Source organism: Streptococcus hepaticus, from assembly GCF_043656315.1.
Taxonomy (GTDB): Bacteria; Bacillota; Bacilli; order Lactobacillales; family Streptococcaceae; genus Streptococcus; species Streptococcus hepaticus.
The window spans coordinates 222,348-280,018 of sequence record NZ_JBINIY010000002.1 but is presented as its reverse complement, the minus strand read 5'-3'; the positions used below and the strand labels follow the sequence as shown (position 1 = coordinate 280,018).

The window sequence follows — 57,671 nt, the reverse complement described above, 5'->3', positions numbered from 1 at the left end:
TTGCTGGAACGATACTGTCCAAATTGATTTCCACTACCTTGGTGTAGGTCGGAACCTTTTCCTCATCGTAAAAAATATGATTGACCTTAGCATAGGTTTCTGTCAGCGCAATATGTTCCTCCGAACGGTTTGTTAAGCGCATATAGTTAAGAGTTTCTTTATCAATCGGGAAATAACCGCAGGTTGCTCCGTATTCAGGCGCCATATTAGAAACTGTCGCACGATCAGCCAGTGATAAACTCGCTAAACCTGGACCGAAAAATTCGACAAATTTACCAACAACATGTTCCTGACGAAGAACTTGTGTCACTTTCAAAGCAAGGTCTGTTGCGGTAGCGATTTTTGGCAAAGAACCTGTCAAACGTACCCCAATCACCTCTGGCACTGGGAAATAAGAAGCTTCTCCTAGCATAGCTGCTTCCGCTTCGATACCACCGACACCCCAACCTAGAACGCCAATCCCGTTAATCATGGTTGTATGACTGTCCGTCCCAAACATAGAGTCTGGGTAAAGGAGACCGTCTTTTTCGATAATCACATCACTTAAAAATTCAATATTAACTTGGTGAATAATCCCCGTTGCAGGTGGTACTGCTCGATAATTATCAAAAGCAGTTTCTGCCCATTTAAGAAATTCGTAGCGCTCATTATTTCGTGTAAATTCCAGTTTCATATTTTCTTCCAGCGCAGTTTCCGTTCCAAAAACATCTACTTGAACACTGTGATCAATGACCAAATCAACTGGAATTTCTGGATTAATCAGATTAGGATTACCACCACGTTTAACCACTGCATCGCGCATAGAAGCCAAATCGACTACCACTGGCACACCAGTAAAATCCTGCAGGATAACACGGCTCGGTTTGAAAGGAACTTCTCCTTGTGGTGCAGTTGCCTGATAATGAACAAGATTCAAAATGTTATCTTTTGTAACATCTACACCATCTTCTTTCCGCAATAAGCTTTCCAAAAGGATTCGTATTGTATAAGGAAGAGATGAAATATTCACATTTTCATTTTGGCATGCTTGTGCAATATCAAAATAGGAAAATGAATGAGAATCACTAGTTACGATTTTTTTTACTTGTTCAACCATATCAGAACCTCTGCTTTCTATTGGGGATATTATACAATATTCCGAAAATTATTTCAATAACATTTTTATATTCATGTAATAAGATATAACATATAATTGTATCGTTGAAAATTCATCCTATTTTCAAAAATAAGATCTATGTCTCCAAAAGCTTGATACCAAGCCTTTTACACCATATATAGTGTTTTATTCGTTTTCACACCCCTATATTTAGTCTATCTATTTGACTTTTCTCCTTTTTCAGTGTATTGTATTCTAAGAAAGAATTATTTTTAAGGAGAATCTCATGGTTACAGTTTACTCAAAAAACAACTGCGTGCAATGTAAGATGACAAAACGCTTTTTAGATGAAAAAAATATTGAATACAAGGAAATCAACCTCGATGAAAAACCCGAATTCATCCAACATGTGAAAGACCTCGGCTTCTCAGCTGCTCCTGTTGTTGAGATAGAAACTGAAAGCTTCTCTGGTTTCCAACCAAGCAAATTGAAAAACCTTATCGGCTAAGCCACATATACGATTAGAAAGAAAAGAATATGAGTTTGAAAGACTTAGGAGACGTTTCTTATTTCCGTCTCAATAATGAAATCAACCGTCCAGTTAATGGGCAAATTCCTCTTCACAAGGACCAAGAAGCCTTAGCAGCATTTTTCAAGGAAAACGTCGAACCAAATACCATGAAATTTGACACGATGGCAGATAAAATCGAATATTTATTAGAAGAGAACTACCTCGAAGGGGAGTTTTTGGCTCAGTATAGCCCTGCTTTCATCGAAGAATTGGCGGCATTCTTGAAAACCCAAAACTTCCAGTTTAAGTCCTTCATGGCTGCTTACAAATTCTACAACCAATATGCCTTGAAGACCAACGATGGCAGTTTCTACCTCGAAAGCATGGAAGATCGCGTTCTTTTTAACGCTCTTTACTTTGCTGAAGGTAATGAAGAATTGGCAAAAGACTTGGCAAACGAGATGATTCACCTCCGTTACCAGCCCGCTACTCCTTCATTCCTCAACGCTGGTCGTGCCCGCCGTGGTGAACTGGTATCTTGTTTCCTCATTCAAGTAACAGATGATATGAATGCGATTGGTCGTTCTATCAACTCTGCCCTCCAATTGTCTCGTATCGGTGGTGGGGTAGGGATTTCCCTCAGCAACTTGCGTGAAGCTGGTGCGCCAATTAAGGGTTACGAAGGAGCAGCCTCAGGTGTCGTTCCTGTCATGAAACTCTTTGAGGACAGCTTCTCTTATTCAAATCAACTTGGGCAACGTCAAGGGGCTGGGGTTGTCTACTTAGACGTCTTCCATCCAGACATCATTTCTTTCCTTTCTACTAAAAAGGAAAATGCCGATGAGAAAGTTCGTGTCAAAACACTTTCACTCGGTATCACTGTTCCTGATAAATTCTACGAGCTGGCGCGTAACAATGAAGACATGTACCTCTTCAGTCCCTACTCTGTCGAATTGGAATATGGTGTACCATATAGCTACATCAACATTACCGAAAAATATGACGAATTGGTTGCCAACCCTCGCATCCGTAAGTCTAAAATCAAAGCCCGAGACTTAGAAACTGAAATTTCAAAACTCCAACAAGAGTCTGGCTACCCTTACATCATCAACATTGATACGGTAAATAAGGCCAATCCTGTTGACGGAAAAATCATCATGTCTAATCTCTGTTCTGAAATTCTCCAAGTTCAAAAACCAAGTCTCATCAACGATGCACAAGAATACTTGGAAATGGGAACAGACGTCTCATGTAACTTGGGTTCTACTAACATCGTGAACCTCATGCAATCGCCTGATTTCGGAAAATCTATCCGCGTCATGACACGCGCTTTGACCTATATCACTGACCATTCAAACATCGTCGCTGTTCCTACCGTGGCTCATGGTAACAAGCAGGCGCATTCTATCGGACTTGGAGCAATGGGCTTGCATTCCTACCTAGCTCAAAATCTTATGGAATACGGCTCAGAAGAATCGCTTGAATTTACAAACATCTACTTCATGCTCCTCAACTACTGGACCTTGGTCGAATCAAACAATATTGCCCGTGAGCGCAAAGAAACCTTTGCTAACTTTGAAAAATCAGACTACGCAAACGGTACTTACTTCGATAAATACGTCACAGGCACTTACCAACCAAGTTCTGACAAAGTCAAGAATCTATTTGATGGCATTTTCATTCCAAGTGGACAAGATTGGGCTGATCTTCGCGATAAAGTCATGGCTGACGGTCTCTACCATCAAAACCGTCTTGCAGTAGCGCCAAACGGTTCTATCTCTTACATCAATGATGTATCTGCTTCTATTCACCCAATCACACAACGAATCGAAGAACGCCAAGAGAAGAAAATCGGTAAAATCTACTACCCAGCCGCAGGTTTGGCAACTGAAACCATTCCCTTCTACAAATCAGCCTACGATATGGACATGCGTAAAGTCATCGACATCTACGCAGCCGCAACAGAACACGTTGACCAAGGTTTATCCCTTACCCTCTTCTTGCGCAGTGAATTGCCAAAAGAAATCTACGAATGGAAAACTGAAAGCAAGCAAACAACCCGCGACCTTTCCATCTTGCGTAACTACGCCTACAACAAAGGCATCAAGTCTATCTACTACGTCCGCACCTTTACTGATGACGGCGAAGAAGTCGGTGCAAACCAATGTGAAAGCTGTGTGATTTGACGTTGTAAGTTCTTGTAACGACTAAGGTCGTAACATAGCAGTTTTATTGCGACCATCCGTCGCTAATAAAACTACGGAAAGTCCTACTGGACCTTTCCTTGCTACCTTACTAATTCCGTAAAAGGTGTATTATCGACACCTTTTACTCCATGTCGTAACGAAATGAAACTATTGTAGTAAAAATCTACGCTAATCGCTACCGTGGATCAGCTAACAGCCTTACTATTTACATAAATGTCGCAATATCGGCAACTTTTAATGATAGCCCAAGTCAGCTTGGGCTTTTAGTTTATGATATAATATACCTATCACTCTATTAGGAGAACTTTCATGACAACTTACTATGAAGCGATTAACTGGAATGCGATTGAGGACATAATTGATAAGTCCACTTGGGAAAAATTAACCGAGCAGTTCTGGTTGGATACCCGTATTCCACTTTCAAATGACTTGGATGATTGGCGTAAGCTTTCCGCCCAAGAAAAAGACCTTGTGGGTAAGGTTTTCGGTGGCTTGACCCTTTTGGACACTATGCAGTCTGAATCTGGTGTCGAAGCAATCCGTGCGGATGTTCGCACCCCTCACGAAGAAGCTGTTCTTAACAATATCCAATTCATGGAGTCTGTCCACGCAAAATCTTACTCTTCTATCTTTTCAACCTTGAACACTAAGTCTGAAATCGAAGAAATCTTTGAATGGACCAACAACAACGAATACCTGCAAGAAAAAGCACGCATTATCAACGATATTTACGAAAATGGTAATGCTTTACAGAAGAAGGTGGCTTCTACTTATCTCGAAACCTTCCTCTTCTACTCAGGTTTCTTCACACCACTCTACTACCTTGGAAACAATAAATTGGCCAACGTAGCTGAAATTATCAAGCTGATTATCCGCGACGAGTCTGTCCACGGCACTTACATCGGCTATAAATTCCAACTTGGTTTCAATGAGTTACCAGAAAATGAGCAGGAAGAATTCCGCAGCTGGATGTATGACCTTCTTTACCAACTCTATGAAAATGAAGAAAAATACACCCAATCCCTCTATGATCAAGTCGGATGGACCGAGGAAGTCTTGACCTTCCTCCGTTACAATGCCAATAAAGCGCTCATGAACTTGGGACAAGATCCGCTCTTCCCAGACTCAGCAGATGATGTCAACCCGATTATCATGAACGGGATTTCAACAGGAACATCCAACCATGACTTCTTCAGTCAGGTCGGAAATGGTTACCTCCTAGGAACTGTTGAAGCCATGCAAGACAACGACTACAACTTTGGTTTATAAGAAAAAATCCTTAGAAATTCTAAGGATTTTTTCTTATAGCATTAAAATACTGATAAAGCTAAGTAAGTTATTCAACATATGAAGGGCAATCGGGTAACGAAGATCATTTTTGGCGAGATAAAGCCATGAAAAGGCAAAGCCCATGGTGCCATAGATGAAGAAATGAAGAACTGTATTTGGCATATGAATCAGAGAGAACAAGATACTTGAAACAAGACAGTACATCATCGCCTGCTTCATCCCCCGAATTTCTGGGAAGAAATAACCTCGAAGCAACCCACGAAAAATGTATTCTTCCAGGATTGGACCTAGAACAACCACATTGAAGAAGGCCGGGATAGGAATTGCCGTGACAAATTCCATCACTGCTTGCTGATTATTGCTGGCTTTGACTGGAAAGAGAATTTGTAAGACCATAAAGAAAACATAGAGTGCCAAAGGACCCCAGATTATCTGAAATTTTTCATTTAGACCAGACAGTTCTAGCTTCATTTCTTTATACAGATACTGGTAAAACCAAACCAACAAGCCTAAAAGCGCAATTCCAATGAGACTTATGACCCAAACTATGATTGGGATGTTGGTCATCAGCGGTGCTATCTGTATTACGCCTGCACTCAGTTGATAGAGAAAGACCCACAAAATTAACAATAAACTTCCCGATACAATTTTTTTCATCCTAGACTCCTTATTTGAAATATTCTCTGACCATACGGTACTGACTAAGATTGATGTAAATATGGATAAATGCTACCACCAGATAAGCCATCAACTGCTGGCTCTGGCTAATAACAGAAACAGCAAAAACAACTACATAAAGAATAGGTAGCACTTTCTGATTGAGGTTAAAAAGCGTCATAAAACTCTGTTCAAAATTAGTCTGGCGTTCACCCTCGTCATAAGAATTGACATAGGCTTTGATTTCGCTCACCGTTGAAAAAACAGATAACTTAAACTGACGAATACGTTCAATCATCTTGAAAAGACGAGTTTGGAAAATACTTAGTAAAATCAATTCTAAAAATCCATACATCGACAAGCTCAACTCAGCACCATTCGTCTGGAATAATAGCTGAGATCCTAGCATAACGTTAAAAATGGCTAAAACTCCTTCGATATTCCCAATCACCACAGCATACTCCATATTGCGATAGAGCCGTGTATAAAGCTGATTGACAGACTGGTCATCGTCCATATCTGCTTCATTGTAATCTTTTTCAACCTTTCTTGCAAGTTGGAAAAAGATAATCCCCATCAGGAAGGCCAGGACAAAAGCCAAATTTGTTAAAAGCAAAAGCGTATTTCTAGCGGTTGAAAGACTGAGCTCCAGACCGTTCACAACTCCTACCAAAGCAGGAGCAAAATATCCCAATAGCAAGCCGGTTAATCCATACATAACAAAGTAAATCATACGCTTTTTAAATACTGTATTTTTCTTATTCATTGTCCCCAACCTCCTCTAGACGAAAGACATGTTCTACTGACTCATTAAAAATCCGTGCAATCCGCAGGGCTACCACCACCGACGGCTGGTAATCCCCCCGCTCTATCAGGCTAATCGTCTGACGCGAAACTTCTGCCAATTTAGCCAATTCGGTCTGATTATAGCCCTCTCTGGCTCGCAGTTCCTTGAGCCGATTTTTTAAAATATAGTCCATTCTCAACACCTCCTAGTCTAGAGGACAAATCTCCTTGGCATCATCAATACGAGTGATGCGAACGCTGGTTTTGCATTTCTTATACGTCTTAGCAACCTAGTCATCTACCTCAAGATTCTTACAAGTTTCGTTATCTCCTAGCCCCTTCATTATGAGCTGGTATTTTTTATTTTTAAACTTTCTAACCATTTTGACATAGTAGCTTCTCCTTTTTATTTTTCAAGCGACATCCGATCCTCTGAACCTTTTCGTTCATCTGATAATAGGGATATGAGGGCTCCAAACTTCAACAGCTGTTTTCTGTACACTTGTATTGTAACACATCATTTTATTTTTGACAACTATAGATGTCAAAAATAAAATGATTTTTATCAAAAAAGAGTCTTTCGACCCTTCATTTATTATTTTATTCTTCCAGAAAATCAACTGATTGTTTCTTTCCACTTCTTTTCTAGCTTGCTTTTGCATATATTTATAAAGATCTGAATATCGCCCTGAGTATCTTTTCTTCCACGGCTTATCTCCTCCAGTAAAATGTAAATATACTATATTTTCAATCCCCATTCCAGATTCCATGTTCCCATAGCCTGAAGGGCCAGCGCTTAAATGAAGGACAGTGTACCAATGTTGTACAGAAAAGTATTGCCTTCTCAGTTATTGATAGTGTACTTCGTATTCCTCTATACCTCTAATCGCTTACTAATAAACTGAAGATAGATCTGCTGACGTTGCATTTCAATAGCTTCACAAACACTTTGTAAACGATACTCTCTAGTATACACTGCTAAATCAAAGATAATATTATCACTGGTATCACACACTTTTTTTAATAGAGGAATGTATTTTTTATCAGCAATAATGACTGCATTCCCCATATTTTTTAACAATTCAATATTTTCAGTGTTCAGGTTAAAAGAAATAATCCTTGTAGATTTCTCAGACAAATGTTGATGTAACCAAGTTTTAAACATGAGTAAATTAGCTTCATTATTGGAACATAGTACCACAGATACAGGGTCAATTGTGGTTTTCAATAATTTTCTAATTTGAATCGTTAACAAATTAAGATGTTTAGGACTAATTTCACCGACATAGCCCATTTCAGCCATCCATTTACTGAGAAGTTCTCTGTTTTTTATATAAAGTGGTGAACACTCATCTTTGAGATACCTATCAATCAAATAATCCTCAGGGAGCAACTGCTGAAGATTGTAAAGAAATTTTCGAAATAACTCAATCATGCTAATAATAAAAAATTCTGAAAATACTATGACCGGATCTAAAAACTGTTCAAATAACGGCAATAATGTGGCAATATCTGTTTCATTAATAACAATTTTGGCTAATGCACTATTATGCTCTGGTGTCCATTTATCCCCAGCAAAGGGATTATTACGAGTACAATACACTAAAAATAGATAATCATAATCAACTTGGTCAAATTGCAGTTGAAGGCGAGGTTCAATAATCTGTTCTGAATAATTCTGAATCAGCTGGTAAATAAACAATTTTTTCAATGCATCAAACTGACGAGAAGCTGGTAAAAATGGTCTAAAGGTATGCCTCCTCCATGTTAGAATCACTAAAAACTCAAAGAATAGAATCTCCTCTTCCATCAATCGCAATAATTCTTGGGTCATGTGAGAGTTTGATGCTATCATAAAATCCCTGACTAACAGATGATCTTCTTCTGTAATTGAGTAACAAATAATTCCAAAATGACATTGCAATAGGGCAAGTAAATAACGAACTCTAAATTCCTCACCAACAATATAATTATTTTTAATAGTAAGTTGGACTGTCTCAAGGTAACGATGACAACGCTTTTTCAAACGGTATGCTGTTGGAACTGACATATAGTGAGTTTTGATAAACTCATTATAGGGAAGATGCTGCTGATTCATCACTAAAAAGCGCAAACATTGTAAAAAAGGAGACTCCCTATAGATACGGTGTAAACATTCTGTCTTGGTTGCATGCGACAATAAACAACAGTAAACCTGTTTAGGATGAATATGAATGTAAAGTACATCTTCTAGTAATGGCTGAACTTCAGTAATGAGTTCTCGAATTGTTTTTTTACTGAATCCAGTAATCTGAACAAGTTCAGAAAAGTCACTATATGTAAATTCCAATAGAGTATTAATTAAAAAAATTTTATTCAGAATAGCAGGCTCAATATATTTAGCTAGCATAGAGATTCTCCATCAAATATTATTATACAATGAAATAACCTGATCCTTATAGAATCAAGGTATCAGGCTATTTATTTGTTTTCGTTAACTGTTTATTAAACAGTAAGCAGTTCCGTTAAAGGAAAAATATAACTGTAGAACTACGATTTATAGGCAAATTGTAGTATCGTTTTATAGCATACTCTGCTTGGTAGAGGGCCCTCATCCTTTTCTCATATAACTGATTGTTTGAATAGTCATAATAACTTATTGAGACCGTGCATCGATGCGATCAAATTGTGTTGCACTTTCTTATAAATTCACTCTGACACTACAATACAAATTCAGTTTACATCTTAAAGATTTTTCGAAAAATGAGAGTTGCAATAAAACTTTTAAAAAATGTATGGATAAAAATAATCTACTACTTTAGTATTAATCTTCCATTTTTATTTTAACTTCTTCAGTAGTCATTTCAATAGTTGGTTTAATGACCGCATTTTCTTGAGTGACAACTGTATGTCCTTGACTACTCTCTTCTGTACTTTCTTGGGTATCAGAAGTTTTTGGAATCGTAGTATCTTGTGAACCATCTGCTTGTTGAGTGTGTTTTGTTGTATGCATACTTTTTTCTCTTTCATTTGTAGAAGGATCTTCTCTACGACTAGTTGATTTTTCTATCTGTGATCGTTGTTGCTCTCCTTTTTTTAGTGCAACAACAGACCACCCTACAGCTAATAAAAGGCAAATTAGGGTTGGTATACTAAGCCATTTTTTCATTATTTTACACCATTCCCTTCTAAAATTCTATTTTTTAACGACGAGCATAGTCCTGTGCAGGAATGTCGTTATACAAATCTGCATAGTCTCGATCAGTTAAATGATCTCGTGACAGTGTATTGCGTCCTACCAAGAAGTACGAATTACGATAGTTACCTGTCACATCATTCCATGTAGTATCTACATAGTATTTCACGCCATTGATTTCAACAATATTCCAAGCATGATTTGCATCGCGACTTTGGTTTGTTGATCCTGTCACATACCAAGCTTTGAGACCAGCTTCAACTGCTAAATCTCTAAACATAACTGCATAGGCTTGACAAACTCCACGTTTATCTTTATACAATGACTCTGGAGCATGAACACTGATACCTGAACGAGTTAAGCTATTGGTATTCAATTCACGATCAGCATACTCATAGTTGTCAATGATATATTGGTTAAGAATTTTTGCTTTTTCATAATCATCAGTAATATTTTTATCTGTGATTTGCTCTTTTACAACTTGTTTTACAAAATCTTTGTATTCTGCAACAAGTGCTTTTTGGTGTGCCATTAAAGTATAATCAATTTTAAGCGTTGTTTCAACTTCAATGTGTGAAACTGAGTTACCACGATAATAAGTCCCCAATTGATTTGAAGTTCTAATTCTTAAAATAGTACCTGCACTGTTGGCGTATTGATCTAGTAATTTACTCAATTGAGTAGCATATGCATCTACCTGGTCACGTGAATTAAAGGTAACTTTATAGCGAATGGTACCAACTTTATTATCAATCGCATGTGTCAAACCATTTGTCAATGATGTGTAATCAGCAATAGTTCCTAAATTCAAGGCATCATTTACAATATTGTAATTTGTTGCTGGTTTAGTTGGATTTGGAGTTGGCGTTTCTTCCTCTTTAGCTGGTTGAGGAGTAACTGGCGTTTCTTCCTCTTTGGCTGGTTGAGGAGTAACTGGCGTTTCTTCCTCTTTGGCTGGTTCAGGAGTAACTGGCGTTTCTTCCTCTTTGGCTGGTTCAGGAGTAACTGGCGTTTCTTCCTCTTTGGCTGGTTCAGGAGTAACTGGCGTTTCTTCCTCTTCAACTGCTTGAGGAATTACCGGTGTCTCTTCCTCTTCAACTGTTTGAGGAATTGCTGGGATATCTTCCTCTTCAACTGCTTGAGGAATTACTGGTGTCTCTTCCTCCTTTGCTGGTTCAGGGGTAACTGGTGTTTCTTCTTGTTCAACAGTAGCTGATTCATCTGTCAATTCAAAAAGAATACCACTTAATTTCCCAATTTCAGCTGACAAATTATCTGTTGTAATAGAATTTGTCTTATCAACCAAAGCATTCAATTTAGACTGTACAACTAAAAGTTGATCCATGTACTGTTGCAAAGAACGAATCAAATTTTCACGTTCACGTTCTGCATCTCTGTAAGAATAAATTCTACGAGAACTTGGACGACTTAAAATTGAAAAAATTTGATTAATTAACGTTGAACGTTCTTGTGATAAACTGTGGTAACTTTCACGGATATACTCCAATTCCGCTTTATCAGATTCGACCAACTCAAAAATATTTTGAATCAACTCATTACGTTTTTGAACGGCACTATAATATTGATCATCAGTATTATTACCATAATTTAATTGATGAACTAACTTATGATCTTCACGTTCATAGGAGAGAATTAATTGATTAACTTCCATGATTTTTTCACGGAGTGGGGTCACTACATCTCCAAGAGAGCTAATGTGTTTTTTTACATCTTCAATTATTGCTTGTTTTTGATTAAGAAAACGACTCGTTGCTTGATATCCTTCTACATTTGTATGTGTATAATAGCTTCTTTGAGAGAGATAATCGTCTGCATGTACTTGCGTTGCAGCAACTGAGGCCATAACCATCGTACTAAACAATAAACCTTTTAAAATATGCTTTTTTTTCATACATCCTCCAGTATTAAAAATAATTAAAAGTAGTTTATGTGATCGCATCTTTTAATTTCATACAAACATAGGCACCACCTCCTTTATAAAAGTGTTTTGTATATTAGTAATAGAATAAAAAGCAGATTGACCTCATAGCCTACAGAATGAAACGTAATTTTTTACTTTCTTAAGTAATGTGAACGCTTCAAAAAGAATGTCATGAAAAAAATAGATGTATAAGAATTCCTAACCGCTTAGAAAAACTTCTTTTACTCCTCTTGGTCTTGCAATTTAGACTAAGAGAAAATATTTTTGAATAGTCCTACTTCTTCTAGTACGAAGAAAAAACGAAACTATGATATTATTCTTTTGTCAAAAAAAGAGCTAAACAGTAGTCTAGCTCTTTAGCGATAAAACAATCTTCAGCTATCATTTACCTAACGACTATTTATTTAAATTTAAGAAAGCACGAATACGAATAGCAATTTTTTCAGACCACCCTTTATCGGATGCATAGCGAGTATTAATTGCCGCAATACTCTTTCCATTGTAGTACATGCCATCCGGTCTCAAATAATGTTGGCTCAAATAGCGTGCAACATAGTCTATACAAGCATCGAATGATTCAAAGTACCCGGCACTTGAAAATGGGCTAGAATCATATGCCATAAAACCAAATAGATTGTTTTTTACTTGTGCTATTTGACTTCTTCCATAATCTGATTCATGAATAGCCAAGCCAGTTAAAAAGATAGCATTCACGCCATAATTCTTTTCAGCTTTTTTAAAAGCTTGACCCAGTCCCGCCATATTTGTCCCTTCTAAGCGACTGTTGATAAAATCAGCCGATACCGTTGAAGGGACTGTAACATCTTCTGAGAACAAAATAACGCCACCACCATTTGAACTAAAATTCTCTGAAATATAAATATCTGCAGGATCAATTTTCTCCCGATGACTTGCCATGATCTGTTGACCAAATAAAAGTCCTATAACAAGAGTGCTACTAATCAGGCCTGTTGCCGTCATGTGTAAGCCTCTTATTTTTTTATTTAAAATACCCATTGAATATATAACTCCTTTATATAATCTCCCCAAAAATAGAATAAAACAGCCATAATACTCATAGCAGGCCCAAAGGGGATTTCTTTCTTCGCATCAAATTTCATTCCTTCAATTAAGGTTATGACTAACAATAAAAGTCCAGCAATAAAAAATGAACCTATTGCGACCAGTGCAATATCAAGCGGTCTAAACCAACTACCAAGCGTAATCAAATAAGTAATGTCACCAGGACCAAATGCTTCTTGCTTATAATAGAATTTTGCCAACCAATAAATGGCGCCATAAACCAATAAAGCTACCAGCATAGAACAAAAGGTTTCCAAATATGATTCACCTGTCAGCCATATCAAACTCAACCGGCCAACTAAAAAAATAAGTAAAACAATATCAGATATGAAATGGGTATCGAAATCAATATAGCCCACAATAATCCCCAGAGATATCAATAGACAAGCTGAAATAACCATCCATATCCCTTGATTGACAAACAGCAAATAGGCTCCCCACCACAAAGTACCTGTTAACAATTCCACGATAAAATACCGCGGCGAAATATGTACCTGACAGTGTTTGCATTTAAACCCTTGAATAACACTGGATAGAAGCGGGATCAACTCTAAACCACCTAGAACATGTGAACAGTTTGGGCAAGCTGAACGACCATTGATGATACTTTTTTCAATCGGAACTCTATAAATGACAACATTATAAAAGCTACCAAATGCAAGTCCTAGGATAAATACTAATACTGCCATTTCATACTCCTCTTCTGTTTTAAAATCACATCTTCTCCTCAATTTTATTTTGTAGTTTTTGCCGTCACTTTTAGTACTAGACAAGTCAAGTTAACGACCAAACAAAAGATAAACTGAATGATTCGGTCACAAATTTTTATTATTTACTTGCTAATACAATTGTTAATTGTGAGTCTTCCTTTGATAGAGAAAGAACGACATCATTCTGACTTGTATTTGTCACAGAAAGTTGAGTGAATTCCTTACCTGGATCTCCAATGTTGAAAGCCTTACCTTTGTAAGAATTTACTTTCATATGTTTAAATGTCAATGATTGAAGGGCATCCACAACTAACTCGACACCACTTCCATAAATTTCTTTCCCATCTATAACACTCCTTAGGTAACCTGATTTCTTATTCAATTTACCAATAACATCCAAAAAATTGACACTCTGACCAGCTGCAATATAAACATTTTGCAATTTATGAAATGCCAATTCTTGATTGTATTTTTGAACAGCACTATCTGAAAGTGGTAACTCTATCTTATCAATAAATTGTGTATATTGAGATAAATTCCATGATTGATCCTCAGCACTAATAAGGTTTGCTTCTAAAGGAATATGCTCAAATTGAGCTGTCTTACTGATATTCTGAGCAACAGCAATAAAATTTTGTGATTGAATTTCATAACCATCTACAGGAGCTGATATCGTCATTTGATTATCTGGATTAACAATTAAGTGATTCGTTTCAGGTTCCTGTTTCAATAAATCTGGAAAATTTTGAATAGATTTTTCTAAAGATTGCAGCCAAAATAATCGTTTTGAATAAATAGATAAGAGTTGATTTTGTTTTGTTTCAAAAAACGGTGAAAACTTATTCCATAAATTCGTATTCGAAATTTTATCCAAACTTTTTAGTTCCGTTTTTGAAAAATAACTCAATCCCAACAGTCGCATATCCATTGAGAAGGAATGCCCTGTTGACAATGCAAAGTTCGCTTTGTATGGTAAACTTTTATATACTGCAACTTCCGCCTCACTTCTTGAATGGACATTCACAATCTTTTGATCATTGATACTCATGGGTAAACTTGGTTTATAGATAGTCGTAACATATGTCAGCAAACTGAGTATAAAGATAAAAAACAAAGCTAAGGGAATGAATGGCTGATACTTTGAAAATCTCCCCTTCATTCTAGCCTACACTCCCTGCCAAACGAACCAATAAACGTCTGTCAATTCTACGCAACAGGTCAATCATTTCTTCCGTCACTACTTCACCTGCATAAAGAAGCACACTACCATCTGAGTTCAGCAGATTTTTTTGCAATTTTTTTCCAAGCAAGAGTCGTTTTTGATTATCAACATAGCTCTTTGTCTCATCATTTGTAACTGGCATTGGTACTACTTGATGATGAATAACAGGCTCAGTAATAGTTTCATATTCTACTGGAATTTGAAACTCCTCTCGTTTTCCTTGAACTTCTTTAGGAGTAGCATTGTTTGAAAATGATGCAAAGATATCTTCTAATGATTGTTTAGGACTTTCAGCAGTTTCTTCACCTTCTTTCAATTGTTTCAAAGATGTACTTTCAATTGCCATTGACTCAATTTCAGGTATTTCCTTTTGCATACTTTCTTCAGTTTTCATAGAAGAATTCAAATCTGAAAAATCTTCACTAATTTTTAGATTAGCTAACATAGTATCTAAATCAAATTTTTGATCATTTACTATTTTAGTATCCATTTCAGGTATCCATGAATTTGTTTCTTTTTTAGGAGCTGGAGTATCATTGGAAGTAGGCTCTGTTACAGGTTCTACTTTTTGAGAGACATCAGCCTCATGTTGATGATCAACTTTTTCTAAAGCTGGACGTGGCTTAACTGAAAAATCAATCATTGTTGATTCTGCACTTGCTTCCAAAGTGTTGCATTCTTCATTTAAAATGATGTATTCTTTTCCAATCATTAAAATTTGTGATTTAGGAATTTGGAATACTTCTCCATCATTCTCAGGATCAACTAGCAAGAAGCCAATCTCATTTTCATTATCAATAAAATAGTCGGTTACACGACCAATTTTATTTCCATCTACTGTAATGACAATTTCATCAATGATGACACCTTGCTTATCTACAAGAAGCTGTAATTCCTCTTGTGTAATTGCCTGCAATGCATCTGAATTTTTCACAGTTGCTGCAAAATTACCAATACCATAAATATTATTTCCAATCATTAAAGCATGCGACGGATCTTCATGTCGTGATTTGACAACAAAAGTTAACATAACTCCCTTGTCCACTACAACTTGATGAATTTCTCCAAGTCCCACACCTTTTTCAATTTCAATTACTGCAGTTCCAATGACCGACTTGCAACTAATCATAATACCTTACGCTCCTCTAAAAACTTATATTCATTTCTTACGGTTTCACTGATATGTGGATTGTAGAGTTCCACTCGAATTAACTCCAATAAGCAAAGGGCATTCCGACGAATTTCCTTGTCATAGGAATCAATCAAAATCTCCTTCAAGTAATCCACAGCTTCCTGATAAAAGCCTAAAACTAACAACTCGCGAATTTCAAATAATAAGAATCGGAAATAGATTTCTTTATCAATTTGTTCTTCAGTATTGAAATATGGTTCTTCTGTTTTTTTCGTTTTTACCCATTCAACAGCCTCGCCGGATAGTGGATTAACAGTTAAAATCACGTCGTCTTGTGCTTTTTTATTATGTACTGCAACTGGTGACTCTAAATCCTTATGTTGAGAAAAAATTACTTCAATTTCTCGTAAAATCTCTTCTTCTTCATCTGTCATCACAACATCTACAGCCTTATCTTCTGAAACATTCATATGCACCGGAGTTTCTTTTTCTATAAATAAATTAGCAGATTCTTCCTTATCCATATTGCCCGAAAAGAGATTATCCAGTTTAGATAAGGTTTGAGATACCATATTATCCACCTCTTTTATAGAGGTTTGTTGTGGTTCAAATACTGAAGAATGATTCGAAATAGGCGTAACTATATTTGTATTTTCTTTCTTATTAACAGCTAAAAACTCTTCCTCTAAACTCATACGATTTGATTGATCGTATAAAATCGCTTGTTCCTCCTGTGAAGGAATATTTTTTTTCGCAGATTGTGATACATTTTTTGACGGCATCTGTATCACTTTATCGGTAGAGGATTTAGTGTTTTTCTTTTTATCCTTTTGTCGTGATTGCAAGCGTGACAGTTCTTTGGTATCATCTTTCACTGCTTCCGTTTTCTCCGTCAATAAACTACCATATACTGGATTCTCTATGAAAGATTCCTCTACTTGTGTCTCACTGACAAAGAATAGTTCTCGAGTTTCTCTGTTTTTTTTGATTTGCTTACGATGCTCTATAGCGTCTCGCATGTATTGTGAAAAAAGCGAGACTACATAGATAGAAAAAATACCCACACATAGACCACCAAAATAGAGTGGAGTTACTTGTAAATATTGATACATTCTAGGAAGGAAAAAGACAAACATCCCCATCCACATAGCTAGAAAGATTCGCTTCGCTATCCCCAACTTAGCTACAAACATAATACTAATCGTATGAATTATGATGAATGTTAAGCCAAACATTTGTAAATACGCCATTATTTCCTCCTTCTTTTTTATTCCTTGTTCGTTCTTTCATCGTTTCATTACATACAGAGAGAGGCGTTACGAACTCAAACCATGACTCAATATGGACCTAAAAGTTTAAAAATGACAAAGTAAGCTGTACTCATAGAGCTTGTTGGGATTTGCTCTATGAGTCACACTGTCACTTTTTAATTGGATATCAAACTCTGAATTGCAAAATTGTCCAATTTTAATGTTGTTCCATCACTATTGGTGTTTGGTGTTTCAAAGTAAAAACCTTTTACCTTCAATGGATAACTCAAGCTCGCCACGCTGGTAGGATCAAATCTAGCTTCACGCCAACCTTCCCACTGCAAGCCTTCTAATAAACCTACTTGGATTTCTTGACCATTTGCATTTTCAACAATCATTCCCAGACTACCATCCCACTTTTTAGAACTATGGAAGTCAAAAAGGATATAATCTGGTTTTTCATTCAATGTGATAAATGGATCTTGCAATCTCATTTCATAAATGACTTTTTCTTTGCTTGCAGGAATCTGCACAACGTTTGAACCAGCCCCCTCAAGGAAGTCGCCTGTATCTACCGTAACGTCAGTCTCTGCATCATTGGCTTTGTTTTTCAATTTTAAGTTTGTTTCAAAGCGATACAGTGTTGATGTGTTGTAATAAGCTGAAATCCCACCTGTATTATTTGTTGAATTGGCCAATTGTTGGAGATACGCTGGTCCAGGAGCCGAGCCTAAACCAGAACCCACATCAGACGAAGAGTTCGATGTTGTTGAAGATGATTTTGAAGCTGATTTTTTACCACCATCTTCAGAGATAGACAACCACGATGCACGCTTAAATGGTGAAACCACATGAGCAAATGGAATTGGTGTTTTATCAACATTACTTGCTGGTTTACTTACATATCGCTCTACATCTTCTACTTGATAAAATCTTAATTTGATATGCCCTTTCTCAATCAGCGGATCAACCCTATCCACTTCTTGTTTTGCCTTAGGAGAACCCAAGTCCAATTCACTTGATACGATTGTACGCTCATTTGCATCAATCATTTTCAATAATTCCAATACCTGAGAATAGGTTCCTGAGAAACTAATATCAGCTGTCATTTGTGTAATATTGGTATTGGCATATTTATTTTCTGCTTCGTTACCTGCCTGGGTAGCTGGCTCCGAACTTTTTTGTGTTTCAGAAGAAGAACTGGAGCTTGTACTTGTTGAAGTCGAGGTAGACGTTCCTGTACTTGAAGCACTCGTTGTTGATGAAGTTGTCTCAGTTTTTGTAACCTTCTGATCTTTCCCTTGTGCTGCCGCATCCTTATCTGTCTTTTCAGGAAACTCTAGTTCTTTTGTTTCTGCAAATTCAACCCGTTGAAGAGTGATGCCACTTTTACTAATCAAGTGATCAATCAAATAGATAAACTCCCCTTGATTAGTATTACCATAATAGTTAGAAGCAACTTTATTGGTATCACTGTTCAGCTTTTTCAATTCTTGAACCAAGGCTCCTTTCCGAGCAATCTTTGCGCTTTTTTCGTTGAACTCCAACTGCAACCTGTCATACTCTTCCACTAGCTCACCATTTTTAGTTATTAAACCATTTAAGACATTGTAACAGCCGAATGCAACGAGACCAACAGCAACCGTACCAAGCAATGTTTTTTCTTTTTTATTTAGCTTTAGCCCGAGTTTCTTATCAGTTTTGTTTTCATTATTTTTTTTCACTGAAGTCCACATCCTTTGTCTCAATTTCGATGGTAAATTTATATACATCCTTAAATGGATCGTTTTCCGCTACACCAATTGCAGCACCACCACCATCTACATTTTCAATCGTGCTGACCAAAATATGATTAAATTTGTCTGTTTTTCGTAATTCTTCCTCAAATTTTGCGATAGAAAGTCTCTCTGTTGATAGTCCCACGATAGACACCTTATCATCTGAAATGCTCAATTCATCAAAGACTAGATTGCGTGTCACACGGTTTTGAACAAAGTCCATGAAAGCTCTATTCACCTTGTGAGTACGTTTGAAGTCTCCTTCTAAATTTTTAAAGATCGTCTGATCGTTTGTCACAGTTGCCTTATCAACTTGCAACTTTTCGATTTCTTCTAACTGTTGTGTCATTTCAGGTGCTTCTAGCAACATGTGCAATTTATTGATTTCTGTCTCATAGTTACTGTTACTTGAGTAGTAATAGAACACACCTAGCAATACACCCGCTAATGCTAGTATGCTCCCCGTAATAGCAGCCAATCGAACTGTGCTGGTCTTTGCAGGAGGAACATGGTAGGTCGCAAAAAAGTTTAAATCTCTCATCATCATTAGTTGGCCCTCCGAATTAACATTGCTACAGCTGGTATCATTTCAGGATCATTATCTGCATTCGGTCCCCAAACAATATCCTCTGAATCAACGCTACCGACAGCCTCAATCTCACCGTCAAATTTTGTTTTTAATACCGAAATCAAATGCCAGCAAAGTGCACCTTCTCCGATAGAATAAAACTTATCAATCGTTTTACCTGTTGTTGAGCTGAAAAATCGCTCTGTATTGATAATGTGCATTTTTGTTTCATTTAGCCACTCATCTAAGACACGCTTGAGGGACAAATCCGTCATTTCACCAGAGACAATCTCATGAAAATGACGCATGGTTAATTCAGAATTTACTAAGTCTTCAATCTCATGATAGCCACGATCCATATGGTTACTTGTTACAAATCGTCCGTTTGCATAGAGATAGACATCAATACTGTGCTTACCTAGTTGGACAATCCCAATATTGCCTTCTGTCAAATACATACCGCGATTGTTAATCGCTTCTACACGTTCCAGCCACTTTTCATAAGTATTCGAACGCAGGTCAAAAACATACGGTACCAAATGCAAGGCCTCCGCCAAGTCATAATGTTGCTCTACTGTCGCTTTTGGTACAGCATAGGCAATCAAGGACTTGCTTCCTTCTTCAATCATACCGCCATCTGATTGTGGACTAAATTGATAATCCAGAATATAAGAACTCGTATCAATATCCAAGTATTGCTGCAACTCAAAGGAGATAAAGTTTTCAATATCCTCTTCTGCAACGGCATCTGGTACCATAACTGGACGCGCAATAACACCCGTATTATTGATAGCAAAAAAAGCATATTTCGCTACGACATCGTTTTCTTTCATCAAATGGTCAATGAACTCTATCAATGCTTCCATGTTGATGATCAAACCATCATGTACCAATCCTACTGGTAAAGAAGCCTTGACTGTCTTTACGATTTCTAATTCTTTGCGTTTTTGCTTCGCAACTACCAAGGTCAGATCATAATCATCAAAATCAATAGCTAACAGATTTCCTTTGATAGGCTTTGAAAACATGGTGTAAGGCTGACCAGCATTTTTCCCGCCCTTCCCTTTTTTAGTTGAAAACAAACTAGTGATTGACTTGTTCTTAGTTGAAGCTACTTGTGAGGCTTGAAGGTCGCTATCTAGCATATACTCCTCATCTGCCAATCCCTCTTTTTTCTTAAAAAGGGGTTGGTTCAACCGTGTCAGCAAGGAACTTTTCCCGCTTCCGCTATCAGACATATGTCCTGTTTCTTCTTTTTTCTTAAAAGAGAACATTGATCTCCCCATTCTACTTTCTTTTTATTTTTCTTTTTTTACTTCGTATTTAGTGTTGAAATATTCTGTCATGGACTTAATTTCATCTGAATTTAATACACGCTCAAATACGGCAATTTCATTAATGTGGGTCTGTCCACCGAAGGTAACTGTTATAGGTTGTTGCCCATTACGATTTCTATTCTTAACAGTTAGTGTATCTGTATGGATTTTTTCTCCTTTCAAATATACTTCCATTGAGAGTTGTCCGTTTCCGTTTAGCCTGCTCACAATTTGAATAGAGTTATCTTGATCTTTAACAAGTTTTTGGGTAACTGTAGAATTCGATGATAAATTACCATTTGAAGAATCACTCGTTGATATTTTTAATTCTCCATTCTCACCTATATCTAATTTCCAAGTCAATTGATTTCCAAACTGATAGGATACTAAGGCACCTGACTGAGTTTCTTTTGTGAGCAAGAAGGAGTTTGTCAGACCCTTCTGTATATTTAAGTTTTTAATGTTCAAGCTATCATTGTTCAAAGCTATCATTTGTCGAGCTTGATTTTTATCTTGTTCAAAAATACTCTTTACCTTTACATTATCTGTAATTTTTTGACCATCACGATAGTTCAGAAGCTCAAAACCGTCATGCGACTTATCATCAGTCGGAACTGCCGAAGTTGATCCGTCTCCATTTTTTTTCACAGCAAGATCGACATCTGTATGGAATACCAAATCTTTCGTAACGGGGATCCCCATTACCCAAATGCGACGTTCAGCCTCTTGGTATTGACCTACCCGACCAAAAGAGTTGATAGCGCGAGCAGCAAAAATCAGAAAACTTTTTGCCATCTCTTTTTTGATTTCAATCCCATGAGCTTTTTTGCTTAATTGCGTAAAGTCGTCTAACATCTTAGGATGTACTACTTTAGAGTCTGGCGAATTAGGTTTTGCAAGACTTCCTACAGGAACAACTGTTTTACTGGAATCTGTTGGATTCTTGATAGAAGAGTAACTTTGAAACCAACCTTCCTCAATGTGGATTTTAGAACTAGTAGACTTATCAGATACACGAGCGAGTCCATCTGGTGTCTTTTCCCCAACATAATAGTATCCTTTATCTTTATTTTTTTTGTCCTCTTTTAGGGTAACCACTAAGTCGTTCGGAATTTCCAAGACACTTTCTTTATTATTGGCAATAAAAAGATGAATTGTTTTTGGATTTTTTCCCTTATATGCTAGATTTTCCCCTTTTACTTTTATGGTTTTAGTACTTCCACCAGCGATTGAATAGGTAAAATCTCTCTCATCTTTCCCATTTCCACCGTTTTTCTTGACCTCAGACAATTTTTTTTCAAATTGATTTTGAATATCAAAATTGGTTTCGTTTTGTGTCCGTAGTCCAAACACATTACTAAAGGAAGAGGAGAAAAAGCCCATAAGCCCTACAACCATAACGGAAATTAAAATCATTGAAACAATGACTTCCGTTAATGAAAAACCGTTTCGATTATTTAGTTTTCTCATATCTATACCTCATTAGGGACCTACAACAAACCAGAGATCTTGTTCAATTTGTTTCTTAATATCACTAAAGACCTTTGCCAACTCTTCTTGATTGGATGCATCATAGTAGTTTGCATCTACATTACCATTTTTAATACTATCTGTGAGTTTTTGACCGTACGCTTTTTCAGATTCAACACCAGAAAAGCCAATCATACTAACACGACGAATCCCCTTACTAAAGGTACGAGATACTTCTCCTGTATATCTAATTGCTTCTGGAAGAACATCGCTATTTCTAAAATAAAAATCTTTTTTAGCATTTTGTCCCACATTTTCTGACAGATCAAATTCTGGATTAGCATACTCAAAAGCATCTGTATAGCGACGCGAAGGCCATTTAGATGTATACTTCCCTACCGTATACATATTTGGTAATCCATCTGATAAAATAACAACATACTTGAATTGAGCCGAATTTTTCTTTAAACTGACCATCCCATGTCGTAATCCATCTCCCGGATTGGTACCACCTGTAGCAGTCATACTCTCAATTTTTTGCTTCACTGCTTCCGAACCTGTACGTAGATCCACAAATTCTTCTTGCAGGTAGCCTCCTACGTTAGCAAAATGTGCTAAGTTGACACTGACATTTCCAAGAGCAGCTAATTCATCAATCATTACTTTCGCCTTATCTTTTAAAATCCTTAGACGTACTTGTGAAGGATTCGTATATTGCTGCTTACCATTGATTTCAAAATTCATAGAACCAGATGTATCAAAGACAAAACTGATAGCTGTATTCATCTGTCCTTCAATAGGGTCGTTACGATAGGCGATAGCTGTGCCTGCTTTTCCTTTTGCAACCTGATTGAAAACCTGTTTACTATTTAAAGCTGTCGCAGCAGTCTCCAGTTTAAACTTGTTATTGGAATTTTTGAACTGTCCGCTAAGATCATAGGTAACCAAGCGGTTATCTTCATAATTAGGAACACTATCGAAGTGTAGATCCATAGTCATATCATATAGACTTTGAACCCCCATTTGACGCTTATCCCATTTTTTAGTTGACTTATTCCAGACATAGTTGATTAACTGCTGCTTATCACCAGATAAACCAATATAACTCCAACCATCTGTTAATTTTTTATCCGTTCCATCATACTTAGACTCATCCAAGATGAAAACAGCAGTCGCATTTTGGATTGTTTTATCGACCAGCTGCATACTCGTTCTCAACTCTGCTTGGATAGCTGCTTCTCTTTCTACCATATCCTTACTAGTAAAAGTTGTCTGAAAGATTATTCCGACAGTAACCGTTACCATGGACATGACGATAATCGAAACCATTAATTCTACTAGCGTAAAGCCTTTTCTCCCTTTTTTCATCTTTAATGTTCCTCCTTACTTTGAAACAGGCTCAATACCACCAGTCTCTGAGCGTAAACCTGGATTCGACCAATTGAATGTCACCCGGTGTACATAGTAGTTTTCACTCCCTACCATTTTTGCCTTGGATTCTACTGTCACATAATAGTTTTCGCTAGAGTGATCCGATCCTTTAAACTCACCCGTCAGGCGAATATCAGCTTTTCCATGCTCAAACTGATGATGTGCTATCACTGGTTCTGTCATAGCGGTCTTTCCAGTCGCCCTTTTTGAGAACTCAGTATAAAGATCAGAGGTTGTCCCATTTCCTTCAAAATAGGCGCCCATGGCTAACTGACTACCAGAGGTCGCTATATACTTGGCATCCATATAGTAATACATCTGTGTCGTCTGGGTACTAGATACGCTTAATATCTGTGCCATTAGCATGGTCATAGCTGAGACGACTACGAGGGTGATGATGACCATGGATAAGGTCCCACCTCTTCTAGATTTCATCATTTTCTTTTCCTCCTTTGTCTTATCAAAGGGTTCATGTATAACTATGAACCCTTTGATAAGACCCGACTAAACAGTCGGGGTAGAGTTTTGAATATCTTCTATGCGTTTACTTATTCACATTAAAGTCATAAGTGAATGTGTCCTCAGTCTTAGCTTTAGATGAACCTTTTGAATTTGATGGAATAAATTCCGATGTCAATACACCTTTGTCAACTTTGTGAGCAACAGTGGTACCATTCTTGGCTAATAGGTCTCCAGCTGCTGTTTTCCCGTTCTTTTTGTTAACATATGGCAAAAGATCATCAAGCGTGATTGCAGCAACAGCAGTTGGATCAGTTGGATCAGTCAACGTTCCAATTTTTGATTGAACTGCCGAAACCAACTGGCGATGTTCTGTCTGGATACGTGAACGACGTGCATTATCTTGGAAAGAAGTAATGGATGGAATAGCGACTGCAGCAATGATAGCAATGATAATGATAACCACAATCAACTCGACAAGGGTGAACCCTTTTTTCTTAGCATTGCGACGGATGTTTTGTAATTTACTTAGCATATTTTTTCCTTTTCTTTTTCAAAATTTATAGGTCCGCCTGCTCGATAGTTAGAGAGACTCTACAAACTCTCAGAGTAAGCGGGGGAGCCTTAGGTAGTTGAGAAGAGCCTTAGGTAATTGAGGGAAGGTTAGGATAGTTTGTCCCAGTCTCAACCTTCAATCAATGGCCTATGGTCATCTCCAGTGCCAGTTTTGTTTGTTTATTGGAAGATCTTGCAACTCCCAAGTTTTTCAGATTATTGAGCACCTGATTCGATGGCACCTGCCAATCCGAACAGCGGTAACATGATAGAAGCTACAATACCACCGATAACAATCCCCATGATGATAATCATAGCTGGCTCCATAAGGGAGAGCAACTGCTTAATGGCAGCTTCGAGCTCTTCCTCATAGTAGGCAGAAGTCTTATGGAGCATGGACTCTAGAGATCCCGACTCCTCTCCAATCTTAACCATGGAAAGCATCATCGGAGGAAAGAGTTCTGTTTTGGAGATCATCTCAGTTAAGTTTTCTCCTTTTTGAATACCTTCACTTGCTTGATCAATTCTGGCTTCTACCACATTATTATTTGTAGTGGAAGCAGCAGCTTCCAAAGCGTCTACCAGAGGGATTCCCGCACTGGTTAGTGTAGCTAGAGTGCTTGAGAAGCGAGCAGTGATAATTTTTTGAACAGAGGTCTTGACAATCGGAAGATTTAGCTTGAGTAGGTCAAGCTGAAAACGACCTGCCTCTGTCTTACGGTAGGATAGAAAACTAACCGTACCTATTACTGCAAATAGAAGTAGTAAGTACCAATAAGACTGAACCCAGTTACTCATGGATAAAACAATTTTTGTTGGAAGCGGAAGTTCTTTTCCTCCTGACTCAAAGATTTCTTTAAAGGAGGGTACCACCACATAAAGGAGAACTAAGACTGCCCCTACGACCAAGAGACCTAGAATTGAAGGGTAGATCATAGCACCTGTAATCTGACGATTAATCTTAACTTCCTTGGTATAATGCTCTGACATTTTTTCTAGCACTTCATCTAGTTTCCCTGTCTTCTCCCCAGCTTCAATCATCCGAACTAAAAGGTTTGGAAATTGTTTTCCTTGCGCTTTCATTGTCTGAGAAAGCTGGTTACCTTCTTTAAGTTGAACACTCATTTTTTTCAGAGCAGCTTTTAAAGGCTTAGAGGTTGTTTGATGCTCCATGATATCCACAGCATTATTGAGCGGAATACCGGCTTCCAACATAACAGACATCTGCTTACAGAAAAGAGAGATATCTGTAACCTTTATTTTTTTAGGTCCACCTAGTGTAATTTCAGTAGAGCCAGTTGCTTTTTCTTCGACACTGATAGGGCGTCCCTTTAGTCGGAGCTGGGCTAGAGCTTCACCCTTAGAGTCTACATCCAGTTCTAAAACTTGAACTCGATTTTTTTCGTCAATATATTTACATATGAACACTGCCATCGTTTTCTACCCCATCATGACTGCTTTTTCGACTTGCTCACGGTCTACTGCGTAAGAAAGCAAGGTCTTACGATCGATTAGATTGCGACGATAGAGTCCAAGTAGAGAAGTATCCATTGTAATCATTCCCTGACTAGCTCCCGTTTGGATTGGCGTCAACAATTGGTGAGTTTTTCCTTCACGGATAAGGTTGCGAACCGCAGGTGTTGCTAGCATAATTTCAAATGCTGCCACACGCCCTTTCCCATTTGAAGTACGCATCAATTGCTGAGATACAACTCCCTCTACAACGGCAGAGAGCTGAACACGAATTTGTTCTTGCTGTTCGGCAGGAAAGACATCAATAATACGGTCCATTGTATTGACCGCTCCAACCGTATGGAGTGTGGAGAGGACTAAGTGACCTGTTTCCGCCGCACGGAGGGCAATCTCGATGGTTTCCTTATCCCGCATTTCCCCTACAAGGATGACATCCGGGTCCTGACGGAGAGCACCACGAAGGGCATTTCCAAAACTCTGTGTATCCGCACCAAGCTCGCGCTGGTTGACCAAGCACTGTTTATGGGCGTGCATATACTCGATGGGATCTTCGATGGTAATAATGTGTTCATCACGTAGTTCGTTCATATAGTCAATCATAGTGGCTAGGGTCGTCGACTTCCCTGAACCAGTCGGTCCTGTAACCAAGATCAACCCCCGACGCTTTTCAGCCAATTTTTTTATAACAGCTGGCAATCCGAGGGATTCCATGCTAGGAATCTGATTTGGAATGACCCGCAAGGCAATCCCTGAGTTATTTCGTTGTTTAAAGATATTGACCCGCAAACGGAAACCATTATCAACTTCGTAGGCACAATCCACTTCTCCCACTTCAAGCAGGTGTTGAATTTGCTTTTCTGTTAGTATTTCTTTGGCAAATCGAACCGTGTCCGTATTTGTCATCTTTTCATCGGTGATGGGCGTTAGCTTTCCGTGCAAACGCATCGTTGGCTCAGCCCCCACCGTAAAATGAATATCCGACGCACCATGTTCAATGGCTTGTTTGATTAATCCATCTAAATTCATCTTAGGCTTCTCCCTCTAGACTAAATGCAATCTTCATTGCTTGTTCCATTGTCGTTATCCCATTTTTAGCTGTTTCTATTGCTTCTTCTGCCAAGTCTCTCATTCCCTGTGATCGAGCTTGATTGCGTAATTCAGCGGTTGTCGCACCTTTATTGATCATGGCTTTTATTTCTTTGGTAACGGCCATGATTTCATGAATCGCAATACGACCGTAGTAGCCAGTTCCACCGCAATAGTTACAACCTTCACCCTTGTAAAGCTTATCTCCAGGGTGGATACCTAAGTGCTGATAGTGATTCCCTTCAACAGTATAGGCTGTCTTACACTTCGGACAGATGCGTTTAATCAAGCGCTGTGCGATAATCCCGACAGTAGCTGTTGAAACCAAGTAGGGTTTAATTCCCATATCCACCAGACGGTTGACGGTAGAAGCTGTGTCATTGGTATGGATTGTAGATAGAACGACGTGACCTGTAATGGCGGCACGGACAGCGATACTTGCTGTCTCCTCATCCCGAATTTCCCCCAGTAGGACAATATCTGGGTCCTGACGCAAGATACTTCTCAAACCACTGGCAAATGTCAAACCTGCTTTGACATTTACCTGTACTTGGTTAACTCCGTCCAGTCTGTATTCTACAGGGTCTTCAACAGTTATGATATTTTTTCCGACGTCGTTTAACTCGCGCAAGGCTGTATAAAGAGTGGTCGTCTTACCAGACCCCGTTGGACCTGTCAACAAAATAATTCCTTCGGGTGCTTTCAATATATCATCAAATATTTTTTCATTGGCTGGTGAAAATCCAAGCTCTTCCTTACTCAGAAGAGTGGCATTCCGATTCAAAATCCGGATAACAATCTTCTCACCAAAAACAGTCGGAAGGACAGATACACGCATATCCACTTCACGTCCATCAATCGTAGTCTCAATCCGACCATCCTGTGGAATGCGACGTTCGGCAATATCCAAACCACTCATAATCTTAATCCGTGTAGCAATAGCAGAATGCGTAGAAGCCTTTAACTGCATATTTTCAACGAGCGTTCCATCAACACGGAAACGAACGCGAACGACTTTTTCAAATGGCTCGATGTGAATATCTGATACCCGTGTTTTGATAGCTTGACTAACAATCGAGTCAATCAAGCGTACTACAGGTGAATTTTTAATTGTGATATCTTCTTCTACGACATCATCTTCAACACCAAAGCCCTCAATTTCTGTAGCTGCTTGATGGGCTGCATCCCCCTGTGAGTAATACTGGTCAATATATTTTTGAATATCGTCGCTCAAACCAATGTGTGGTTCAATCGGCATCTTCGATACAATTCGAACATCATCCAAGGCGATGTAATTTTTAGGGTCTGCCATCGCAACGATGAGTCTTGGCTCCACATCCTCTGTAAAGGCGATAGGAATCAAGCAGTGGCGACGTGCAATTTTTTCTGATACCTTAGCTACCGCTTCCTTATCAATTGAAAACTGAGAAAGGTTGACTTGAGGTGTTTTGTAATAGTAACTTAACACTTTCAACAAATCTTCTTCATTGACATATCTTTTTTTCAAAAGGTATCTTTCAAGAGAAGTATCTGTTTCTTTCATTTCATGTATGATATTTTGTCTATCAGCCTCGCTGATTAAGCGCGAACGGACCATAATTTCTAATACTTCCATACTACCTCACCGCCTTTCGTTAATTTTAATTTATGTTTTTCATACTCAGTATTTTTGCATTCGAACAATGATACAATTCTGTTAGCAAAATTTTTTCTCACACTTTATCGCTGAAATTGAGAGATGGGGGCCATGATAAACTTATCGCACGGACTGTCTATGATAATCCGTAATAAAGTCCGGTATCTCACTATATAAACGCTGCACCGACTGACTATCTGTCAGACTGCGTAACTCCGCATCTGTCACTCCAACAAATTGAATAAATCGGACTTCTTCATTTGATGTCTGAATTTTTTCTACTGTATCATCCGGAACACAGATAAAGCCTGTCAACAGAGACTGTTGGTGTACGTCAATCCCTTCTGTCTGACCGGTATAGACATACTCGTATGGACCAAAGAGTTCACCCTTTTCACGTGTCAAACTCGCTAAACTTTTCAATAAGTTTGCAGTACCTATAATCACTTCCTCTTCTTTATCATCAGGGTGTTTTTTCAGCTTATAGGTAAATTCCATCCCAAAACTAGTTGCATCTGTTCCTTGATCATACACATCTGATAAGCCATAGGTTACAAAATGCCAGTAATCTCCAGCATCATATACATTAATCCCTTCCAAGCTACTGTTTCCACCTTCCAAACGAGAAGGACTGGCACTTAACTGTCGTGGTTTATCTTGTCCTGGATAATACAATAAAAAAGCATCTGTAATAGCCTGCCAACCAGCTGGAATTTTTTGCTGTAGTGTTTCTTCTTCTGATGAAATTTCTTTTGTGGAGTCACTTACTGCATTTTGATAAGTATTTATATTTTCTTCCGTTTTTGGCTTTCTCATTAAAAAGTTTAATAATCCCATCTAGCCCCCTTTTCCATTATTTATACATTATTCATTTTAACTAGCTATTTGGTGTAAACGAATAGAAAACGCCTACAACAAACAACACTGATAGATTATAACATATTAAACCCACCATTCAACTTATATTTTTTAGGCGCTTTTTCTCAAAATACGGCACATCACCTATACCAAAAATGATAAAATGATATAAAATATTGATTGATTACCAAGTATTAACTGCAACATTGTCCCATTTTTTTAAATTTTGTTCCCAAAACCTCTCCCTATATATAAAAAATAAATTTCACCGTATTGTAAAATAAAGTGCACAAAAAAAGACATGTTTATCAGCTATACTAAAAGTCATAACATCAAGTATAGAAAAATTAGAAACATATCTACTACTAATTATACAACAAAATATTATATAGATACCACACATCTGGTCCGCGGTAGCGCCTTATTTCCTTCATAAAACAGGACGCTTCCAAGGTTGGAATCCACCATCAACTAGATGTTCATCCTTTTACCACTACTCGTGAAATCTAGTTGTATTTATGATTTTTTGCAAAAAAAAAAAAAAAAATCCACGTTCAAAACATGGATTATGAATAATTAAAATTGTGATGGAACAGCGGCTAGAAGCTCTGCAATCTTGTTTGCCTCACTACCTCCGGCCATAGCCATGTCTGGTTTACCACCACCACGACCTGATACGATTGGTGCCAAGACTTTGATCACATTACCAGCGTGAACCTCTTTGGATTTGCTTGCTACAAGGACATTCACTTTGTCACCGATAGCAGCTACCAAAACAAGCACATCTGAGTAATCTTTTTGTTTCCAGTTGTCAGCGAAGGTACGAAGGGCACCTGCATCTGAAACCGAAACTTGTGTAGCAATATATGATTTACCATTAGCTTCTTTAACATCTTTGAAGACATCACCAGCTGCTGCCGCTGCTGCTTTTTCTTTCAACTCAGCATTTTCTTTTTGGAGATCACGCAAGTTTTCTGAAAGGGCTACAACTTTGGCTGGGACTTGGTCCATTTGTGGAACTTTAAGGGTTTTAGCAATCTCTTTAAGGGTATCTTCGCGTGAACGGAGAGCTTCAAAAGCAGCTTGACCAGTCAAGGCTAGGATACGACGTGTTCCCGAACCGATACCTTCTTCTTTAACAATCTTGAAGAGACCAATCTCTGAAGTGTTACCTAAGTGAGTACCACCACAAAGTTCAACTGAGTAGTCACCAATTGAAACGACACGAACAGCTTTACCATATTTTTCACCAAAGAGAGCCATTGCGCCCATTGACTTAGCCGTTTCAACGTCTGTTTCAATTGTTGTCACAGGAAGAGCTTCCCAAATCTTTTCATTGACCTGTGTTTCAATCGCACGGAGTTCCTCAGCAGTCACCGCTTCAAAATGCGTAAAGTCGAATCGCAAGAAACCTTCTTCATTGAGTGAACCCGCTTGAGTTGCGTGTTCCCCGATGATATTGTGAAGGGCAGCGTGGAGCAAGTGAGTTGCTGTATGGTTTTTCTCAACAGCAAGACGGCGTTTGCTGTCAATCTCAAGGATGTAGCTTGTGCCAACTGAAAGGCTTGCCAAGACTTCAACTGTATGGAGCGGTTGACCGTTTGGTGCTTTTTGAACATCGATAACGCGGGCAACCGTGTCGCCCTTGTCATTTTTCACGATACCGTGGTCAGCAACTTGACCACCCATTTCAGCGTAGAATGGAGTTTGGTCAAAGACAAGGAGGGCTTGACCTTCTGAAATAGCCTCAGTGCGCTCATTGTCCGCAACGATAACTGACAAGTTAGCTTCCAAGGTTGATACTTCGTAGCTGAAGCTCGATTCTTCTGTAATACCTGCAAGGGTTTCGTTTTGCATGCCCATTGAACCACCTTTAACAACAGCCGCACGCGCACGGTCTTGTTGTTCTTTCATGGCTGCTTTGAAGCCTTCGTGGTCAATCTTGTAACCAGCATCTTCTGCTAACTCCTCTGTCAATTCAACTGGGAATCCGTAAGTATCGTACAATTTGAAGATGTCTTTACCTTCAAGCGTGTCTTGTCCAGCTTCTTTCAACTGCGCAAGCAAATGATCCAAGTGACCTGAACCAGCATCAATAGTACGAGCAAAAGTTTCTTCTTCACGTTTAACGATTTTTTCAATGAACTCACGCTTTTCAAGCACTTCTGGGTAGTAGCTTTCCATGATTTGACCAACAGTTACAACCAATTTGTACAAGAAAGTTTCGTTAATACCAAGACGACGTCCATGCATAACAGCGCGACGAAGTAGACGACGAAGGACATAACCACGACCTTCATTTCCTGGAAGAGCACCATCACCGATGGCAAATGACAGGGCACGGATGTGGTCAGCGATGACCTTGAAGCTCATGTTGTCGCCATCTGGATCGTAAGTTTTACTTGACAATTTTTCCACTTCGCGGATGATTGGCATGAAGAGATCTGTTTCAAAGTTTGTTTTAGCCCCTTGGAAGATGGCTGCCAAACGCTCCAAACCTGCACCCGTATCAATGTTTTTGTTAGGCAATTCTTTGTATTCTGAACGAGGAACGGCTGGATCCGCATTGAATTGTGACAATACGATGTTCCAGATTTCGATGTAACGGTCATTTTCAATATCTTCTGCAAGAAGACGGATACCAATGTTTTCTGGGTCAAAGGCTTCGCCACGGTCGAAGAAAATTTCTGTATCAGGACCTGAAGGACCCGCACCGATTTCCCAGAAGTTGTCTTCGATTGGGATCAAGTGGCTTGGATCAACACCGCACGCAATCCAACGCTTGTATGAGTCTGTATCAGCTGGGTAGTAAGTCATGTAGAGTTTGTCTTTATCAAAAGCAAACCATTCTGGACTTGTCAAAAGCTCAAAGCCCCACTCGATAGCTTCATCACGGAAGTAATCACCAATTGAGAAGTTACCCAGCATTTCAAACATGGTGTGGTGACGAGCTGTTTTACCAACGTTTTCAATATCGTTGGTACGGATTGATTTTTGTGCATTGGTGATACGTGGATTTTCTGGAATAACAGATCCGTCAAAATATTTTTTAAGGGTTGCTACACCTGAGTTAATCCAAAGAAGGGTTGGGTCATTTACGGGAACCAAGTTTGCTGATGGTTCAACGGAGTGATCTTTTGATTTCCAGAAATCAAGCCACATTTGGCGAATTTGTGCTGATGATAATTGTTTCATGATGTCTCCTTGTCATGAGAAAATGACAAATCCAATCAAACGAAGGGCGAAAAACCGCGGTACCACCTTCATTCGATGAACTTGTCATCCTCTTAGTTTATTATTTTTTCTTACATAAGTAGCAAGTAGAAAGTCTTTCATGGCTCGCAGCGACCGCCAATTTTCTGCAGAAAGAGTTTTTCTACCATTCTTACGCTTATTTGTCTGATGATGAAGTTGAGCTTTCTTTTGTAGCTGAGTCAGAAGTTTCAGCTGCTGATGAAGAGCTCTTGCTATCCTTGTCAGTCGTGATGTAATTTGATAATACATTTGAGAATGCAGAATCTTTCACCTTCACGTTAGCTTCTTTCAAAGCTTTAGAAATAACATTTGTTTTAAATGTATAGTCGCTTTGTTTTTGCGCCAAGATAGCTTTCTTCAAGACTTTTTTGTAGTCTTTCCAGTTGTCAGATTTAGCTGTCTTCTTCGTCAATTTTACAACATAGTAAGATGACTGATACGTTGTAGCATCTGTTACTTTCACAACAGAAGCACCAACTTGGCCTTCTTCCAAGGCAAAGATAGCTGTTTGTACTTCTGTTGCTACACTTGTTGACGTTGAATCAAATTTTACTTCACCACCTTTTTCTTTGGTAGCTGTATCTTCTGAGTTGTCTTTTGCAAGAGTCGCAAAATCTTCACCAGCTTGTGCCTTAGCTAAGATTTCTTTCGCTTTTGCTTCATCTGAGAATTTGATGATTTGCGCAGAAACTTCTGGTGTGTAGGCATCATAAGCCGCTTTGTAGTTGGTATCTGTTAATTCTTTCTTGGCTGCTTCCTTTACAGCGTAATCCACCAACATGTTGGCACGGATTTGTTTTTTGTAAGTATCAGTTGTCAGTCCTGCTGATGTCAAAGCTGCTGAGAATGACTCGCCGTATTGTTTTGCTATTTTGTTGTAGTACTCGTCTACTTCTTTATCGGTCACTTTTTTACCGTATTGTTGTTCAAAAACGTCAGAAATGACCAATTCAAGCAATACTTTTTGAGCACTTGAGTTTGTTTTAACACGATCATAAAACTCAGAAGTTGTGATAGAACCACCCTTCATTGTGATAATGTCTTTGCTGTTTGAGCTACAAGCTGCAAGTGTCACAGCTGCCAAAAGTGTTACAGCTCCAGCCAGAATTTTTTTAGTTTTCATTCTGAAAATTCTCCTTTTTTCGTTAACCCCACCATTATACCATAAAAGCTTAAAATTTGCTTAATTTTCCTCATTCGAAAGCGAAATAGTTTGACAATTTTTTCTCACTATCAAAAGGCCATCGCTAAGTGGTAAAAGGCTAGCTGTCAATCCTGGATTGTCCAAGGTCGCATCAAACAGACGCTGCAAGCCTCGGTAAATAGTCCGCTGTCCACGACGCACTTCCATGATATCACGCGCCACGTCTCCCCCTTGGAAAATATCATCAAAAATGATGACCCCTCCAACCTTTAGTTTTTTCAAAACTTCTGGTAAAAAGACAATGTATTTGGACTTGGCAGAATCCATAAAAACAAAGTCATATTCATCATCAGGTAAGGTCGGCAAGAGGTCCAAGGCATCTCCCTCTAGGAGTTCAATTTGCTTGCAACTATCATACTTGGCAAAATTTTGCTTGGCAAAACCAATCATCTCTTCATTACGATCAATCGTCGTAATCTTTGCCTCAGGCACACTGTCTGCCATTAATAGAGCTGAAAAACCAATCGCTGTCCCAATTTCCAAGATATTCTGAGGCTGCATCGTTTGCAAAAACAAACGGAAATAGGTCACCACTTCATGCTGGATAATGGGGATATTTTCTTGACGAGCAAAGTCTTCTAATTCTTTCAAAAAACCTGTATTTTGGGCTTGACGAGTCCGCATAAACTCAACAATTTCTTCTTTAACAACCGGACGACGCATATTGTGATTTGCATTTTTACTATATGATTCAACCATGTTTTCTAGTATAGCGTATTTATATAGTTTTTTCAAAGTTTTTATTTTGTAATCTAGCGACTAAAAATTTCATTTATGATATGATGTAAAGAAAGACTAGGAGGTTCTATGAAAGCTACAAAACGACGCCAACTGATTATTGAATATTTTTCCACCAGATAATTCATAGCCTCAGGGTGCGGTTTTCTAGCAAATCCTGACTGACTATGCAAACATTCTGTGAAATAATCGGCAATCTCCAGCAAGTCCAAAACAGTCTCTGTATTGTCTCCTTTGTGGGTATAAATGAAGTTGCGGATGCCATTTTCCCGAGTCCAATTCAGTACTTCACGCGCTTCTGGGAAAAGCGCCAGCTCCTGGTCGCGCTGCTTCAAATCTTCAGAGTAAAAAGATTTTAGACTCTGCAAGTCGTTCAGCTTGTGGCGCTCTGCCCTTTCCTCCAAAAGCTGACCAACAGAATGAGCCAGAATGTAGTCTTGGACCTTGTCGTAGTCAAATTGCCAGCCGTAAGCCTGATACGTCACCTCGAGGACGCGCATAATAGCGGGATAGGAGTCAATCAAAGTCCCGTCCAAATCCTAGATAAAGGTCGGTTTAGACTGGAGAGTCAGCCAATACTTGGCAACTTGCAACTTCTTGCCAAAGTATTCAAACTGTGACAAACTTTCCAGCTGACCACCTGCTTTTTCAATCAAACAACGGCTAGGAAAATTGTCCTGACTGGTTGCGATAGAAACTTTTTCATAGCCTTTTTGCGCGTATAAATCTTTGGCAAATGCCAGCATTTCCATGGCAAAACCTTGGCGACGAAATTTGGGAAGAACCATGTAGCCAATCTGACCGAGTTTGACAACAGCTTCATTCTCCGCTTCCCAAAAACAACGTAGTAATCCTGCAATCTCTCCATCTACGAAAGCATAGTAGGTCGAATAGGTGGACCAAGTCTGCCCTTCTTGTTTCTCCTCCGAGTGCTGACCTTCTCGAATAGCCTTGGGCAAATCATCAATGTAGGTCAGTTCCACAAAAGGATTGTGCTCCTTGTCTGCTAACATATCTGCTTCAAAAGCACGATAGACTTCTTGGTCGGCTAATTCCAGTTTTCTAATATCCATGCTTCTTCTCCTCCCTGATGTCCACCCAATACCGTGCCAAGCGTTTGCCATTTTCTACATCAATGATGTCCTGCAAGACACCACCAACACTTTCAATCGTTTTACGGCTGGGAAGATTTTTTTCCAGGGCAGTAATGAAGATCTGCTCGATTCCTCGTTTTAAGTATTCTTGAAAAGCAAAAGTTAGCATGTCTTTCATAACGCCCTGTCTACGAAAACGAGGTGCGGTGACATAGCCGATGTGCCCACCAATTCCCGCTAAATTTCCCTTTTCTAACTCCCAGCGACATGAAATCTTCCCAGCAATTTGTCCATCCAGAAAGGCAAAATAAGTAGTCACAGTGGACCAGTTTGGGTCAGCTACCTCATGTTCTTGGTGGAGAATTTTTGTCAAATAGGCTTCAAAATCTGTGATTGGTTCTGCTTCTATGAAAACATTTCCCACTGCCTCTTCTGCTACCAAGTCTTGATTGAAGCTCAAAAATGCTTTTTTGTCTGCTGCTGTCAATCGTCTAATTTCCATAAAACCTCCGAATGCCAAAAAATCCCCGAAGGGATTTTTCTTTGATTACAAATGTGCACCTTTGGCAACTAATTCTTCCAGTTCAGTCAAGCGTTTTTCAAAGACTGCAAAGGCATCGTTGAGATAGTCTTCTTTGGTCATATCCACACCTGCTTTTTTGATGACTTCAAGCGGATAATCTGAGTTGCCAGACTTAAGGTAGTTGAGGTAGTTTTCCTTGTCCTCTGGTGTACCGTAGGTGATTTTTTCAGCTAAGGCTGAAGCTGCTGCAAAACCAGTTGAATACTGGTAAACGTAGAAATTGTAGTAGAAATGCGGAATCCGTGCCCATTCAAACTGAATTTCGTAGTTGTCTTCTGCTGACAAGCCATAGTACTTGGCATTGATGTCCGCGTACAATTGGTTGAGGAATTCAGCTGTCAAGACTTGTCCTTCTTGGTCTGCCTTGTAAATAGCATGCTCAAATTCTGCAAATTGTGTCTGACGGAAGACCGTACCGCGGAAGCCATCCAAGTAATGGTTAAGAATAGCGAAACGTGTTTTCTCATCTGTTACTTCTGACAAGAGTTTCTCTGTCAAGAGATTTTCATTGGTTGTCGAAGCAATTTCCGCCAAGAAGATTGAGTAATGTCCATACACATATGGCTGATTTTGGCGAGTAAACATGGAGTGAAGCGAATGCCCTGTCTCATGAATTAAAGTGTAGAGATTATCCAAGGTATCCTGCCAGTTGAGAAGCATGAAGGCGTTGGTATCGTAAGCACCACCAGAGTAGGCACCTGAACGTTTCCCTTCATTTTCATGAACGTCAATCCAGCGCTCGCTGAAAGCTTTTTCCACGATAGCAGAGTATTCTGGACCGAAGATTTTAAGCGTATCCGCTGCTTTTGCAAGCGCTTCTTCGTAGGTAAACTTGTAGTCTGTCTCAGACAATGGTGTGTACATATCGTACATCTTCAAATCATCCAAACCTAGCAACTGCTTACGGAGATTGATATAACGGTGCAATAGTGGCAAGTGCTTGTTCACAGCCGCTACCAAGGTATCATAAACAGATTCTGGGATGAAATTATTTGAAAGCGCAGCTTCGCGAGCAGAACAATACTTGCGCAAACGAGCTTTCAAGTTGTTGACTTTCACATTAGACTGCAAGGTTTTCGCATAAGTATGCTGGAATTGTTCATAGGTACCGTAGAGAGCTTCATAAGCTTCTTGGCGGACATCACGGTTTTTAGATTCCATGTAAGAAATGTAGCTACCGTGTGACAAAGGCACCAAGTGACCGTCTTCGTCAGCGATTTCTGGGAATTGAATGCTAGCATTGTCCAAGATAGAGAAGGTTTCAGACGGTGCTTCAAAGATTTCGCTCGTCGCTGCCAAAACTTCTTCCGCTTCTTGTGATAAGACATGCGCTTTTTGTGCTAAAAGTGTTTCAAATTGGTGCTTGTACTGCACAAGAGCTGGCTCTTCTGCTAAGAAAGCTGCGAATTGCTCATCTGAAATCTGCAAAAATTCTGGTTCGTAGAAAGAGAAAATTTGTCCGTAAGTTGAGTAAAGAGCCATAGCCTTAGCTTGAAATTCTTGGTACTTGCCTTCACGTGTATCTTGGTCATTCTTCATAGATGCATAGACGTAAAGGTTTTCAATACGGCGCATGAGTCCTAGCTGGAACTCACTAATTTCTAAGAGAGAAGCTGCTGAATCTAAAAGGTGACCCGCAAAGTCGCGTCCTTTTTCCATTTCCTCTTGGATAGAAGCTAACTCAGCCTCCCAAGCTTCGTCTGTCGCAAAAATAGTGGACAAGTCCCATTTATACTTGTCGTCGATTTCATTACGTTGTTTCGTCATCATCATTTCCTTTCTTGACATCAATATCTTCATTATACCACATTTTAGCGCTTACAGGCCATTTTATAGTAGATTGGCGGGTAGAGTTTCTGAACTTTTTTATTTTTTTCCTTTTGGTAAAATGCCTGAAACTGCTCATAAACTTCTGACAACTCCTGTCTTATCTGTGCAAAACCGTCTTGGCTAACAGGCAATTGAATCTGAGGATAGAAGTCATTTTCGTCATACAACAACAAATTCTCTCCTTTTTCATAAGCCTGCGCCTGCTTTTTCATCCATTTGGGTGACTGGTAATGAAGTTGCTGAGCCACATAATGACAGATATTCTGATTTATTTTCCCTTCAAAACAGGATAATTTTTGGCTCGCATAGGGGAGGCGAAGAATATCCAGCAAATCCCCCTGTCCAAACGGAAAACTCCTAGTCAAATATTGCACCCGGCCATGTAAATCTTGGTGAATCAAGTAACGCAGGCGCAACAATTTCTTCTCCACTTCCAATTCCCAAAGATGAAAGCCCATATTCTGACTGAAATACAGAAATTGTTTCTGCAGAGGAGTCAATTTTTCTTTCAACCAGAGGTCTTTTCCCAGTAGCCAAAGCACCTGATAGCCCGCCTTGTGATAAGACTGAGTCCGCTCTTGTAAGCGGTCTATGGGCAAAGTTGAGCACTGGACTTCCAGCGCCAGCTTGTCTTCCACCAAGAGGTCTGCAATCTGCTGAATGCTAGGAAGAGCCACTTCTACTCCCACTTGAACTGACTTGCTAGCCCACTCATAAAGACTTGCCTTTAATTCTAAATGCTGGGTAGACTCATTTTCCGAAAAATAACGACAATCCGCTAAGTTAATATGGGCAAAATGAGGTCGCATGATGGTCCCGTTTTTAAGACGAACCGGTGCCCCACAACATGGGCACTTATACTTCCTTCTTTCTACTGGCACAATCTGAGCCAAATTGACCAGACTCCCCCTGTCATCATAAGCAACTAGCATAAAACCTCCTTCACTAGATTATTCGTAAAAAGTAAGATACATCTTGCTCTTAGAACACTTTTCTACTCCTTAATCAGATAGAGCTACAAAGTTAAATAGGCTAATGAGACTCCTATCCTCCTCTTCTTCTCAGATATTTTGTTCAGCTATTTCTTGATGATGTAAATGGCAGACGAAAAAGAGAGCAGTCGGCTATGAAACCAACCACTCTCTTCTTTCATACATAGCAAGAGATACGCGGGAATAAAAGCTATCCGATAAATGGTTAAATTTCAGGCAAACAGATTCGTTTTACCAATATTTTTTTACGTATCTTGCACCAGAATCCCAAAGGTAGAAATTGTAAGTGTGGAAAGAACGATGTTCAGAGAACAACACTGGAACACATGTACACATTTTCTTCGGAGACCGAGATCGCTTCGACAATTTAGCTCTTCTCTTGTCTACTTTCTTGTGGCCTCGACCAGTCACGAAAACCTTTACTTTCTTATTTTTCATTTTTTTCCTTGCCAACCTTGCAGGCGTCAACTCGATCAAAGGTTGACTCGGTTGCGTTGGAACAATTGGAGTCGCTGGAGTTAATGGTGTCAGTGGCTGACTCAATTGTTCTGCTATAACTGGATTCGCAGGAACCAATGTGGTCAATGGGGGACTTGACTGCTCTGGAGTAGGCAACGTCCGAAGAGCTTCCAAACGTTCTTTGAAGAGCCTGAGAGCATTTTCTAAATAACCACGAGTGTCTGTAGTTAGATGTGATAACTGTAAAGTTTCCTCCGTCTCAGAAATTTCCTTCTCCAATCCTTTGATTGCCAGTTCCAATGTTTCGCCTGGTCGTAAATCCAGTTTTTTCAGATAAGCCAACCGTTCTTTGTATAGGTTCAAGAATTTTTCTAGTTCTATACGACGTTCGTCCTTGATTTCTTTAGATTGTAAGGTTTCCTCCATAGTAGCGATTTGATTTTCCAAATCTTTGATAGCTACATCCAGTCTTTCTCCTTTACGCAATCCAAAATGTGGCTGACTAGTATTGCTTGCAACTCCTTCAACAGGTTGATCTGCAGGTGTAGTTGGTGTTACTGATTCTTCTGGAGTTGATCCTAATGCTTCGAGATAAGCTAAACGACCTTCAAGTTTCTTCAACAGTTTTTCCACATCAGCACGACGTGGGACATTCTCATCAAGTACCTTGAGAGTATCTTTGGACTCCTCTATTTGCACTTTCAAGTCGCTGATTTCTTTTTCACGATCTTCACCTGGACGTAAACTATAATCCGATTCCTCTTCTGACGGCACTTCTGGAGCTATTGGAGTGAGCGACTCATCTTTAGCTACACGTAGGACGGCAACAGTTAGAGGAGCAAGGATAATCTGTTTTTTCTCCACATCAATCCGAACCCCTTTTGGTAAAGCAATCTTCTCTATACCTGCAGTTTCTTGGTCCACAAGAACGGTCGCTTTCAAGTAATCAATAAATTCATCTGTCACAAAATAGGTACGTTCAATATCCTGAGCATTGATAAAGACACCGTATTTATCGCCATTTGAAGCAATGGCTTGGTAGGCAATAAAGTAATCATCGTAGCCAATTGAACCTTCCATTGGTTTCATAATGAGGCTAACATTGGCATCCACTTCTGCACGAGTTGCACGTGTAAAGGCATCTGTTGAACGACGAAGCGCAATCAAACCTGCAGTATAGGCTTGGGTCGCTGTATGAAGTGGATATTTTTCTTTATCTGTCGCCTTTTGCCAATCAAATTTATTCACCGCATCTGAGGAATCGTAGGAATCATGAATAAAGTATGGGTATTTTTCCACCTCTGAAATATGAGTTGATTTTTCAGGAGCTGTTTCTACCTTACCTACATAGTCATCACTGAGTAATTGCTTGGTTCTACCATACTCTTGACCTGAGTGAAAAAAGGCTGTCCCCTGTGATGTTAAAATCAAGGCATTTCCCATACGAATTCGCTTATGAATTTCATCTTCGTGCTTGGCAGGATCTTTTTTCAGAGACTGTGCAATGACATCGTGCAGGGTTAAATTATCATGCGCTTCGATATACTGAATCACATCACCTGGATCATCAGCATTGAAATTCGTTGGCTGAGCTTTAATATTTTTAAAGAGTTTGTCAATATTTTGACGACCATTTGTCAAGAAAGCAGGTTGACCTTCATTTGGATAGCCAGATTTCAATGTATTGCGAATATCGTCAGAAAAGACACCAACAGAATCTGTCTTATCCATCCAAGATTGGTCGGCTGCTTGCTTAGGTTGGTATTCATCACCTTTGAAACTGGACCAGCCTTCTCCTAACATAAGAATGTTTGGATTGAGTTCTTTAGCTGCATCAAACGCTTTTTGAATAGCCTCAGCATCATGGTCCCCCATCATATCAAAACGGAAGCCATCCACTTTAAATTCGTCAACCATGTACTTGATCGAATCGACCAAAACACGGCGACTCATGTAGTGAGTGGTTCCCAAACGGCCACCACCAAAGCTTTCTCGTGATGTGCCATTAGCATCCATAAAGTGATAGTAATTTGGTTCTAAATCTTCAAAAATCGAAGTTTTAGCAGTATGATTATAAACCACATCAAGGATGACTCCCATTCCGCGATCATGGATTTCTTTGACTAGATTCTTAAATTCTCTAATACGTGCCCCAGCATCTTCTGGTTGTTCAGAATACATACCTGACAGAGCAAAATAACTATGTGGGTCATAGCCCCAGTTATAGTTTTGATTTCCAGAAGTATAATTTTCTGAACGTGTTTTATCCAATTCGTTGACATAGTAATAACTCATGACTGGCAATAACTGAATATGGGTAACACCTAATTTTTGCAGGTAATCCAATTTTTCAACAAATGAAGCAAATGTTCCAAACTTATGCTGTAAGTCTTTTTCAATACTAGCATCAGAAGTAAAGTCACGGACATGTGCTTCATAGATAATAGCCTTTTCACGATGTGTATAATTTGGAATTTTAGCGTAAGACAGGTCTGTTGGACCCAAATTTCTTGGATCGACAAAGGCTGCTTTGGCAACACCTTTAGCGCCAATCTCTCCTTTAGCTGTATCGCTATTCCAAGGTGCTAAAGACTTCGCATATGGATCTAAAACATATACCGTTTTATCCCCACGTATGATGCGGTATTGGTAATAGTAGCCAGTAAAATCAGACAGTTTTCCATTGGTTTGATTGAGTTGAACTGACCAGACGCCCTTTTCACCCTTGACCATCTCAACTGTAGCAATTTCTTTCTCTTGCTCTATTTTATCGTAGACAACAACTTCAACCTTGTCTGCACTTGGTGACCACACATTGAGTGTTGCCTGACGACCATTTTGTGTCAATTCTGCCCCTAATTTACCATCATAGGCATAAAGTTCATCTTTTAATTCCCATGAAACTTTTGCAACAAACTCATTGGATTCATATTTCACCTTGTAAAGAGCATTTGCGGCTGAGAATTCTCCCTTGATATGCAACATTTTATTAGCTGCATCTACGACCAACTCTGTAAAGTAAACATCCTTGTTATCTTTGTCTGTTACTTTCAGAACTTTTGCTAAATCCTCTCTAGTAACACCATCAAGATTTGAGAAGAAAGCTGTCAGCTCTGTCTGTGAATTCTGCTTTGCACCAACAAGTTTCACTTGGTCAATGTAGTAAGGATTTGTATAAATCTTAGGATCGCTGTCTTTTACAAAGATTTGCGTATGGTGAGCTACATCTCCAAATTCATAATTCTTCTCTTGGATTTTTGCATTGTCAGGTTTTGACTCATTCACAATCAAGAATCCAAGCATCTTAGCGGCTTCTTTCAGCGGTACATCCACATAGTAGCCGTATTTCCCTTCCTTTTCAAAATCAGCACCATTTGGCCATTTTCCGATAGAGTCAGATGGCGTTTTTACATCTCCCCAAATCCAAGCTCCTAGATGCTCATATTTTTTATCTTCACGTAAATAATTAATGCGAATGCTGCCTTTTTCTAGTGGTTCGTAGGCATAGACATTATGTTCAGCATCAACCCATGCTTCATTCATCTTTGTACTAAGAATTTCAAGTGTACGGTCTGGACTCAAATCTTTGCTGTCCAACAGGCCATTTAGTTTGAAAGAGAGCTTAGTCAATACTTCTTTGTCTGCCATTTTAACATCTAGGTAATAACCATAGTTATCCTCTGTGGCAGTCGTGAAACTTGTTGCTCCCTGTGGCCAGCCTCCCTTCTTCTCTGAAGGAGTCTCCACATCATCCCAAAGCCATAGACCGATATTTTCTTTGCTATAGCCGTTTGGTAATTGTTTAAAGTGCAATCGGAAATAACCTGCTGCAATCTTAGCTTCTGCTATCGGTGTCTCAGTTTCGGATGATGTTGGTTGGTCAACTTCTGAAGGAGCTGGTACAGTTGCTTCAGAAGTTGCAGTTGTTGCCTCGCTAGGTTGTTCTTCCGAATTTGGTGTTTGTCTAACTAGGGTTTGAAGAGCAGCCAGACGTTCTTTAAAGAGAGGCAATATTTTTTCTAAGTAGGCACGAGTATCTTCATTCAGCGTCGTGAGTTGCAAGGTTTGCTCAGTATCAGCGATTTGTTTCTGTAAATCTTTAATAGCTGGTTCCAGTTCTTCACCTGAACGTAAATTTAGTTTTTGAAGATAAGCCAGACGTTCTTGAAGTAAGTTCAAAAAGTTTTTTAAGTCAATACGTCGTTGCTCTTCAATGATAGGAGATTTCAGGGTTTCTTCCGTATCAGAAATTTGTTTGGTTACATCTTTTATCGCCTGATCCAATTTTTCACCTGGACGTAGGGCAAACTTTGGCTGGTCTGTACTTGGAATGCTTGTGGTGGTTGATTGATCTGCTACTACATTTGGCGTAGTCGGTGCAGAAGGCTCTACGGCTACACTTGGGGCTACTGGTCCTTCTGACTCCTCAACAGAATTTTCTAGAAAGGCCAATCGCTCATTGAGTAACTTCAAAAAATTTTCCAAATCCGCACGACGTGGAGCATCGCTGGAAAAAGACTCAATGCTCTTTTTCTTATCCTCAATCTGCACTTTCAATTCACGAATAGCAGTCTCACGATCCTCACCCTCACGTAAACTGAAATCTGGTTTACTCTTTTCACCACTATAATCCGCTATAGGCTGCTCATTTACTGGTAGAGGTTGTTCCACACCGCTTGTTGTGGTTTCTGAATCTACCTCTGTAGAACCGACTATTGTGGGCTCCGCTACTAGTTCTCTTGTAGAATCTACGCTATCGTTTGCATCAGTTTCAGTCGACAAAAGCACAGCACTTGCTTCTGAAACAGTCGCTCTATTTTCCTCAGCATATGCCGTATTGGCTGAAATAGCAAAAAAAACTCCAACAAGGACGGAAGCCACTCCTACCGTCAGCTTTTTGATGCTATATTTTAACTGTCTATGCCCAAATAGCGATTGCTTTGTGGTGAATTTTTTCTTTTCCATAAGCCCTCCGATATAGATTTAATGTCAAAGTTATTCTAGCATTTAGTGCAAACGTTTTCAATATGAAAGTGATTTCGATTTTTCCTAAAAATACCTATTAAATATTCATATTTTTATTCTACACATACTGAAAATACGCACACTTCTTTCAACGATAATTTTCCATACCTTGGTAAACGCTAGATGTCTTTTCAAAAAAGAACGGATTCCTTTAAACACATAATCAACTGTCCCCATTCAACATCTTAAGCATGTGATCCCTCAGTATTATTTAGATAACGACTCCTACTCCGCTAGCTTATTCTGTATAAAAATAATTTGACTTTCAAATAAATAGATGGTATACTAAACACTAGTAAATTAAAGGAGATTTTTTATGATTCAAGAAAAGAAAAAAGTTGCACCACTTGTGCTTGGAATTATTTCTATTATTGGTGGTATCCTCTTGCCTATCGTCGGTTTGATTTGTGGAATCATCGGCCTGGTATTCGCTTTTAACGGCAAGAAAAACTCTGATTTCGATTACAAATTAGAGCTAATCCTCAACATCATCGGCCTTGTCTTAGTTGTCGCAAATATGGTCATTACAATCTTTATTATCGTACCTGCTTTACAAAATTTATAAAACTGATAACAAAACAGACTGGAACGAAAGTTCTAGTCTGTTTTGTTTTTTACTCTATGTCAATCAAAAACAACGGCACTAAAAACCGCTGTTTTCATTATTTCTTACCCAATAATCGCTCCATTCGGAACTGAGCTATCAACCGTCAAAACAGTCAATTTGCCATCGTGTTCTGCAGAGAGAATCATCCCTTGGCTGATGTATTTTTTCATCATTTTACGTGGTTTGAGGTTGGCTACGATTTGGAGTTTTTTACCGACCAATTCTTGTTCGTTTGGATAGAATTTGGCAATTCCTGACAAGATTTGGCGGTGGTCAGCGTCGCCTGCGTCCAAGCGGAAGCGGAGCAATTTGTCCGACCCTTCGACTTTTTCAACTTCGATCACTTCAGCAACGCGAATTTCCACAGCGTCAAAGTCTTCAAACTTGATTTGGTCCTTACTTGAGGTCAATTCCACTTCTTCTGGCACCCACTCTTTTTCAACAGGCGCTTTGCCAGCATTCATTTGGTCCTTGATGTAGGCAATTTCTTTCTCCATATCTAGACGTGGGAAGATTGGTGTTCCTTTAGCAATCACTTTGATACCTGTTGGAAGTCCTGATAATTCAAGGGTTTCAAGGGCAAAGGCAGAGGCAAGTCCCAATTGTTCCATAATAGCATTTGAAGTTTCCATCATGAATGGTTGAATGAGATGCGCTACGACACGGAGGCTAGCTGCCAAGTGAGCCATTACCGCCGCCAATTTGTCGCGGTCAGGGTCAGCTTCATCTTTGGCAAGTACCCAAGGAGCTGTTTCATCAATGTACTTGTTGGTACGTGAAATGATTGTCCAAACCGCTTCAAGGGCACGTGGGTAATCAACAGCCTTCATTTGTTTGTGATAACCCGCAATGCTATCAGCTACAACTGCTGCTAAGTCTGCGTCAAATTCAGTTGCTGTCGCAAAGGCCGGAACCTCACCACCGAAGTATTTGTTAATCATAGCAACCGTACGGTTCAAAAGATTTCCAAGGTCATTAGCCAATTCATAGTTGATACGTCCAACGTAGTCTTCAGGTGTGAAGGTACCGTCTGAACCAACTGGCAATGAACGCATGAGGTAGTAACGCAATGGATCAAGACCGAAGCGTTCTACCAACATTTCTGGGTAGACCACGTTCCCTTTAGACTTAGACATTTTACCATCTTGCATGACAAACCAACCGTGAGCGACCAGGCGTGTTGGCAATGGCAAATCAAGGGCCATCAACATAATTGGCCAGTAGATGGAGTGGAAACGAAGGATGTCCTTACCAATCATGTGGATGACTTCACGAGACACATCATTGCCCCAGAATTTGTCCATGTGGTTTGGTAGGTCATTATTGTAACCAAGGGCAGTGATATAGTTAGAAAGGGCATCAATCCAAACGTAAACCACGTGTTTAGGGTCGTTAGGAACTTTAACCCCCCAAGTAAAGGTTGTACGAGAAACTGCCAAGTCTTCCAAACCTGGTTCGATAAAGTTTTTAAGCATTTCATTCATACGACCGTCTGGTTGAATGAACTCTGGATGCTCTGCATAGTAAGCCTTAAGGCGGTCAGCGTATTTGCTCATGCGGAAGAAATAAGACTCTTCAGACACTTTTTCCACTTCGTGACCTGATGGGGCAACCCCACCAATCATCCTGCCATTTTCATCACGGTAAATTTCTGCCAACTGGCTTTCTGTAAAGAATTCTTCATCAGAAACTGAGTACCAACCAGTGTATTCGCCAAGGTAAATGTCACCTTGATCAAGCAAACGTTGGAAAATTTTAGCAACGGCTGCTTCATGGTAATCATCTGTGGTACGGATAAATTGGTCATAAGAAATATCCAAAAGCTCCCACAATTCTTTAACGCCTTTGGCCATGCCATCAACGTATTCTTGTGGGGTGATACCAGCTTCTTCAGCCTTTTGTTGGATTTTTTGACCATGCTCATCAAGACCTGTCAAGTAATGCACATCATAGCCCATGAGCCGTTTGTAACGTGCTAAAACATCACAGGCAATAGTTGTGTAGGCAGACCCGATGTGCAATTTCCCTGATGGGTAGTAAATCGGTGTAGTAATATAAAAGTTTTTCTTATCTGTCATAATGACTCCTTTCGCGCAAATGAGACGCGTTATTCATCGGGAGATAGAGCAAGTACTATTCCCTAACTGAAACATTTTACCATATTTCCAGTGATTTTTATAGTCCACACCACAAGGTATCCGTAACAAACCAAGACAAACCTTCCCTACACTACCCTTGTAAAATTCCTATTTAGTGTTATAATTGTAAGGATTATACAATCTATTGTGGTTGTTTCAATCTTACCATTGAAACGCTCAACTATAACATCATATTCGGAGGTACATCACTATCGTGATAATACTAGCAGGCATGATCGGTGTGGGAAAAACAACCTACACATCTCGATTGGCTGAAGCATTGGGAACGGAAGCCTTTTTTGAACCAGTAGACAACAATCCTATTTTAGATAAATATTATGAAGAGCCAGATAAATACGGTTTTGCTTTACAAATTTATTTCTTAAACAAACGGTTTAAATCAATCAAAGAGGCCTATCTGGCAGATGACAATGTTTTGGACCGCTCTATCTACGAAGATGCTCTTTTCACCTATATCAATACCTTACAAGGAAATATTAGCCAAGAAGAATACAATCTCTACCTTGAATTATTGGATAATATGATGGAGGAAATCGACGGACTTCCTAAAAAAGCACCAGATTTGTTGATTTACCTCAATGGTAGCTTTGACCATATTATGAATAATATCAAAAAACGTGGACGTTCCTTCGAGCAACCAACTACTGAAAATGGACTAGAAGACTACTATCGACTCCTCCACTCTCATTATCAAGATTGGTATGACCGTTATGATTACAGCCCTAAAATGATGATTGATACCGATCATTTTGATGTCATGCAAGACACTGATTGGGAAAAAGTATTTGACTTGATTTCAGAAAAAATGAATGACGTACGCAAAGAAGCCTAATTTTCTAGGCTTCTTTTTTTGAAATCTGATAGGAATAAATCACCGGCACCAAGATCATCAGCGCAATACTTGGCAGAAAAATATAAGGAGTGAGGGTTGGAAATAGACAAGTCAGCAAGGACAGACTAGCGCAAACGACCCAAACTTTTCCTGCCATACGATGAGTGCGATTCCAGTTCTTCTCATCATTTAAGGTCCAAGGCAACTTGATTCCAACAGTGTAATTTTGACGAAGTTTTGGCAAGTAATTCCCTAAGATAATAAAGAGCAGACTGATAGAGCCAATAATCAGTTGACTAGGATTTTTCAGATAACCAAGTGCCACTAAAAAGGTGCTAACTTGGACCAACAGGGCTAGTAGAGGAAGCATCCAGTAAATAATCTTGGTTATTTTAGGACCGACATTACTTGATTTGGGACTGATTGCTGTAAAAACAATGGTAAAAATATGTAGTGCCAGCAAAATGAGAGGCAGGATAAATACCGCTTCAATCTTGCTCGAATAGCCATCTGCCTCTCCCGAAAATCCAAAATGTGTTGGAACTTGAGTCGGTAATTGTTTCCAGACCAAGAGTCCAAAAACGATTGGTAGGAGGCAAATAAGGGAAGTCAGTACTAATAATCTTTTATTGATTTTCATGAGAATCTCCTTTCAAATCAGAAATCCAGACCAGAATATCTTCCAAAACAGAGGTATTCAGCTCGTAATAAATAAAATTTTTCTCCCGTCTTTCCATAATCAAATCTGCTTGTTTGAGCAGTTTGAGATGATAGGAAATGGTCGACGCCGTCATATCGAATTGGCAGGCGATGTCTCCTGCTGACAGGTGTCCATTTTTCAATAAGGTTAAGATATCTCGGCGGACGGGATCTGATAATGCCTTAAACGTTTTTGCGAATGCCATGAATTGTCCTCCTATCTATTTTGAAATTCTTCTAAATAGATTATACTCCTTCTTTTTTAATCGTCAAGAACTATTTCGAAATTTTTCTAAATAGTTTTTCAATCACTCACGCTCGCACTCAATCCATATTTTTGGTAAAATATGTCCAGTATAGAAAAGGAGTTCCTATGAGTAGAAGCCAGCCTGTTATTTTGACCAATATGTGCCTTATCGAGGATGAAAATGGAAACGTAGTCGTCCAAGATCGACCTGCCGAGCTTTATAGCTGGCATGGGATTGCCTTTCCTGGTGGTCATATTGAAGGGGATGAATCCCTCCATGAAGCGGTCGTCCGTGAAGTCTATGAAGAAACAGGGCTAACCATTGAAAATCCTCGTCTGGTCGGTATGAAAAATTGGACAACTCGTGAGAACGAGCGCTACTTAGTCTTTCTCTACCGTACTAATCAATTCAGCGGGACACTTCGCTCTTCTGAAGAAGGTGAAGTCAAATGGCTCCCAAAATCTTCTCTCACCAAAGATAATACCGCAGGTGACCTTCTGACCATGCTGGAAGTCATGGAAAATCCTGACCTATCTGAACTCTACTATCGTGGACATCTAGACCACGGCTACCAGACCGAACTCCGTTAAATATCAAAAAAAAAATAAAGGAAAGATTATGAAACTCATTTCTTGGAACATCGATTCCCTCAACGCTGCTCTTACCAGCGATTCGCCACGCGCCCTCCTCTCACGCGCTGTTATTGATACACTTGTAGCTGAAAATGCAGATATTATCGCCATTCAAGAGACTAAACTCTCTGCCAAAGGGCCTACCAAAAAACACTTGGAAATCTTATCTGACTATTTCCCAAATCACGAGGTTGCTTGGCGTTCATCTGTAGAGCCAGCCCGCAAAGGCTATGCAGGTACCATGTTTCTCTACCGCAAGGAGTGGACACCTACTATCACTTTCCCTGAAATCGGTGCTCCTACTACCATGGATGCAGAGGGACGTATCATTACGCTGGAATTTGACAATTTCTTCGTCACACAAGTCTACACACCAAATGCTGGTGACGGCTTGAAACGCTTGGAAGACCGTCAAATTTGGGATGTCCAATACGCAGCTTACTTGGCAGAATTGGATGCCCAAAAACCTGTCCTCGCAACAGGTGACTACAACGTAGCCCACAAGGAAATCGACTTGGCAAACCCAAACAGTAATCGCCGTTCCCCAGGTTTTACCGACGAAGAACGAGCTGGCTTTACCCACCTCTTATCAAAAGGTTTTACCGATACCTTCCGCCACATGCACGGTGATATCTTGAATGCTTACAGCTGGTGGGCACAACGTAGCAAGACCTCAAAAATCAACAATACGGGCTGGAGAATCGACTACTGGTTGACCTCTGACCGCCTTGCTGACAAGATTACCAAGTCTGATATGATTGACTCTGGTGCTCGTCAAGACCACACACCGATTGTCTTAGAAATTGAATTATAAACAGATTCCCTATCTCATTGATAGGGAATTTTTCTTGTCAACCTCGTATCAACTATGTGATAAACTATAAAAAAGCTAACAATATTAGATGTAAAAGACTTTTGATAGACAAAAATGGCTTCTATGAGTACACTAATGATATCAAAAGGAGAAAAATATGAAACTTGGTCAGCAAATTGTCAACTACCGCAAATCACTACAACTCTCACAGGAAGAACTGGCTGAAAAAGTATATGTCAGTCGACAAAGTATTTCAAACTGGGAAAATGATAAAACCTATCCCGATATTCATAGTTTGCTACTCCTCAGTCAGATTTTTCAAGTGACTCTTGATACTCTTATAAAAGGAGATTTGGAAGAAATGAAAATCATCATCACTCATCAAGAACAAGACAGGCTCAGTCACGATACCTATTATATGTTGGCATTGATGATTATTTCCGCTCTTAGCGCCTTTCCGCTACTGCACTTTTTAGGTTGGTGGGGTTTCCTTCTCTGGGCTTTATTGCTCATTCCCCTATCTTTCTATGCCAATCGCATTGAAGCCTTTAAAAAGAAATATGATGTACAAACCTATAAAGAAATTGTCGCCATCTCCGAGGGACGAACCCTTGATACTATAGAAAAACGGGTAGAAAAGGCTAAATATCCCTATCAAAAACCACTCATTGTGCTAGCATTTTCTTTAGCTTGCGCCCTGTTAGCCATCATTAGTTCACTAATGGTGTTATGGCTTTTTCCATAAAAAGAGAGCTAGGCAACAAGTCTAGCTCCTTTATTGATGTTGATTGGAACATAAAACGTAGTGGTTAAAATCTCATTTATCTCACTCTCAACAATCCGAAAAATCATATAATTGCGGGTATTGGTGGCACTCTGGATTTTTAGGGTGACAGATAGCACGCCCAAAATAAATCATGGCTTGGTGAGCTGCCAACCATTTTTCAGGTGGAAGAACCGAACAGACATAGTCTTCCACTTCTCTCGGTGTCGCTGATTTTTTCACGATATCATGGTGCTTGCAAATCCGCTCCACATGGGTATCTACGGCAAAGGCTGGAATGCCAAATCCCACACTCATCACCACATTTGCCGTCTTACGCCCCACTCCTGCCAGACTCTCTAACTCTTTCCTCGTTTGTGGTACGACACCATCAAAGTCATCAACTAACTGCTGGGCGCATTTTTTCATAAATTTCGCCTTATTGCGATAGAGCCCCAAGCTTGCAATGTATTTTGCCAAATCAGCCTCACTAGCTTCCGCCATGGCTTGAGGCGTTGGATAAGCAGCAAATAGAGCTGGGGTAACCTTATTAACAGCAACATCTGTCGTTTGAGCCGACAAGAGAACTGCGATCACCAACTCAAAGTGGTTGCGAAAATCCAGACTTGGCTGAGCATCTGGAAAAAGGGCAATAATTTCTTCTAATACTTTTCTAGCACGCTTTTTTGATAAAACCATAGTTTCTCCTTTTCTCTATTATAACATGGCTGGCGCTAGAAAGACGGCGACAGGCTTGGACAAAAGAATTGACTTACCACCACTTTCATCATATAATACCTTATTACTCATTTGAAAAAGGAAATAATTCAAACAATGAATACACAAGAAAAATACAATCTCTTAGTAAATCGATTTGAAGCGGCAGCAAATCCTAAAGACGCAGAAGCCATGTCCGCTTACCTCCGTCATCAATTTTCCTTCTTCGGCGTCCGTACGCCTGCCCGCCGACTACTTTATAAGGATATTATCGCAGCAGATAAAAAGGCTAAATTCTTGGACTGGGACTTACTGGATTTGGCTTGGAATCTTCCTCATCGCGAGTTAGATTATTTTGTCTGTGACTATTTGAAATCCCAGCAAACACTTCTGACCTTCGATGATATTCCAAAGCTCCTCACCTACGCAACTAGTCACCAATGGTGGGATTCCATTGATAGCTTAGATAGGATTTTTGGTAATATCGTTGATGACCGCATTCGTGATCTCATGCTCGAGTTTGCTCAGTCAGAGGATTTCTGGCTCTGCCGCCTTGCTATTGACCACCAACTTGGTCGCAAAGAAAAGACCGATACAGACCTACTTGAAAAAATTATTCTTCTCAACCTTGGTAGTAAAGAATTTTTCATCAACAAGTCTATCGGTTGGGCCCTGCGCGATTATTCCAAAGTCAATCCCAACTGGGTGCGTACCTTCCTTCAGCAACACAAAGAAAAACTCGCCCCCTTATCTATCAAAGAAGCGAGCAAGTATATCTAAACTAGTCTGGGACAACTGTTTCAGATTCTTTTTTACCAAAGAGAGATGCGTTCTTTTGGTGGTAAGTACATGGCATCCCCTTTTTAATATCGTAGACTTCATAGAAGACATCCATATTTTTCAACTGCTGATTAACCCGCAAACTAGCTGGGGCATGTGAGTCAAATCTCTGCAAGTACTCCTGATTTTCTGGAGTTTGCTTAGCAGCGTAGGTCTTAGCATAACCTTCAAAGAAAGCAAGATCTGCCTTTCCATATGCCTCCAAAGCTACCGACAAACCACCTGCATCTGCAATATTTTCCTGTAAATACTGCTTGCCCTGCAACTGCTTTCCATTCAAGGTCAACTCATCCCATTGGTAGATAAATTCATAAGTCTTTTTCTGAAAGGCTTGATAATCTTCCAAACGCCACCAAATTCCAAATTTACCGTCCGCATTGTAATTGGCTCCCTGTGGATCAAAGGCATGCGTCATTTCATGACCAATAATACTTCCAAGGGCTCCGTAGTTGGTCCCTTTTTTAGCTTGACTATCAAAAAATGGTGCATTCAAAATATCCTCTGGCAGATAAATCATATTTCCTAAAGGACTATAGAATGCATTTACCATATAATTTGGCAGCAACGACTCACCACGATCAACTTTTTCTGAAAAATGCTGGCGCTGGTAAGTCAACTGCGCTTTATTAAGAGCAAAGTGATTTTCTAACGGACTAGCTGTCTCATCTACCTGCAAATCATTTTCCGAAAGAGTAGCTTGATCATGATAGCCAATAACAATTTTCAATTTATCTAATTTTTCAAGGGCTGCTGTTTTAGTTTGCTCAGACACCCAGCCATTCTTCTTCATCCGATCGATATGCACCTGACGGATGGCCTCTGCCATGTCCGAAACTGCCTGATCCGTTTGGTCAGACTGGTGTTGTTGACGATAATGATGACTGATACTTTTTGAAAAGGAGTCCTCCACCAAAGCCAAGGCCTGTTTCTTGACTGACGTCGTTGTTCTTGCCCCGTACTGCTTGAGAGAAGTTTACTGTACCAAATCACTTGCTTCTGGTGTCAAGTAATAAGCCATATCTCGAGCCTGTACAACCAACAACCAAGACTTGATGAGAGGAAAATTCTTTTCATTTAAAATCTGCTTAAGATTTGAAAAATAGACCGAATCATCAATATGAACCTTTTCCACTTGCTGAACAAAATGACGAGCAATCTCATCTAGGCGAAACGTATCATGCATTTTAGCCATGGCTGACCAGCTCTTTTCCTCTTCACCACTTGATAAGAACTTGAGTAGGATTTGGTCAAATTCCTGCCTGTCCTTTACCAATTATTGACTCTCTTGTTTTAAGTAACCATAGCTTTGAAGAAGTTCAACTGTTGACCTTTCATATGTAGACAGTAATTCTTTCTTACCTTTTTCATCCTCATAATAGGAAGCATCTTCTAAAATCAAGCTAGGCCCATGAAACTAGACTTTTTTCCCCTCTGGCGTCGAATAAAATGGCATGACCAAGCCCATTTCTAAGCGCTGGTTAGCTACCTTCTTCAAGTCCTCCAAGGACTGCAAATTTTCAATATCCTTCAAATAGGGCTTACCAGCCTCCATTCCAGATTTTTCCCGAGTCTTTTCATCCGCTAATTGATTGTAAAATTTAGCAGCTGACTCCATCGCTGGCTGATTGGTCGTCAATTTTCCCTCAGCGATGTCCTGCAAATCTTTAACCAATTCCTCATCGATACTCGCCTGCAATTCAGAAAAGCTAGAAATCTCAACATCATCTTTGGGAATCTCCGTTTTCTTCAACCAGTCATGATTAACAAACTTATAAAAATCCTTCTGAGGTAACGGAGACTGTTTCTGGTAGACATAGCCCCCTAAAGCAAGGGCAGCAAGAGTCACAAGACCACCAAGAGCAACTATGTTCTTCTTTTTCATAAAATAGTCTCCAATTTTTTAGTGACCATTCTACCAAAGTCTTCGTCCCAAATCAATACAAAAAACAAAGATTTCTCCCTGCTTTCAGTATGTTATAAATAAAACTAGTCTAAGCTTAACTCTTTATATTCTGTCCGATAGCCAATCTGCAAGACCTTGCCATCCTTGATCAGAATTGGTCGCTTAATCAGCATGCCATCGCTAGCTAATAGCGCCAACGCTTCGTCTACCGACAAACTGTCAAACTTGTCTTTGAGGCCTAATGCGCGGTAGCTATTTCCTGAAGTATTGAAGAACTTCTTCAGTTCCAAAGGTGAATTCTCCAAAAGACCACGTAATATTTCTACTTGAGGCGGATTGGTCTTAATATCAATGGCTTCAAATTCCAAATCCAATTGGGTTAACTCCTTCTTAGCCGCGCGACAAGTCGTGCATTTCGGATATTCATAAAATGTGTACATATTAGCTCCTTTTCTCGTGCTCCAATAACCAAGCCTTCCGTTCTACTCCACCGGCATAACCCGTCAAAGCCCCATCTGCTCCCAGCACACGGTGACAAGGGATAATCAGCGATAGAGGATTTTTCCCAACGGCTCCGCCAATGGCTTGCGCAGATTTGCAAGAAAGTTCCTCAGCCAGCTGACCGTAGGTCAGAGTTCTACCCGCAGGAATCCTTCGCAGACAAGCCCAAACTTTTTTCTGGAAATCCGTCCCGTGAATGGACAAGGTCACCTCAGGCAAATCCTGACCAGCAAAATAGGCTTGTAACCAAACTTTGGCTGCCACGATACTAGCCGTTTCCTGGAGAAAGATTTCTTCCTTTTCAAAACCTCGCAAGTCATACTTCTGACCAACAAAATAAAGACCACAAAGACCATTCTCATCTGTCAAAAGCCGTATTTCTCCAAGCGGAGACTGATAAAAATCTTGGTAATACATAAATTTAGCATAACGAAAATGGGACATAAAATCAAGTCAAAATCATCAAAGAGGGTGGGACAAAAATCGTAATCTCGCAGAAATCGATTTTGTCGTCCCACCTCCGCACAGTTGACTAGATTGTTCAAAATTGCTTGTCTAGCAAGGAATGAGAACATTCAGTCATCCACTGCATCAAACTGTTAAAATTATAGAAGTTTGAGAGCCTGAGACTTTTGTCCCAGGCTCTTCTCTACTATTTATCCTTCAATCAAGCGCACGCGCACAATGTTTTCAGATGTTTGAAATTTATCTACCAAACCTTGTACCTTTTCCTTATCACTTTCATCCAAATCAAGAAGAGTATAGGCATACTCACCCTTGGCACGATTAAGGATGTTCTCAATATTGATGCCCAATTCTGACACAGCCGTCGAAATCTTCGCCACAATATTTGGTACATTTTTGTTAATCAGGGTGATACGGTAAGGTGCATTGAGCGGTTGGTGCATATTGGGGAAGTTAACAGAGTTGGTAATTTCTCCTGTCTCCATAAACTGACGAATGGTTTTACCAGCCATAATAGCACAGTTGAGCTCTGCTTCTTCCGTTGAACCACCCACATGTGGAAAGACTGTAATCCCTGCTTTGTTGAGCAATTCTTCCGTTCCAAAGTCAGTAATGTAACGTTTGACCACACCTGTTTCAATGGCTTCAAAGAGGGCTTGATTGTCCACCAACTCTGCACGGGCAAAGTTAATAATCGTTGTTCCTTTTTGCATCAAGGCAAAAGCCTGCTCATTGAAGGTATGTTTGGTATCCGGTGTCAAGGGCACATGGACAGTAATATAGTCTGACTGACTGAAAATTTCCTTCAAGTCATTGACCCGTTTGACATGACTAGAGATATTCCAAGCTGTTTCAATAGATACATAGGGATCGTAGCCCAAGACATTCATTCCCAAACGGCGGGCATCGTTGGCAATACGAGCACCAATGGCACCAAGACCAATGACTCCCAGTGTTTTACCTGCAATCTCTGAGCCCGCAAATTGACTCTTACCTGCTTCGATTTGTTTTGGAACATCGTCGCCAGTCAGTGTATTAGCCCAAGCTGACGCTGACAAGTAATCACGCGCAGACAAAAGAAGAGCGGTAATAACAGCTTCTTTTACCGCATTGGCATTGGCTCCAGGTGTATTGAAGACAACAATTCCTGCTGCCGTTGCTTCTTCGATGGGAATATTATTTGTCCCCGCACCTGCACGCGCAATAGCTTTCAGATTTGACGGAAATTCTACACCATGTAGATTTTGACTACGGATGATATAGGCATCTGGATTATCTGCCTTGTCTCCGTCAATTTGAAAATGATTGCCCAATTCTTTGAGCCCAATTTGATTGATATTGTTATAAGTTTTAACGCTAAATACCATAAATTTCCTCGTTTATTCTTCTTCTGCAAAGGCTACTTCTTCTCCTCCGCGGAGCCAACGGTCGTTCTCAGACAATTCTTGATAGAGAGCAGTTTCTGCTTTTCTCTTGATTTTTTGATAAGCTAATCGCTCACCATCAATAGGAACTTTTCCACAGTACACAAAGCCTAATTTTTCCAGAATATGTTGCATGACCACATTTTTTTCATGGGTATCGCAACGAAAATCTGGCCCCTTATGCCCTTCAATCAGA

52 protein-coding genes and 2 pseudogenes (2 of these 54 cut by a window edge) are annotated in these 57,671 nt (G+C 39.5%); 9 read left to right on the top strand and 45 right to left on the bottom strand.

All coding sequences use genetic code 11. The annotated features are described in order from the left end of the window. Nucleotides 1-1,096, bottom strand: the beginning of a protein-coding gene (gene acnA, locus ACHUFA_RS03765) for an aconitate hydratase AcnA (protein ID WP_394404958.1). The gene continues 1,574 nt to the left of window position 1, outside the view; only the first 1,096 of its 2,670 coding nucleotides appear in the window; its start codon is at nt 1,094-1,096; its stop codon lies beyond the left edge, outside the window. 286 nt (nt 1,097-1,382) lie between these two features. Here acnA and nrdH point away from each other — a divergent pair, with 286 nt between their 5' ends. The 3 genes from nrdH to nrdF all read left to right on the top strand — a co-directional run bounded on the left by nrdH (nt 1,383) and on the right by nrdF (nt 5,083). Next, complete coding sequence (gene nrdH, locus ACHUFA_RS03760; RefSeq protein ID WP_222347412.1) at nt 1,383-1,604, top strand: glutaredoxin-like protein NrdH; 222 nt, start codon at nt 1,383-1,385, stop codon at nt 1,602-1,604. A gap of 29 nt (nt 1,605-1,633) precedes the next feature. After that, nucleotides 1,634-3,793, top strand: a complete 2,160-nt coding sequence (gene nrdE / locus ACHUFA_RS03755) for a class 1b ribonucleoside-diphosphate reductase subunit alpha (RefSeq protein WP_222347411.1) — start codon at nt 1,634-1,636, stop codon at nt 3,791-3,793. Nucleotides 3,794-4,123: 330 nt separating this feature from the next. Continuing rightward, nucleotides 4,124-5,083: a class 1b ribonucleoside-diphosphate reductase subunit beta gene (gene nrdF, locus ACHUFA_RS03750; RefSeq protein WP_394404957.1), complete on the top strand. Its 960-nt coding sequence runs from the start codon at nt 4,124-4,126 to the stop codon at nt 5,081-5,083. Nucleotides 5,084-5,116: 33 nt separating this feature from the next. Here nrdF and ACHUFA_RS03745 read toward each other — a convergent pair whose 3' ends face one another. From ACHUFA_RS03745 to ACHUFA_RS03590, 32 genes and pseudogenes are all read right to left on the bottom strand, one after another. Beyond that, nucleotides 5,117-5,761 (bottom strand): CPBP family intramembrane glutamic endopeptidase, encoded by a 645-nt coding sequence (locus ACHUFA_RS03745; protein WP_394404956.1) that lies wholly within the window; start codon nt 5,759-5,761, stop codon nt 5,117-5,119. Between the two features lie 10 nt (nt 5,762-5,771). Further along, the gene (locus ACHUFA_RS03740; RefSeq protein ID WP_394404955.1) at nt 5,772-6,527 is read right to left on the bottom strand and encodes a DUF3169 family protein; all 756 of its coding nucleotides are present in this window, start codon (nt 6,525-6,527) and stop codon (nt 5,772-5,774) included. Beyond that, a complete protein-coding gene (locus ACHUFA_RS03735) occupies nt 6,520-6,741 on the bottom strand; it encodes a helix-turn-helix transcriptional regulator (protein WP_222347407.1) in 222 nt (73 codons plus the stop codon). The genes ACHUFA_RS03740 and ACHUFA_RS03735 overlap by 8 nt, the downstream gene beginning before the upstream one ends. 453 nt (nt 6,742-7,194) lie before the next feature. Next, a pseudogene (locus ACHUFA_RS03730) lies at nt 7,195-7,316 on the bottom strand (glycosyltransferase family 8 protein); the annotation flags it as partial. 105 nt (nt 7,317-7,421) lie between these two features. Next, a complete protein-coding gene (locus ACHUFA_RS03725; RefSeq protein WP_394404954.1) occupies nt 7,422-8,936 on the bottom strand; it encodes a helix-turn-helix domain-containing protein in 1,515 nt (504 codons plus the stop codon). 414 nt (nt 8,937-9,350) lie between these two features. Next, the gene (locus ACHUFA_RS03720; RefSeq protein WP_394404953.1) at nt 9,351-9,695 is read right to left on the bottom strand and encodes a hypothetical protein; all 345 of its coding nucleotides are present in this window, start codon (nt 9,693-9,695) and stop codon (nt 9,351-9,353) included. A 34-nt stretch (nt 9,696-9,729) separates the two neighbouring features. Further along, nucleotides 9,730-11,634, bottom strand: coding sequence for a transglutaminase domain-containing protein (locus ACHUFA_RS03715; RefSeq protein ID WP_394404952.1), 1,905 nt, complete (start codon nt 11,632-11,634; stop codon nt 9,730-9,732). A 426-nt stretch (nt 11,635-12,060) separates the two neighbouring features. Continuing rightward, nucleotides 12,061-12,681: a glucosaminidase domain-containing protein gene (locus ACHUFA_RS03710; RefSeq protein ID WP_318530332.1), complete on the bottom strand. Its 621-nt coding sequence runs from the start codon at nt 12,679-12,681 to the stop codon at nt 12,061-12,063. Then, the gene (locus ACHUFA_RS03705) at nt 12,669-13,436 is read right to left on the bottom strand and encodes a prepilin peptidase (RefSeq protein WP_394404951.1); all 768 of its coding nucleotides are present in this window, start codon (nt 13,434-13,436) and stop codon (nt 12,669-12,671) included. The genes ACHUFA_RS03710 and ACHUFA_RS03705 overlap by 13 nt, the downstream gene beginning before the upstream one ends. Nucleotides 13,437-13,575: 139 nt before the next feature. Continuing rightward, nucleotides 13,576-14,505, bottom strand: a complete 930-nt coding sequence (locus ACHUFA_RS03700) for a hypothetical protein (protein ID WP_222383466.1) — start codon at nt 14,503-14,505, stop codon at nt 13,576-13,578. A gap of 112 nt (nt 14,506-14,617) precedes the next feature. Beyond that, nucleotides 14,618-15,808, bottom strand: a complete 1,191-nt coding sequence (locus tag ACHUFA_RS03695) for a PRC-barrel domain-containing protein (protein ID WP_394404950.1) — start codon at nt 15,806-15,808, stop codon at nt 14,618-14,620. After that, the gene (locus ACHUFA_RS03690; RefSeq protein WP_222347400.1) at nt 15,805-17,061 is read right to left on the bottom strand and encodes an SSA_2305 family type IV pilus system protein; all 1,257 of its coding nucleotides are present in this window, start codon (nt 17,059-17,061) and stop codon (nt 15,805-15,807) included. Before ACHUFA_RS03690 ends, ACHUFA_RS03695 begins: the two co-directional genes overlap by 4 nt. 176 nt (nt 17,062-17,237) lie before the next feature. Continuing rightward, entirely contained in the window at nt 17,238-18,785 is a 1,548-nt protein-coding gene (locus ACHUFA_RS03685; RefSeq protein WP_394404949.1) for a hypothetical protein, read from the bottom strand. Continuing rightward, on the bottom strand, nt 18,772-19,386 hold the full coding sequence (locus ACHUFA_RS03680; RefSeq protein ID WP_318530331.1) for a PilN domain-containing protein: 615 nt from the start codon (nt 19,384-19,386) through the stop codon (nt 18,772-18,774). Before ACHUFA_RS03680 ends, ACHUFA_RS03685 begins: the two co-directional genes overlap by 14 nt. Further along, complete coding sequence (gene pilM / locus ACHUFA_RS03675) at nt 19,386-20,681, bottom strand: pilus assembly protein PilM (protein ID WP_394404948.1); 1,296 nt, start codon at nt 20,679-20,681, stop codon at nt 19,386-19,388. Before pilM ends, ACHUFA_RS03680 begins: the two co-directional genes overlap by 1 nt. Before the next feature lie 24 nt (nt 20,682-20,705). Beyond that, on the bottom strand, nt 20,706-22,193 hold the full coding sequence (locus ACHUFA_RS03670; RefSeq protein ID WP_394404947.1) for a type IV pilus modification PilV family protein: 1,488 nt from the start codon (nt 22,191-22,193) through the stop codon (nt 20,706-20,708). A 12-nt stretch (nt 22,194-22,205) separates the two neighbouring features. Then, a complete protein-coding gene (locus ACHUFA_RS03665; RefSeq protein WP_394404946.1) occupies nt 22,206-23,561 on the bottom strand; it encodes a VWA domain-containing protein in 1,356 nt (451 codons plus the stop codon). 15 nt (nt 23,562-23,576) lie between these two features. Continuing rightward, the gene (locus ACHUFA_RS03660; RefSeq protein WP_394404945.1) at nt 23,577-24,062 is read right to left on the bottom strand and encodes a hypothetical protein; all 486 of its coding nucleotides are present in this window, start codon (nt 24,060-24,062) and stop codon (nt 23,577-23,579) included. Nucleotides 24,063-24,168: 106 nt separating this feature from the next. Then, nucleotides 24,169-24,618, bottom strand: coding sequence for a prepilin-type N-terminal cleavage/methylation domain-containing protein (locus ACHUFA_RS03655; RefSeq protein ID WP_394404944.1), 450 nt, complete (start codon nt 24,616-24,618; stop codon nt 24,169-24,171). A 236-nt stretch (nt 24,619-24,854) separates the two neighbouring features. Beyond that, nucleotides 24,855-26,072 carry a type II secretion system F family protein gene (locus ACHUFA_RS03650; RefSeq protein ID WP_394404943.1) on the bottom strand — a complete coding sequence of 406 codons (1,218 nt, stop codon included), beginning with the start codon at nt 26,070-26,072 and terminating at the stop codon, nt 24,855-24,857. Nucleotides 26,073-26,078: 6 nt separating this feature from the next. Next, on the bottom strand, nt 26,079-27,137 hold the full coding sequence (locus tag ACHUFA_RS03645; protein ID WP_394404942.1) for a type IV pilus twitching motility protein PilT: 1,059 nt from the start codon (nt 27,135-27,137) through the stop codon (nt 26,079-26,081). Between the two features lies 1 nt (nt 27,138). After that, on the bottom strand, nt 27,139-28,812 hold the full coding sequence (locus ACHUFA_RS03640) for a GspE/PulE family protein (RefSeq protein WP_222347391.1): 1,674 nt from the start codon (nt 28,810-28,812) through the stop codon (nt 27,139-27,141). A 141-nt stretch (nt 28,813-28,953) separates the two neighbouring features. Further along, complete coding sequence (locus tag ACHUFA_RS03635) at nt 28,954-29,670, bottom strand: suppressor of fused domain protein (RefSeq protein ID WP_394404941.1); 717 nt, start codon at nt 29,668-29,670, stop codon at nt 28,954-28,956. Between the two features lie 597 nt (nt 29,671-30,267). Then, entirely contained in the window at nt 30,268-32,886 is a 2,619-nt protein-coding gene (gene alaS / locus ACHUFA_RS03630; protein ID WP_394404940.1) for an alanine--tRNA ligase, read from the bottom strand. A gap of 196 nt (nt 32,887-33,082) precedes the next feature. Next, nucleotides 33,083-34,069, bottom strand: coding sequence for a peptidylprolyl isomerase (locus tag ACHUFA_RS03625; RefSeq protein WP_394404939.1), 987 nt, complete (start codon nt 34,067-34,069; stop codon nt 33,083-33,085). Nucleotides 34,070-34,129: 60 nt separating this feature from the next. Further along, on the bottom strand, nt 34,130-34,849 hold the full coding sequence (locus ACHUFA_RS03620) for an O-methyltransferase (protein WP_394404938.1): 720 nt from the start codon (nt 34,847-34,849) through the stop codon (nt 34,130-34,132). Between the two features lie 53 nt (nt 34,850-34,902). After that, complete coding sequence (locus ACHUFA_RS03615) at nt 34,903-35,424, bottom strand: HAD hydrolase-like protein (protein ID WP_394404937.1); 522 nt, start codon at nt 35,422-35,424, stop codon at nt 34,903-34,905. 3 nt (nt 35,425-35,427) lie between these two features. Then, nucleotides 35,428-35,961 carry a GNAT family N-acetyltransferase gene (locus ACHUFA_RS03610; protein WP_394404936.1) on the bottom strand — a complete coding sequence of 178 codons (534 nt, stop codon included), beginning with the start codon at nt 35,959-35,961 and terminating at the stop codon, nt 35,428-35,430. Further along, nucleotides 35,951-36,484, bottom strand: a complete 534-nt coding sequence (locus tag ACHUFA_RS03605) for a GNAT family N-acetyltransferase (RefSeq protein WP_394404935.1) — start codon at nt 36,482-36,484, stop codon at nt 35,951-35,953. The genes ACHUFA_RS03610 and ACHUFA_RS03605 overlap by 11 nt, the downstream gene beginning before the upstream one ends. Nucleotides 36,485-36,529: 45 nt before the next feature. Further along, nucleotides 36,530-38,332 carry an oligoendopeptidase F gene (gene pepF / locus ACHUFA_RS03600; protein ID WP_394404970.1) on the bottom strand — a complete coding sequence of 601 codons (1,803 nt, stop codon included), beginning with the start codon at nt 38,330-38,332 and terminating at the stop codon, nt 36,530-36,532. Between the two features lie 44 nt (nt 38,333-38,376). Beyond that, the gene (locus tag ACHUFA_RS03595; RefSeq protein ID WP_394404934.1) at nt 38,377-39,327 is read right to left on the bottom strand and encodes a competence protein CoiA; all 951 of its coding nucleotides are present in this window, start codon (nt 39,325-39,327) and stop codon (nt 38,377-38,379) included. 291 nt (nt 39,328-39,618) lie between these two features. Next, a complete protein-coding gene (locus ACHUFA_RS03590; RefSeq protein ID WP_394404933.1) occupies nt 39,619-44,811 on the bottom strand; it encodes a pullulanase in 5,193 nt (1,730 codons plus the stop codon). Nucleotides 44,812-45,187: 376 nt separating this feature from the next. Between ACHUFA_RS03590 and ACHUFA_RS03585 the strand changes: the two genes are divergently transcribed. Further along, entirely contained in the window at nt 45,188-45,436 is a 249-nt protein-coding gene (locus ACHUFA_RS03585; RefSeq protein WP_394404932.1) for a hypothetical protein, read from the top strand. Nucleotides 45,437-45,540: 104 nt separating this feature from the next. Here the strand turns inward: ACHUFA_RS03585 and metG are convergent, their stop codons facing one another. Continuing rightward, complete coding sequence (gene metG / locus ACHUFA_RS03580; protein ID WP_394404931.1) at nt 45,541-47,556, bottom strand: methionine--tRNA ligase; 2,016 nt, start codon at nt 47,554-47,556, stop codon at nt 45,541-45,543. A gap of 274 nt (nt 47,557-47,830) precedes the next feature. Here metG and ACHUFA_RS03575 point away from each other — a divergent pair, with 274 nt between their 5' ends. Then, entirely contained in the window at nt 47,831-48,469 is a 639-nt protein-coding gene (locus ACHUFA_RS03575; protein WP_394404930.1) for a deoxynucleoside kinase, read from the top strand. 4 nt (nt 48,470-48,473) lie between these two features. On the opposite strand, the gene ACHUFA_RS03570 is transcribed toward ACHUFA_RS03575, so the two are convergent. After that, the gene (locus tag ACHUFA_RS03570; RefSeq protein ID WP_222347376.1) at nt 48,474-49,109 is read right to left on the bottom strand and encodes an SdpI family protein; all 636 of its coding nucleotides are present in this window, start codon (nt 49,107-49,109) and stop codon (nt 48,474-48,476) included. Beyond that, a complete protein-coding gene (locus ACHUFA_RS03565; RefSeq protein WP_222347375.1) occupies nt 49,096-49,374 on the bottom strand; it encodes an autorepressor SdpR family transcription factor in 279 nt (92 codons plus the stop codon). Before ACHUFA_RS03565 ends, ACHUFA_RS03570 begins: the two co-directional genes overlap by 14 nt. Nucleotides 49,375-49,541: 167 nt before the next feature. Here ACHUFA_RS03565 and ACHUFA_RS03560 point away from each other — a divergent pair, with 167 nt between their 5' ends. From ACHUFA_RS03560 to ACHUFA_RS03550, 3 genes are all read left to right on the top strand, one after another. Beyond that, nucleotides 49,542-50,006 (top strand): 8-oxo-dGTP diphosphatase, encoded by a 465-nt coding sequence (locus ACHUFA_RS03560; RefSeq protein WP_222347374.1) that lies wholly within the window; start codon nt 49,542-49,544, stop codon nt 50,004-50,006. Nucleotides 50,007-50,034: 28 nt separating this feature from the next. Beyond that, on the top strand, nt 50,035-50,862 hold the full coding sequence (locus tag ACHUFA_RS03555; protein WP_222347373.1) for an exodeoxyribonuclease III: 828 nt from the start codon (nt 50,035-50,037) through the stop codon (nt 50,860-50,862). Between the two features lie 157 nt (nt 50,863-51,019). Beyond that, nucleotides 51,020-51,607: a helix-turn-helix domain-containing protein gene (locus ACHUFA_RS03550; RefSeq protein WP_394404929.1), complete on the top strand. Its 588-nt coding sequence runs from the start codon at nt 51,020-51,022 to the stop codon at nt 51,605-51,607. An 87-nt stretch (nt 51,608-51,694) separates the two neighbouring features. Here the strand turns inward: ACHUFA_RS03550 and nth are convergent, their stop codons facing one another. Further along, the gene (nth, locus tag ACHUFA_RS03545; RefSeq protein ID WP_394404928.1) at nt 51,695-52,324 is read right to left on the bottom strand and encodes an endonuclease III; all 630 of its coding nucleotides are present in this window, start codon (nt 52,322-52,324) and stop codon (nt 51,695-51,697) included. A gap of 135 nt (nt 52,325-52,459) precedes the next feature. Between nth and ACHUFA_RS03540 the strand changes: the two genes are divergently transcribed. Beyond that, the gene (locus ACHUFA_RS03540) at nt 52,460-53,122 is read left to right on the top strand and encodes a DNA alkylation repair protein (RefSeq protein WP_222347370.1); all 663 of its coding nucleotides are present in this window, start codon (nt 52,460-52,462) and stop codon (nt 53,120-53,122) included. Between the two features lies 1 nt (nt 53,123). On the opposite strand, the gene ACHUFA_RS03535 is transcribed toward ACHUFA_RS03540, so the two are convergent. From ACHUFA_RS03535 to ACHUFA_RS03500, 8 genes and pseudogenes are all read right to left on the bottom strand, one after another. Next, nucleotides 53,124-53,858, bottom strand: coding sequence for a M13-type metalloendopeptidase (locus ACHUFA_RS03535; protein ID WP_394404969.1), 735 nt, complete (start codon nt 53,856-53,858; stop codon nt 53,124-53,126). A 42-nt stretch (nt 53,859-53,900) separates the two neighbouring features. Next, nucleotides 53,901-54,107: pseudogene (locus ACHUFA_RS03530) on the bottom strand (hypothetical protein); the annotation flags it as partial. Between the two features lie 48 nt (nt 54,108-54,155). Further along, the gene (locus ACHUFA_RS03525) at nt 54,156-54,455 is read right to left on the bottom strand and encodes a hypothetical protein (protein WP_394404927.1); all 300 of its coding nucleotides are present in this window, start codon (nt 54,453-54,455) and stop codon (nt 54,156-54,158) included. Between the two features lie 141 nt (nt 54,456-54,596). After that, entirely contained in the window at nt 54,597-55,064 is a 468-nt protein-coding gene (locus tag ACHUFA_RS03520; protein ID WP_222347368.1) for a hypothetical protein, read from the bottom strand. A gap of 104 nt (nt 55,065-55,168) precedes the next feature. Beyond that, a complete protein-coding gene (locus ACHUFA_RS03515; RefSeq protein WP_222347367.1) occupies nt 55,169-55,525 on the bottom strand; it encodes an arsenate reductase family protein in 357 nt (118 codons plus the stop codon). Between the two features lies 1 nt (nt 55,526). Continuing rightward, on the bottom strand, nt 55,527-56,003 hold the full coding sequence (locus tag ACHUFA_RS03510; protein ID WP_394404926.1) for a methylated-DNA--[protein]-cysteine S-methyltransferase: 477 nt from the start codon (nt 56,001-56,003) through the stop codon (nt 55,527-55,529). Between the two features lie 239 nt (nt 56,004-56,242). Continuing rightward, nucleotides 56,243-57,418 carry a 3-phosphoglycerate dehydrogenase family protein gene (locus ACHUFA_RS03505; RefSeq protein ID WP_394404925.1) on the bottom strand — a complete coding sequence of 392 codons (1,176 nt, stop codon included), beginning with the start codon at nt 57,416-57,418 and terminating at the stop codon, nt 56,243-56,245. Nucleotides 57,419-57,430: 12 nt separating this feature from the next. After that, on the bottom strand, nt 57,431-57,671 hold the end of the coding sequence (locus ACHUFA_RS03500) for a GNAT family N-acetyltransferase (protein WP_394404924.1). It continues 341 nt past the right edge of the window; only the last 241 of its 582 coding nucleotides appear in the window; the start codon falls outside the window, past its right edge; its stop codon occupies nt 57,431-57,433.

What these genes read in the sequence shown, in the direction of transcription:
- ACHUFA_RS03595 (WP_394404934.1), bottom strand. Translation starts at nt 39,327, where the DNA reads ATGCTAGTTGCTTATGATGACAGGGGGAGTCTGGTCAATTTGGCTCAG.
- ACHUFA_RS03550 (WP_394404929.1), top strand. Translation starts at nt 51,020, where the DNA reads ATGAAACTTGGTCAGCAAATTGTCAACTACCGCAAATCACTACAACTC.
- ACHUFA_RS03585 (WP_394404932.1), top strand. Translation starts at nt 45,188, where the DNA reads ATGATTCAAGAAAAGAAAAAAGTTGCACCACTTGTGCTTGGAATTATT.
- ACHUFA_RS03740 (WP_394404955.1), bottom strand. Translation starts at nt 6,527, where the DNA reads ATGAATAAGAAAAATACAGTATTTAAAAAGCGTATGATTTACTTTGTT.
- ACHUFA_RS03670 (WP_394404947.1), bottom strand. Translation starts at nt 22,193, where the DNA reads ATGAGAAAACTAAATAATCGAAACGGTTTTTCATTAACGGAAGTCATT.
- ACHUFA_RS03610 (WP_394404936.1), bottom strand. Translation starts at nt 35,961, where the DNA reads ATGGATATTAGAAAACTGGAATTAGCCGACCAAGAAGTCTATCGTGCT.
- nth (WP_394404928.1), bottom strand. Translation starts at nt 52,324, where the DNA reads ATGGTTTTATCAAAAAAGCGTGCTAGAAAAGTATTAGAAGAAATTATT.
- ACHUFA_RS03555 (WP_222347373.1), top strand. Translation starts at nt 50,035, where the DNA reads ATGAAACTCATTTCTTGGAACATCGATTCCCTCAACGCTGCTCTTACC.
- ACHUFA_RS03565 (WP_222347375.1), bottom strand. Translation starts at nt 49,374, where the DNA reads ATGGCATTCGCAAAAACGTTTAAGGCATTATCAGATCCCGTCCGCCGA.
- ACHUFA_RS03720 (WP_394404953.1), bottom strand. Translation starts at nt 9,695, where the DNA reads ATGAAAAAATGGCTTAGTATACCAACCCTAATTTGCCTTTTATTAGCT.
- ACHUFA_RS03625 (WP_394404939.1), bottom strand. Translation starts at nt 34,069, where the DNA reads ATGAAAACTAAAAAAATTCTGGCTGGAGCTGTAACACTTTTGGCAGCT.
- ACHUFA_RS03570 (WP_222347376.1), bottom strand. Translation starts at nt 49,109, where the DNA reads ATGAAAATCAATAAAAGATTATTAGTACTGACTTCCCTTATTTGCCTC.
- ACHUFA_RS03710 (WP_318530332.1), bottom strand. Translation starts at nt 12,681, where the DNA reads ATGGGTATTTTAAATAAAAAAATAAGAGGCTTACACATGACGGCAACA.
- alaS (WP_394404940.1), bottom strand. Translation starts at nt 32,886, where the DNA reads ATGAAACAATTATCATCAGCACAAATTCGCCAAATGTGGCTTGATTTC.
- ACHUFA_RS03725 (WP_394404954.1), bottom strand. Translation starts at nt 8,936, where the DNA reads ATGCTAGCTAAATATATTGAGCCTGCTATTCTGAATAAAATTTTTTTA.
- ACHUFA_RS03505 (WP_394404925.1), bottom strand. Translation starts at nt 57,418, where the DNA reads ATGGTATTTAGCGTTAAAACTTATAACAATATCAATCAAATTGGGCTC.
- ACHUFA_RS03620 (WP_394404938.1), bottom strand. Translation starts at nt 34,849, where the DNA reads ATGGTTGAATCATATAGTAAAAATGCAAATCACAATATGCGTCGTCCG.
- ACHUFA_RS03605 (WP_394404935.1), bottom strand. Translation starts at nt 36,484, where the DNA reads ATGGAAATTAGACGATTGACAGCAGCAGACAAAAAAGCATTTTTGAGC.
- ACHUFA_RS03650 (WP_394404943.1), bottom strand. Translation starts at nt 26,072, where the DNA reads ATGGCAGTGTTCATATGTAAATATATTGACGAAAAAAATCGAGTTCAA.
- ACHUFA_RS03655 (WP_394404944.1), bottom strand. Translation starts at nt 24,618, where the DNA reads ATGCTAAGTAAATTACAAAACATCCGTCGCAATGCTAAGAAAAAAGGG.
- ACHUFA_RS03640 (WP_222347391.1), bottom strand. Translation starts at nt 28,812, where the DNA reads ATGGAAGTATTAGAAATTATGGTCCGTTCGCGCTTAATCAGCGAGGCT.
- ACHUFA_RS03540 (WP_222347370.1), top strand. Translation starts at nt 52,460, where the DNA reads ATGAATACACAAGAAAAATACAATCTCTTAGTAAATCGATTTGAAGCG.
- ACHUFA_RS03520 (WP_222347368.1), bottom strand. Translation starts at nt 55,064, where the DNA reads ATGAAAAAGAAGAACATAGTTGCTCTTGGTGGTCTTGTGACTCTTGCT.
- ACHUFA_RS03700 (WP_222383466.1), bottom strand. Translation starts at nt 14,505, where the DNA reads ATGAGTATCAATGATCAAAAGATTGTGAATGTCCATTCAAGAAGTGAG.
- nrdE (WP_222347411.1), top strand. Translation starts at nt 1,634, where the DNA reads ATGAGTTTGAAAGACTTAGGAGACGTTTCTTATTTCCGTCTCAATAAT.
- nrdF (WP_394404957.1), top strand. Translation starts at nt 4,124, where the DNA reads ATGACAACTTACTATGAAGCGATTAACTGGAATGCGATTGAGGACATA.
- ACHUFA_RS03660 (WP_394404945.1), bottom strand. Translation starts at nt 24,062, where the DNA reads ATGATGAAATCTAGAAGAGGTGGGACCTTATCCATGGTCATCATCACC.
- ACHUFA_RS03705 (WP_394404951.1), bottom strand. Translation starts at nt 13,436, where the DNA reads ATGGCAGTATTAGTATTTATCCTAGGACTTGCATTTGGTAGCTTTTAT.
- ACHUFA_RS03665 (WP_394404946.1), bottom strand. Translation starts at nt 23,561, where the DNA reads ATGAAAAAAGGGAGAAAAGGCTTTACGCTAGTAGAATTAATGGTTTCG.
- ACHUFA_RS03715 (WP_394404952.1), bottom strand. Translation starts at nt 11,634, where the DNA reads ATGAAAAAAAAGCATATTTTAAAAGGTTTATTGTTTAGTACGATGGTT.
- pepF (WP_394404970.1), bottom strand. Translation starts at nt 38,332, where the DNA reads ATGACGAAACAACGTAATGAAATCGACGACAAGTATAAATGGGACTTG.
- ACHUFA_RS03635 (WP_394404941.1), bottom strand. Translation starts at nt 29,670, where the DNA reads ATGGGATTATTAAACTTTTTAATGAGAAAGCCAAAAACGGAAGAAAAT.
- nrdH (WP_222347412.1), top strand. Translation starts at nt 1,383, where the DNA reads ATGGTTACAGTTTACTCAAAAAACAACTGCGTGCAATGTAAGATGACA.
- ACHUFA_RS03560 (WP_222347374.1), top strand. Translation starts at nt 49,542, where the DNA reads ATGAGTAGAAGCCAGCCTGTTATTTTGACCAATATGTGCCTTATCGAG.
- ACHUFA_RS03645 (WP_394404942.1), bottom strand. Translation starts at nt 27,137, where the DNA reads ATGAATTTAGATGGATTAATCAAACAAGCCATTGAACATGGTGCGTCG.
- ACHUFA_RS03735 (WP_222347407.1), bottom strand. Translation starts at nt 6,741, where the DNA reads ATGGACTATATTTTAAAAAATCGGCTCAAGGAACTGCGAGCCAGAGAG.
- ACHUFA_RS03690 (WP_222347400.1), bottom strand. Translation starts at nt 17,061, where the DNA reads ATGGCGTATTTACAAATGTTTGGCTTAACATTCATCATAATTCATACG.
- ACHUFA_RS03510 (WP_394404926.1), bottom strand. Translation starts at nt 56,003, where the DNA reads ATGTATTACCAAGATTTTTATCAGTCTCCGCTTGGAGAAATACGGCTT.
- ACHUFA_RS03515 (WP_222347367.1), bottom strand. Translation starts at nt 55,525, where the DNA reads ATGTACACATTTTATGAATATCCGAAATGCACGACTTGTCGCGCGGCT.
- ACHUFA_RS03695 (WP_394404950.1), bottom strand. Translation starts at nt 15,808, where the DNA reads ATGATTAGTTGCAAGTCGGTCATTGGAACTGCAGTAATTGAAATTGAA.
- pilM (WP_394404948.1), bottom strand. Translation starts at nt 20,681, where the DNA reads ATGTTCTCTTTTAAGAAAAAAGAAGAAACAGGACATATGTCTGATAGC.
- metG (WP_394404931.1), bottom strand. Translation starts at nt 47,556, where the DNA reads ATGACAGATAAGAAAAACTTTTATATTACTACACCGATTTACTACCCA.
- ACHUFA_RS03590 (WP_394404933.1), bottom strand. Translation starts at nt 44,811, where the DNA reads ATGGAAAAGAAAAAATTCACCACAAAGCAATCGCTATTTGGGCATAGA.
- ACHUFA_RS03745 (WP_394404956.1), bottom strand. Translation starts at nt 5,761, where the DNA reads ATGAAAAAAATTGTATCGGGAAGTTTATTGTTAATTTTGTGGGTCTTT.
- ACHUFA_RS03680 (WP_318530331.1), bottom strand. Translation starts at nt 19,386, where the DNA reads ATGATGATGAGAGATTTAAACTTTTTTGCGACCTACCATGTTCCTCCT.